The 56415-nt window shown below is 52.5% G+C and carries 56 protein-coding genes, 1 tRNA gene and 5 pseudogenes (1 of these 62 only partly in view); 17 read left to right on the plus strand and 45 right to left on the minus strand.

What is annotated here, in order from left to right:
* Positions 1-167: 167 nt before the first annotated feature.
* The 7 genes and pseudogenes from KAJ71_RS18215 to KAJ71_RS18245 all read right to left on the minus strand — a co-directional run bounded on the left by KAJ71_RS18215 (position 168) and on the right by KAJ71_RS18245 (position 5909).
* Positions 168-1178 carry an AI-2E family transporter gene (locus tag KAJ71_RS18215; RefSeq protein WP_121607055.1) on the minus strand — a complete coding sequence of 337 codons (1011 nt, stop codon included), beginning with the start codon at positions 1176-1178 and terminating at the stop codon, positions 168-170.
* 124 nt (positions 1179-1302) lie between these two features.
* Positions 1303-1605: pseudogene (locus KAJ71_RS18220) on the minus strand (FGGY family carbohydrate kinase); the annotation flags it as partial.
* Positions 1606-1616: 11 nt separating this feature from the next.
* Positions 1617-1703 (minus strand): annotated as a pseudogene (locus KAJ71_RS18225) (hypothetical protein); the annotation flags it as partial.
* Between the two features lie 64 nt (positions 1704-1767).
* Entirely contained in the window at positions 1768-2331 is a 564-nt protein-coding gene (locus KAJ71_RS18230) for a DJ-1/PfpI family protein (RefSeq protein ID WP_248946996.1), read from the minus strand.
* A 23-nt stretch (positions 2332-2354) separates the two neighbouring features.
* Complete coding sequence (locus KAJ71_RS18235; protein ID WP_248946997.1) at positions 2355-3038, minus strand: oligogalacturonate-specific porin KdgM family protein; 684 nt, start codon at positions 3036-3038, stop codon at positions 2355-2357.
* A 122-nt stretch (positions 3039-3160) separates the two neighbouring features.
* Positions 3161-4300, minus strand: a complete 1140-nt coding sequence (gene bglB, locus KAJ71_RS18240; RefSeq protein ID WP_248946998.1) for a beta-galactosidase BglB — start codon at positions 4298-4300, stop codon at positions 3161-3163.
* A 25-nt stretch (positions 4301-4325) separates the two neighbouring features.
* Positions 4326-5909: an MFS transporter gene (locus KAJ71_RS18245; RefSeq protein WP_511268710.1), complete on the minus strand. Its 1584-nt coding sequence runs from the start codon at positions 5907-5909 to the stop codon at positions 4326-4328.
* 452 nt (positions 5910-6361) lie between these two features.
* Between KAJ71_RS18245 and KAJ71_RS18250 the strand changes: the two genes are divergently transcribed.
* The 3 genes and pseudogenes from KAJ71_RS18250 to dauA all read left to right on the plus strand — a co-directional run bounded on the left by KAJ71_RS18250 (position 6362) and on the right by dauA (position 8930).
* Positions 6362-6451: transfer RNA gene (locus KAJ71_RS18250), tRNA-Ser, on the plus strand.
* A 301-nt stretch (positions 6452-6752) separates the two neighbouring features.
* Positions 6753-7010: pseudogene (locus tag KAJ71_RS18255) on the plus strand (heme-binding protein); the annotation flags it as partial.
* 228 nt (positions 7011-7238) lie between these two features.
* Entirely contained in the window at positions 7239-8930 is a 1692-nt protein-coding gene (gene dauA / locus KAJ71_RS18260) for a C4-dicarboxylic acid transporter DauA (protein WP_248947000.1), read from the plus strand.
* An 84-nt stretch (positions 8931-9014) separates the two neighbouring features.
* Here dauA and kdsA read toward each other — a convergent pair whose 3' ends face one another.
* Genes kdsA through hemA form a run of 6 tightly spaced genes read right to left on the minus strand, consistent with a single transcriptional unit; the run spans position 9015 to position 14344 of the window.
* Positions 9015-9869 carry a 3-deoxy-8-phosphooctulonate synthase gene (kdsA, locus tag KAJ71_RS18265; protein ID WP_021181107.1) on the minus strand — a complete coding sequence of 285 codons (855 nt, stop codon included), beginning with the start codon at positions 9867-9869 and terminating at the stop codon, positions 9015-9017.
* Positions 9870-9907: 38 nt separating this feature from the next.
* Positions 9908-10717: an invasion regulator SirB1 gene (sirB1, locus tag KAJ71_RS18270; protein ID WP_248947001.1), complete on the minus strand. Its 810-nt coding sequence runs from the start codon at positions 10715-10717 to the stop codon at positions 9908-9910.
* Positions 10714-11112 (minus strand): SirB2 family protein, encoded by a 399-nt coding sequence (locus tag KAJ71_RS18275; protein WP_024485432.1) that lies wholly within the window; start codon positions 11110-11112, stop codon positions 10714-10716. Before KAJ71_RS18275 ends, sirB1 begins: the two co-directional genes overlap by 4 nt.
* Before the next feature lie 18 nt (positions 11113-11130).
* Entirely contained in the window at positions 11131-11964 is an 834-nt protein-coding gene (gene prmC / locus KAJ71_RS18280) for a peptide chain release factor N(5)-glutamine methyltransferase (protein ID WP_248947002.1), read from the minus strand.
* A complete protein-coding gene (prfA, locus tag KAJ71_RS18285; RefSeq protein WP_248947003.1) occupies positions 11964-13049 on the minus strand; it encodes a peptide chain release factor 1 in 1086 nt (361 codons plus the stop codon). Before prfA ends, prmC begins: the two co-directional genes overlap by 1 nt.
* Before the next feature lie 32 nt (positions 13050-13081).
* Complete coding sequence (gene hemA / locus KAJ71_RS18290; RefSeq protein WP_248947004.1) at positions 13082-14344, minus strand: glutamyl-tRNA reductase; 1263 nt, start codon at positions 14342-14344, stop codon at positions 13082-13084.
* Positions 14345-14764: 420 nt separating this feature from the next.
* Here hemA and lolB point away from each other — a divergent pair, with 420 nt between their 5' ends.
* The 3 genes from lolB to prs all read left to right on the plus strand — a co-directional run bounded on the left by lolB (position 14765) and on the right by prs (position 17370).
* Positions 14765-15385, plus strand: coding sequence for a lipoprotein insertase outer membrane protein LolB (gene lolB / locus KAJ71_RS18295; protein WP_248947005.1), 621 nt, complete (start codon positions 14765-14767; stop codon positions 15383-15385).
* The gene (gene ispE, locus KAJ71_RS18300; RefSeq protein WP_248947006.1) at positions 15385-16251 is read left to right on the plus strand and encodes a 4-(cytidine 5'-diphospho)-2-C-methyl-D-erythritol kinase; all 867 of its coding nucleotides are present in this window, start codon (positions 15385-15387) and stop codon (positions 16249-16251) included. Before lolB ends, ispE begins: the two co-directional genes overlap by 1 nt.
* 171 nt (positions 16252-16422) lie before the next feature.
* Positions 16423-17370 carry a ribose-phosphate diphosphokinase gene (prs, locus tag KAJ71_RS18305; protein ID WP_002211240.1) on the plus strand — a complete coding sequence of 316 codons (948 nt, stop codon included), beginning with the start codon at positions 16423-16425 and terminating at the stop codon, positions 17368-17370.
* Positions 17371-17552: 182 nt separating this feature from the next.
* Here prs and ychH read toward each other — a convergent pair whose 3' ends face one another.
* Positions 17553-17831: a stress-induced protein YchH gene (gene ychH, locus KAJ71_RS18310; RefSeq protein ID WP_196062298.1), complete on the minus strand. Its 279-nt coding sequence runs from the start codon at positions 17829-17831 to the stop codon at positions 17553-17555.
* A gap of 365 nt (positions 17832-18196) precedes the next feature.
* Between ychH and pth the strand changes: the two genes are divergently transcribed.
* Positions 18197-18787, plus strand: a complete 591-nt coding sequence (gene pth, locus KAJ71_RS18315; RefSeq protein ID WP_248947007.1) for an aminoacyl-tRNA hydrolase — start codon at positions 18197-18199, stop codon at positions 18785-18787.
* A gap of 27 nt (positions 18788-18814) precedes the next feature.
* Here the strand turns inward: pth and KAJ71_RS18320 are convergent, their stop codons facing one another.
* Positions 18815-19069 carry a hypothetical protein gene (locus tag KAJ71_RS18320; protein WP_248947008.1) on the minus strand — a complete coding sequence of 85 codons (255 nt, stop codon included), beginning with the start codon at positions 19067-19069 and terminating at the stop codon, positions 18815-18817.
* A 906-nt stretch (positions 19070-19975) separates the two neighbouring features.
* On the opposite strand from KAJ71_RS18320, the gene ychF reads away from it, so the two are divergent.
* Positions 19976-21067 carry a redox-regulated ATPase YchF gene (gene ychF, locus KAJ71_RS18325; RefSeq protein ID WP_248947009.1) on the plus strand — a complete coding sequence of 364 codons (1092 nt, stop codon included), beginning with the start codon at positions 19976-19978 and terminating at the stop codon, positions 21065-21067.
* Between the two features lie 148 nt (positions 21068-21215).
* On the opposite strand, the gene KAJ71_RS18330 is transcribed toward ychF, so the two are convergent.
* The 4 genes from KAJ71_RS18330 to KAJ71_RS18345 all read right to left on the minus strand — a co-directional run bounded on the left by KAJ71_RS18330 (position 21216) and on the right by KAJ71_RS18345 (position 25127).
* Positions 21216-21506: a heavy-metal-associated domain-containing protein gene (locus tag KAJ71_RS18330; protein WP_248947010.1), complete on the minus strand. Its 291-nt coding sequence runs from the start codon at positions 21504-21506 to the stop codon at positions 21216-21218.
* Positions 21503-21865 carry a mercuric transporter MerT family protein gene (locus KAJ71_RS18335; RefSeq protein WP_248947011.1) on the minus strand — a complete coding sequence of 121 codons (363 nt, stop codon included), beginning with the start codon at positions 21863-21865 and terminating at the stop codon, positions 21503-21505. The genes KAJ71_RS18330 and KAJ71_RS18335 overlap by 4 nt, the downstream gene beginning before the upstream one ends.
* On the minus strand, positions 21837-22982 hold the full coding sequence (locus KAJ71_RS18340) for a transglutaminase-like domain-containing protein (RefSeq protein WP_248947012.1): 1146 nt from the start codon (positions 22980-22982) through the stop codon (positions 21837-21839). Before KAJ71_RS18340 ends, KAJ71_RS18335 begins: the two co-directional genes overlap by 29 nt.
* Before the next feature lie 240 nt (positions 22983-23222).
* The gene (locus tag KAJ71_RS18345) at positions 23223-25127 is read right to left on the minus strand and encodes a methyl-accepting chemotaxis protein (protein ID WP_248947013.1); all 1905 of its coding nucleotides are present in this window, start codon (positions 25125-25127) and stop codon (positions 23223-23225) included.
* Positions 25128-25405: 278 nt separating this feature from the next.
* Between KAJ71_RS18345 and KAJ71_RS18350 the strand changes: the two genes are divergently transcribed.
* Positions 25406-25984 carry a YiiX family permuted papain-like enzyme gene (locus tag KAJ71_RS18350; protein WP_283106826.1) on the plus strand — a complete coding sequence of 193 codons (579 nt, stop codon included), beginning with the start codon at positions 25406-25408 and terminating at the stop codon, positions 25982-25984.
* A gap of 99 nt (positions 25985-26083) precedes the next feature.
* Here KAJ71_RS18350 and KAJ71_RS18355 read toward each other — a convergent pair whose 3' ends face one another.
* The 6 genes from KAJ71_RS18355 to KAJ71_RS18380 all read right to left on the minus strand — a co-directional run bounded on the left by KAJ71_RS18355 (position 26084) and on the right by KAJ71_RS18380 (position 31446).
* Entirely contained in the window at positions 26084-27199 is a 1116-nt protein-coding gene (locus KAJ71_RS18355) for an AAA family ATPase (RefSeq protein ID WP_248947015.1), read from the minus strand.
* On the minus strand, positions 27187-27900 hold the full coding sequence (locus KAJ71_RS18360) for an RNA ligase family protein (RefSeq protein ID WP_248947016.1): 714 nt from the start codon (positions 27898-27900) through the stop codon (positions 27187-27189). Before KAJ71_RS18360 ends, KAJ71_RS18355 begins: the two co-directional genes overlap by 13 nt.
* Before the next feature lie 50 nt (positions 27901-27950).
* Positions 27951-28568 (minus strand): peptide chain release factor H, encoded by a 618-nt coding sequence (gene prfH / locus KAJ71_RS18365; RefSeq protein WP_248947017.1) that lies wholly within the window; start codon positions 28566-28568, stop codon positions 27951-27953.
* On the minus strand, positions 28565-29680 hold the full coding sequence (locus tag KAJ71_RS18370) for an RNA ligase RtcB family protein (protein ID WP_248947018.1): 1116 nt from the start codon (positions 29678-29680) through the stop codon (positions 28565-28567). The genes prfH and KAJ71_RS18370 overlap by 4 nt, the downstream gene beginning before the upstream one ends.
* A gap of 323 nt (positions 29681-30003) precedes the next feature.
* On the minus strand, positions 30004-30525 hold the full coding sequence (locus tag KAJ71_RS18375) for a hypothetical protein (protein ID WP_248947019.1): 522 nt from the start codon (positions 30523-30525) through the stop codon (positions 30004-30006).
* A gap of 93 nt (positions 30526-30618) precedes the next feature.
* Positions 30619-31446, minus strand: a complete 828-nt coding sequence (locus KAJ71_RS18380) for a carbon-nitrogen hydrolase family protein (protein ID WP_248947020.1) — start codon at positions 31444-31446, stop codon at positions 30619-30621.
* Positions 31447-31728: 282 nt separating this feature from the next.
* On the opposite strand from KAJ71_RS18380, the gene KAJ71_RS18385 reads away from it, so the two are divergent.
* Positions 31729-32214, plus strand: coding sequence for an NlpC/P60 family protein (locus tag KAJ71_RS18385; RefSeq protein ID WP_248947021.1), 486 nt, complete (start codon positions 31729-31731; stop codon positions 32212-32214).
* Positions 32215-32263: 49 nt separating this feature from the next.
* On the opposite strand, the gene KAJ71_RS18390 is transcribed toward KAJ71_RS18385, so the two are convergent.
* The 4 genes from KAJ71_RS18390 to KAJ71_RS18405 form a co-directional block, all read right to left on the minus strand.
* Entirely contained in the window at positions 32264-33289 is a 1026-nt protein-coding gene (locus tag KAJ71_RS18390; RefSeq protein WP_248947022.1) for an ABC transporter permease, read from the minus strand.
* 17 nt (positions 33290-33306) lie between these two features.
* A complete protein-coding gene (locus KAJ71_RS18395; RefSeq protein WP_248947023.1) occupies positions 33307-34791 on the minus strand; it encodes a sugar ABC transporter ATP-binding protein in 1485 nt (494 codons plus the stop codon).
* 77 nt (positions 34792-34868) lie between these two features.
* The gene (locus KAJ71_RS18400) at positions 34869-35798 is read right to left on the minus strand and encodes a sugar ABC transporter substrate-binding protein (RefSeq protein WP_248947024.1); all 930 of its coding nucleotides are present in this window, start codon (positions 35796-35798) and stop codon (positions 34869-34871) included.
* A gap of 487 nt (positions 35799-36285) precedes the next feature.
* On the minus strand, positions 36286-36834 hold the full coding sequence (locus KAJ71_RS18405; protein WP_248947025.1) for a helix-turn-helix domain-containing protein: 549 nt from the start codon (positions 36832-36834) through the stop codon (positions 36286-36288).
* Between the two features lie 113 nt (positions 36835-36947).
* On the opposite strand from KAJ71_RS18405, the gene KAJ71_RS18410 reads away from it, so the two are divergent.
* The 3 genes from KAJ71_RS18410 (at position 36948) to KAJ71_RS18420 (ending at position 38984) form a co-directional block, all read left to right on the plus strand.
* Positions 36948-37616 carry an AzlC family ABC transporter permease gene (locus KAJ71_RS18410; protein ID WP_248947026.1) on the plus strand — a complete coding sequence of 223 codons (669 nt, stop codon included), beginning with the start codon at positions 36948-36950 and terminating at the stop codon, positions 37614-37616.
* Positions 37616-37936, plus strand: a complete 321-nt coding sequence (locus tag KAJ71_RS18415) for a branched-chain amino acid transport AzlD family protein (RefSeq protein WP_024528813.1) — start codon at positions 37616-37618, stop codon at positions 37934-37936. The genes KAJ71_RS18410 and KAJ71_RS18415 overlap by 1 nt, the downstream gene beginning before the upstream one ends.
* A gap of 64 nt (positions 37937-38000) precedes the next feature.
* The gene (locus KAJ71_RS18420) at positions 38001-38984 is read left to right on the plus strand and encodes a hypothetical protein (protein ID WP_248947027.1); all 984 of its coding nucleotides are present in this window, start codon (positions 38001-38003) and stop codon (positions 38982-38984) included.
* Positions 38985-39437: 453 nt separating this feature from the next.
* Here the strand turns inward: KAJ71_RS18420 and KAJ71_RS18425 are convergent, their stop codons facing one another.
* Both KAJ71_RS18425 and umuC read right to left on the minus strand, forming a co-directional pair.
* The gene (locus tag KAJ71_RS18425; RefSeq protein WP_248947028.1) at positions 39438-40187 is read right to left on the minus strand and encodes a VanW family protein; all 750 of its coding nucleotides are present in this window, start codon (positions 40185-40187) and stop codon (positions 39438-39440) included.
* Positions 40188-40345: 158 nt separating this feature from the next.
* Positions 40346-41362: pseudogene (gene umuC, locus KAJ71_RS18430) on the minus strand (translesion error-prone DNA polymerase V subunit UmuC); the annotation flags it as partial.
* Here umuC and KAJ71_RS23730 point away from each other — a divergent pair.
* Positions 41358-41510 (plus strand): annotated as a pseudogene (locus KAJ71_RS23730) (IS91 family transposase); the annotation flags it as partial. The pseudogenes umuC and KAJ71_RS23730 sit on opposite strands and share 5 nt — an antisense overlap.
* 298 nt (positions 41511-41808) lie before the next feature.
* Here the strand turns inward: KAJ71_RS23730 and KAJ71_RS18435 are convergent.
* The 6 genes from KAJ71_RS18435 to ftnA form a co-directional block, all read right to left on the minus strand.
* Entirely contained in the window at positions 41809-42306 is a 498-nt protein-coding gene (locus KAJ71_RS18435; protein ID WP_248947029.1) for an anti-virulence regulator CigR family protein, read from the minus strand.
* A 314-nt stretch (positions 42307-42620) separates the two neighbouring features.
* Positions 42621-43493 carry an excinuclease Cho gene (gene cho / locus KAJ71_RS18440; RefSeq protein ID WP_248947030.1) on the minus strand — a complete coding sequence of 291 codons (873 nt, stop codon included), beginning with the start codon at positions 43491-43493 and terminating at the stop codon, positions 42621-42623.
* A gap of 428 nt (positions 43494-43921) precedes the next feature.
* A complete protein-coding gene (locus KAJ71_RS18445; protein WP_248947031.1) occupies positions 43922-44263 on the minus strand; it encodes a YebY family protein in 342 nt (113 codons plus the stop codon).
* A gap of 69 nt (positions 44264-44332) precedes the next feature.
* On the minus strand, positions 44333-45214 hold the full coding sequence (copD, locus tag KAJ71_RS18450; protein ID WP_248947032.1) for a copper homeostasis membrane protein CopD: 882 nt from the start codon (positions 45212-45214) through the stop codon (positions 44333-44335).
* 3 nt (positions 45215-45217) lie between these two features.
* A complete protein-coding gene (gene yobA, locus KAJ71_RS18455; protein ID WP_021181056.1) occupies positions 45218-45601 on the minus strand; it encodes a CopC domain-containing protein YobA in 384 nt (127 codons plus the stop codon).
* Positions 45602-45922: 321 nt separating this feature from the next.
* Complete coding sequence (gene ftnA, locus KAJ71_RS18460) at positions 45923-46441, minus strand: non-heme ferritin (RefSeq protein ID WP_024485864.1); 519 nt, start codon at positions 46439-46441, stop codon at positions 45923-45925.
* A 377-nt stretch (positions 46442-46818) separates the two neighbouring features.
* Between ftnA and KAJ71_RS18465 the strand changes: the two genes are divergently transcribed.
* Complete coding sequence (locus KAJ71_RS18465) at positions 46819-47049, plus strand: DNA polymerase III subunit theta (protein ID WP_248947033.1); 231 nt, start codon at positions 46819-46821, stop codon at positions 47047-47049.
* 115 nt (positions 47050-47164) lie between these two features.
* Here KAJ71_RS18465 and pip read toward each other — a convergent pair whose 3' ends face one another.
* Together pip and KAJ71_RS18475 are read right to left on the minus strand one after the other, a co-directional pair.
* Entirely contained in the window at positions 47165-48136 is a 972-nt protein-coding gene (gene pip, locus KAJ71_RS18470; RefSeq protein ID WP_248947034.1) for a prolyl aminopeptidase, read from the minus strand.
* A gap of 111 nt (positions 48137-48247) precedes the next feature.
* On the minus strand, positions 48248-48685 hold the full coding sequence (locus KAJ71_RS18475) for a TraR/DksA C4-type zinc finger protein (RefSeq protein WP_248947035.1): 438 nt from the start codon (positions 48683-48685) through the stop codon (positions 48248-48250).
* Between the two features lie 422 nt (positions 48686-49107).
* Here KAJ71_RS18475 and exoX point away from each other — a divergent pair, with 422 nt between their 5' ends.
* The gene (exoX, locus tag KAJ71_RS18480; RefSeq protein WP_248947036.1) at positions 49108-49776 is read left to right on the plus strand and encodes an exodeoxyribonuclease X; all 669 of its coding nucleotides are present in this window, start codon (positions 49108-49110) and stop codon (positions 49774-49776) included.
* Positions 49777-49833: 57 nt separating this feature from the next.
* Here exoX and KAJ71_RS18485 read toward each other — a convergent pair whose 3' ends face one another.
* From KAJ71_RS18485 to dbpA, 4 genes are all read right to left on the minus strand, one after another.
* On the minus strand, positions 49834-51867 hold the full coding sequence (locus KAJ71_RS18485) for a S9 family peptidase (protein ID WP_248947037.1): 2034 nt from the start codon (positions 51865-51867) through the stop codon (positions 49834-49836).
* A 243-nt stretch (positions 51868-52110) separates the two neighbouring features.
* Positions 52111-52419 carry a N(4)-acetylcytidine aminohydrolase gene (gene yqfB / locus KAJ71_RS18490; RefSeq protein WP_024530217.1) on the minus strand — a complete coding sequence of 103 codons (309 nt, stop codon included), beginning with the start codon at positions 52417-52419 and terminating at the stop codon, positions 52111-52113.
* A gap of 39 nt (positions 52420-52458) precedes the next feature.
* Complete coding sequence (locus KAJ71_RS18495) at positions 52459-52785, minus strand: YebG family protein (protein ID WP_248947038.1); 327 nt, start codon at positions 52783-52785, stop codon at positions 52459-52461.
* Between the two features lie 85 nt (positions 52786-52870).
* Positions 52871-54253: an ATP-dependent RNA helicase DbpA gene (gene dbpA / locus KAJ71_RS18500; protein WP_248947039.1), complete on the minus strand. Its 1383-nt coding sequence runs from the start codon at positions 54251-54253 to the stop codon at positions 52871-52873.
* Positions 54254-54464: 211 nt separating this feature from the next.
* Between dbpA and purT the strand changes: the two genes are divergently transcribed.
* Positions 54465-55643, plus strand: a complete 1179-nt coding sequence (gene purT / locus KAJ71_RS18505) for a formate-dependent phosphoribosylglycinamide formyltransferase (protein ID WP_248947040.1) — start codon at positions 54465-54467, stop codon at positions 55641-55643.
* A 41-nt stretch (positions 55644-55684) separates the two neighbouring features.
* Here purT and KAJ71_RS18510 read toward each other — a convergent pair whose 3' ends face one another.
* Both KAJ71_RS18510 and KAJ71_RS18515 read right to left on the minus strand, forming a co-directional pair.
* The gene (locus KAJ71_RS18510; protein ID WP_248947041.1) at positions 55685-55930 is read right to left on the minus strand and encodes a YoaH family protein; all 246 of its coding nucleotides are present in this window, start codon (positions 55928-55930) and stop codon (positions 55685-55687) included.
* Between the two features lie 63 nt (positions 55931-55993).
* Positions 55994-56415, minus strand: partial view of a glycosyltransferase gene (locus tag KAJ71_RS18515; RefSeq protein WP_248947042.1) — the 3' portion only. 586 nt of this gene lie beyond the right edge of the window; only the last 422 of its 1008 coding nucleotides appear in the window; its start codon lies beyond the right edge, outside the window; the stop codon is at positions 55994-55996.

Raw genomic sequence — 56415 nt, forward strand, 5'->3', positions numbered from 1 at the left:
TTTACAACAGAGAGCGGCCTCACCAGGCGCTAAAATACAAAACGCCCGATGCGGTGCATCAGGCGTTTTACAGGCAACAAAGTGTCAACCTATACCAGGACTAGTCACTATATCCCACACAGAGAGGGGGTGAGAATCCTCGACAGGGTTCGCAAAATACCCCCCCCTCAAATCAGCTTAGCTTCCCTGAGCTCACTTTTCAGATAGGCGTAATAAATAGGAGCGGCAACCACGCCAGCCAGGCCGAATGCCGCCTCAAAGACCAACATTGCCAGCAAGATCTCCCAAGAGTTAGCCCTGATTTTAGTACCGACAATACGGGCATTGAGGAAATACTCAAACTTGTGGATCACGATCAGGTAGAGCAGCGCAATCAGTGCCACTCCGAGTGAAACCGACAGGCCAGAGATGAAAACAATGGTATTGGAGATCAGATTGCCGATCACCGGCAGCAGGCCAAAGATAAAGGTAAACACCACCAGCGTTTTCGCCAACGGGATATGGATCCCACACAGCGGTAGCACACCAAGGATAAAGATAGCCGAGAAGAAGGTATTGATTGCCGATATTTTTACCTGCGCAAACACAATATTGCGGAACGCCTGCGATAGCAGCGAAATCCTTTTCATCAACTCACTTTTCAGTAATGGCCGATCCTCGCTGCTATCAATGTTATACAGTGAGACTATGGCACCGAGCACCATCCCGATCAGCATGGTCACCAGGCCATGCAGTACGCTCTTACCCATCGTCTGCAGCAGCGCTATGTGCTGTTGCATCCGGCTCAGGATCTCGTTCTTCAGTTCTTCTACACTCAACGGCAGGTAGCCCGGCATGTATTTTGCCACCTCTTGCTGGACATCCTGCAGGATGAACGCAATACGGGTGTTAATGGCAGAGATATTCTTCATATCCTGCATCAGATAGCCGACGATACTCCCCACAATGGTGATCAACAGGCCGACCACCAAAGTACTGATCACCGCCACAACCAGCCATCTGGCCCGATGGCCGCCGATCACCTTCTGAAAATGTGGCGTAAGAATATTCACGATCTCGTAAACCAGAAAACCAGCCATAAAGCAGGTAAGAAGATGCAACGGCAACAGTAGCAGGATCCCCCCCATCACAAAGATGAAACTGATTATCCTGGCCTGTTTTACATTCATTATCTGCATTGTTACTCGCTTGTCCCTGAGAGGAGAGAATTTTTAATCACCCATTTAGTATTAGGTTTTATTTATCATGCCAACCAGAACACGACAACCTAAAATCACCTAACTTCAAAAATGGTTGCAATACCATATTGGGATCGGTAACCGGCGCAGGAAGGTTCATCACCTGCTGCCAGAACGTTCCGCCCAACACGGCGGTTTGCGCCGGTCTGACGATGCCAAGACCCACGCATCCCAGTTGAACATCACCGCCCCCTAACGGCGTTCCCGTTTCTTTTACCGGCGAAAGAATGTCAGAACGCAGGCCCGCCATTTCCAACAGGCTTTTTCTCCAGTCTCGTGTGACCAGATCAACCAAACCGGTGGTCCCGGCATTTGACGGATCGACCGCAAGTTCACCGCTGAGCATATAAGCCAGCCAGTCGCTGATCGGTGACCAACGAAGTGCTTTTTCAGTGCATCTTCATATTGTAGGCAACCTTCAAAGCGAGAGTTAATCTGCCCCCGAATGATCCCAGACTGATGCCCTGAAGACTTGCCCCACCTTACCGGTGGGGCAAGCCATCTAGCTACCACGATCCAGCCACTCCCCCTATTCCTGCCACGAATAGTAAATGTGCTCAGCATGTTCATTTACGCAAGCACTGTCACCCCGCAAACGGGCGGCCAAGGTAAAAGCAAAATCAAAGACTACACCAAACCCTTTACCACTGATCAAATTGCCGTCTTCCACCACATTTTGGCCAACATAAACCCCATCGCTGACGTTTTGCCATAAATCGCCAGAGCACACGTAACGGCGTCCTTGGAGCAGGCCATTTCCCCCCAATACCCGGGCAGCAGCGGAGCAAATTGGGCAGATTAATTTACCCGCCTGGTCATGGCGGCTGACAAAACACACCACGTCCTGGCTGTTGGCAAGAAACACGCTGCCTTCTGGCCCGCCTGGCAATACGACGGCATCATAATCGGTGTCGAAAGCCTCTTTGAGCGTACTGTCTGCCACCACGGGTATTTTATGGTAGCTCACGACCTCTTTGCTTGAGGTGCAGGAAAGTGTTTCTACCTTGATCTTCAATCGGTACAGAATATCGATAATAACAATAGCCTCCCCTTCCTCAAATCCAGGGGCCAGTAAAACCGCAACTTTTTTCATTGTTATTTCCCTTTGAAACTGGATTAGAAGGTATATCCCAATCCGACACGGAATCGGGTTTGTCTTTCATTGCTGTCGCTTTTGACTGATACATTTCCTACTTCTACGAAGGGTGTCCAGGCATCAATATTATAAGCCGTTCGAAAGTTATATTCATAGTTGCTCTTGCTGTTATTATACAGATTATACTTGTCGGCAACTTTATAAATCCCTTCGATGACGAACTCAAAATTATTGATCTTGTGCCCAACCCAGGCATCCAATCGATTAATCGTGTCATCTTCACGACTATCGGATGATCGACGTATGTATTCAAAACGATAACGCCCGGCAACCCACCATGCGTCATTGATCGTATAGGTCGTTCGTAAGTAAGGCTTGTATACCGAGTACCCATTACCCGTTTCAAGTACCAATCCGGGTTGAATCGCGAAGGGTCCGGTATTGAATTGATAACTGGCCGTATACTCATTCCCTTGGGCTTCCATATCATGAAAAGCCTTATTGGCATCACTCCCTCCCGATTTTGATATGGCCTCAATAGCAAAACCAAAGCCGTTGCCAAAACGATGGGAAATATAGGCGCGATCGTAGTTGGCCTTACTGTCATCAAGATACTCATGGCGCACATCTACATACACCGCATGCGTTGTTAGCGGTGTTAATAATGATAACGAGGTGAGTAATAATAAAAGATTTCCTTTCATAATAATTCCCTTATGATTCGCTTTATTTTAACTGATGTTTTTTAAAATACTTTAATGCGGTAACGCTCATTCGCAGATCAGAATATGTATCTCTTACGGGCCGCGGCAGCAGCCCGTTCCTGTTACAAGTAAACGTTCAGGTACTCGACCAGGCACAGAATGGCCATCGCCTGCCCATAAGGCATCGAAGTCAGCGGGACCTGGCGATAGTAGTCCAGGTTTTTGCCCATCGCGGTACCGAACGAGACCTGCATCAGTTCGCCATCGGTGTTGATTTGTTTCACCACTCCTTGCAGCGCTTTTTCGGCGATCTGCAGATACTTGCCGTCGATATAGCGTTTGCGCACCGACTTCAGGATCCCGAACGCGAAACCGGCGGTTGCGGATGACTCCAGATAAGAATCAGGATCATCCAGCAGCGTATGCCACAGGCCACTTTTGTGCTGGCACGCTGCCAGTGCCGCCACCTGGCATTCCAATACCAGCACCAGAAAACGGCGGGTAGCATCGTATTCCGGCAGATCCAACAGTTCGAGGAATTCCGGGATCACGATAGTCAGCCAACTGTTACCGCGCGCCCAGCGGGCTTTGGCAAAGTTGTGCTTACCGTCGAAGGTCCAGCCGTGGAACCACAGACCGCTTTCGCGCTCCATCAGGTGCTGGATGTGGACCAGAAACTGATATTTGGCCTCTTCCACATACTGCGGGCGGTTTAGCAACTTGCCAATTTTGGCCAGCGGCAACACGCTCATCATCAGGGTATCGTCCCACAGTTGCTGATGGTTCTCTTCCGCCAGCGTGACGTGCTGCATACCACCACGCTCGGTGCGTGGCATTTCATGCATCAACCATTCCGCCCAACGCTCCAGATACGGTAGCCAGCGTGTATCGCCGGTTTCCTCATAGCGGTAGGCCAGGGTGAGAAACGGACAGGCGGTATTCACATTCTTGGTTGGCGTGCCTTCGGCAAAGCGCGCGATGAACCAGTCGTCAACGATAGCGCACATCTTGGTGTCACCGGTCTGGCGATAATACTGATTGATGCCGTACAGGCCGATGCCGTGCGTCCATTCCCAGCCGGCCCAACCTTTGGTGTCGATGACCCGGCCATCGTCAAGGCGCAGCAGGAATTCACCGGTTTCATCGGTGATGTTGACCAGGTTTTCCACCAGGCTATCAATCAACTGCTGCAGTTCCTGGCGGCTGATAAAGCGTTCCGGTTGACGCAGTAACGGGCTGTGTTTTACGGGATATACCAACATAGTGATGTCCTTTTATGCCTTTAGATCAAGGTGTCACGCTGCCTGCCGCTTTCTGGCCTTGAGTGGCCTTGGGCAACGGCGGAGCAGCAGGTTTTTTGCGGTTGAGGTAGCCGATATTGTTGTTACCCCACAGTGATTCATAAGGCATACCGGCAAGCATTTCGACGGTAGCGCGCGCTTCTGGCGTGATGTTCTCCGGCACCACTCGGCCCGCGATGCGCATCCTCTCTGTTTCCTGGCGCAGAACACCGTGTGTGGTCAAGTTGAGTTTGAAGCGCAGTGAGACGGTGAAGCCGATAGCCAGCACGACCAAAGTACCGACGCTCAGGATCATCAGAATGGCGTGACTCACTTCGGGTAATTGATGATTTTGGCCTGAAACAAAGCCTGACAGTTGCAGAATGACGCCAACCAGCATCACCGCACCGGCCTGAGAGGCCTTACGGGTCAAAGTCATGATGCCGGCAAAGATGCCTTCACGACGTTGCCCGGTGATCACTTCGTCCACATCGGCAATATAGGTGTAGATATTCCATGGCACGTAGTTAATACCACCCCGGCCCAAACCGGCGAGAGCGGAAACCAGCAGCAACAATGAAAAAACGTCACTGAGGTTGGCGTAATACAGTACGGCGTAGGAGATAGCCCCCATACCGAACAGCACGACCACCATACGGTAGGAGGGGGCTGGCCCGAAGCGAATACACAGCGGGATCATGGCGATCACCGCGACAAATTGCATGATGGCCATGGTGCCCATCAGGTTGGAGGCCGTGGCGGCACTCTGCATCAGTACAAACACCACGTAATAGGTAAACACCGCATTGAAGACGTCCTGGGCGATATAACCCCCGAGATACATCCCCAAATGCTGGCGGAAAATGCGGATGCGCAGCGTGGAGGACAGCTCGACGTTCAGGCGCTTCAAGCTCTGGAACAGCGTGAGTTTTTGTTTTTCAGCTTCCAATGCGGCAGCAGATTTCTGTTCTGCTGGACGCTCCCAGGTGAAGAAATAGACCAGCGTCAATACACAAGCACAGATGACCGAGAACACCAGGCTGGAATAGAAGAATGAAACGGCACTGTCTTTACCCAGGTAGCTGAGCAGAATGCCTGGCAGGAATGCCGCCAGAATGGCAGACAGCTGCGCTAGCCCAATGCGGGCACCAGAGAACTTGGTTTTTTGTTTGAAATCATCTGTCATCTCCGGCACCAGCGTTTCATACGGTACCAGGATCATGGTGTAGACCACGTCAAAGAACAGATAGGTCAGCAAATAGTACCAATAGTCCATATGGCCAACCCACATCAGGCTGTAGCTAAAGACCAATGGAATACCGAGCAAGATAAAGAACTTGCGGCGGCCAAAGCGTTTGCCCAGCCAGGTGGAACCAAAATTGTCGGTCAGATAGCCCATTAATGGGCTGACAACTGCATCCAGTACCCTTGCCATCGCAAAGATAAAGGTGGCTTCAATCGGGCTAAGCCCGCAGAACGTTGTATAAAAATAGAGTAACCAGGCGGCGGTGAGTGCCGTGGTTCCCGCGCCGAGAAAATCCCCGGAGCCGTAAGCAAGATAGTTAAACAGACCGATTTTACGTGTCTTCATTGTTGCCATCTCCGTAGCCACATCACGTGTTATCTTCCCGGCGATATGCAGGGAATTTTCGTAACATACGGTTATGGCTATGGGAAAACCTTTGTGTTTTTGCCAGTGATGGCGAGTCTATGGCAAACAAAAGAAGAATGAGTCGATCAATCTCTATTTTTTAAAACAATGTTTTATTTTTAATATAACATCGTTCCCTTTTTATCTTGCAGGCCGATAGCGCATGTGAGCTTGCAGCAATCGGGCCACTGAAAATGCTGAGGCTTTTAATTGTTGCCGGATTGGTGTGGATGCCGATGGTGATGGGCTAGTAAAACCGGTTTTCCGGCCTTGATTTTCGGTAAAGCGACCACGGCTTAACCACCTGAGCTAAATCCGTAAAAATATTCTTGACCGGTTAGCCGACTCTCCCTATAGTAGCGCCCCGTTGCACCGAGTAACGCGCAACGTACGGTGAGGTGTCTGAGTGGCTGAAGGAGCACGCCTGGAAAGTGTGTATACGCGAAAGTGTATCGAGGGTTCGAACCCCTCTCTCACCGCCATATTTTAAGAAAAGTCTGAACTAACGTTCAGACTTTTTTTTTGCATATATCCCATACAGACTGGGGTGAGCTTGCGAATCAAGCCCTCTCTCTCCGCCATATTACAAGAAAAACTGAGCTATTGGCTGTCAGTTAAGACTACTTATTATCCAGACGGGCGCAGCATTTGTGCAGCGCCCCTACGATACTCAAAATGATAATGGTCAGACGGGTATATGTTATTGCCAGGCAATCTATGTCCTATCTTCAGTTCAGGATAGTCTGTTATCCATCACACCACGGGGAAAATCTGATGAATATAAACGTGGTCAGCCATTTCCATAAAAGCTCGTACGCCGTGGGTTTACGCCTGCAACAGCGGCAAGTCACATTGGAGGAGAGATATGACCTCAGCGTGCGCGACTATGCCGCTCATGGCGGCGTATTCCCCATCAACCTGCTCAATGTAGGCTGCGTCGGTTCCATCTCTCTTTCTGGCTCCCCACAGCTCGAAGATCATCATCTGCTGGTCAGCACTCTTGCTCATTTTCTCGGCTTACCCTTGCCCGCAGTACACTAAGCGATAAAAGCCGAGCTTTTCCCCCAATCCGTAGCGGAAGATCTGCTCAGGCAGGCGCTTGGCGAAAATAATCCACTGAACAAATATAAATTAATCATAATCCTGATGCCTTGATGCAAATCTAGATATCGGCGCACAGAAAGGGGTATGGTATCTACCAGCTATTCCGAGACGGACCTCCATGGCCCGCCATTCCGTTCTCTTTTATAGACTTGGTTTGCAACTTAGATGAAAACGCATGAAATCAATGGTATTCGCCCTTTTAGCGCACTGATAGAAGCCTGCTGGCGTGAACCCTATTCACTTCAACGTCTGCTGAAAGATGCCATCGCCGGGGTCACCGTCGGCATCATTGCCATTCCTCTGGCGATGGCACTGGCCATTGCCAGCGGCGTTCCCCCGCAATATGGGCTGTATACCGCCGCCATTGCTGGCATCGTGATTGCCGTCAGCGGCGGTTCGCGCTACAGCGTTTCCGGCCCCACCGCAGCGTTTGTGGTGATCCTGTTCCCCGTTTCACAGCAATTCGGGCTCTCAGGCCTATTGATTGCCACCATGCTGTCCGGCGTGTTCCTGCTGATTATGGGGTTAGCACGGCTAGGCCGCCTGATCGAATACATTCCACTTTCGGTCACGCTTGGGTTTACTTCCGGGATCGCCATCACCATAGCCACCATGCAGGTGAAGGATTTCTTTGGCTTACGGTTAGCGGAAGTGCCAGAAAATTACATCGGCAAGGTCAATGCACTGTTGCATGCTTTACCCACTCTGGACTATGGCGATACGCTGATTGGCGCGGTCACCCTGGTGGTCCTGCTGCTGTGGCCGAAGCTGGGGCTGCGTATTCCCGGCCACCTGCCCGCCTTGTTGGCTGGCACCGCAGTGATGGCGCTCCTGGCGCAGTTCGATCATCAGGTTGCGACTATTGGATCACGTTTCAGTTTCGAATTGGCCGACGGCAGCCAGGGTCAAGGTATCCCACCAATCCTGCCGCAGTGGCTGTTGCCTTGGCACCTGCCAGCCGGCGATGGTAAACCGACGGAACTGAGCTGGCAGCTGCTTTCCGCCCTATTACCGGCAGCATTTTCCATGGCGATGCTTGGGGCAATCGAATCGCTGCTATGCGCGGTGGTGCTGGACGGCATGACGGGCAAAAAGCACCACTCCAACGCCGAACTGATTGGCCAGGGCGCAGGTAACATCATCGCCCCGTTCTTTGGTGGCATCACCGCGACCGCCGCCATTGCCCGCTCGGCAGCTAACGTACGCGCAGGAGCAACCTCTCCAATCTCGGCAATCATCCACTCGTTAATGGTGCTGCTGGCCTTGCTGGTGCTGGCTCCATGGTTGTCCTACTTACCACTGGCGGCGATGGCCTCGCTGTTGCTGTTGGTAGCCTGGAACATGAGTGAAGCTCATAAAGTACTTTATCTGCTGCGCCGGGCGCCGAAAGACGACATTTTGGTGATGCTGCTGTGTATGTCGCTGACGGTGCTGTTTGATATGGTGATTGCCATTACCGTCGGCATCGTGCTGGCCTCACTGCTGTTTATGCGCCGTATCGCGCGGATGACCCGCCTGAGCGAGTTGAGCGCCGAGGATGGCCGTCTGGTGCTGCGCGTCAACGGGCCTCTGTTCTTCGCCGCTGCCGAACGCGTGTTCAACGACCTGCTGGTACGCGGTGCAAACTACCACACCATCGTACTGCAATGGGATGCGGTGCCGGTGCTGGATGCCGGGGGGCTCAACGCGTTGCAACGCTATATCGATACCCTGCCCGCCGAAAAACAGCTGGTGATCACCGATATTCCGTTCCAGCCGCTAAAAACCCTGGCTCGTGCGCGCATGAAGCCCATCGAGGGTAAGCTGCATTTCTACCCCACACTGCCAGAAGCGTTAACGGCGCTGAACGCCCAATAAAGCAAAAGGCCCGACAAGTTAATATCGGGCCTTCAGATTGGCCGGAGCAGCATGCAGCGCTCCTACAAAGCGATGTGTCCGCTGTTAGTTGCTGGTATCCAGCTCAGCGAAGCTTTTCACCAGATCGTCAATGGCTTTCATCTGTACCAGGAACGGTTCCAGCTTATCCAGCGGCAATGCCGAAGGGCCATCGCATTTGGCATTGCTTGGATCTGGGTGAGCCTCGATAAACAGGCCAGCCAAACCTACCGCCATACCGGCACGAGCGAGTTCGGCAACCTGCGCACGGCGGCCACCAGAAGCAGCACCAAACGGATCGCGGGTTTGCAGAGCGTGGGTCACGTCGAAGATCACCGGGTGGCCACCGGTCACATTTTTCATCACGTTGATACCCAGCATGTCGACCACCAGGTTGTCATAACCAAAGTTGCTGCCGCGATCGCACAGGATGACCTGATCGTTACCACCCTCTTTGAATTTATCGACAATATTGCCCATCTGGCCAGGGCTGACGAACTGCGGTTTCTTGACGTTGATCACTGCGCCGGTTTTCGCCATGGCTTCAACCAGGTCGGTCTGGCGTGCCAGGAAGGCTGGCAGCTGGATCACATCAACCACTTCGGAAACTGGCTGCGCCTGTGCGGCTTCATGCACATCGGTGATTATTTTCACGCCGAAGGTGCTTTTGATTTCCTGGAAGATCTTCATCCCTTCTTCCAGACCTGGGCCACGGTAAGAATGGATAGATGAACGGTTGGCTTTATCAAAAGAGGCCTTGAAAACATAAGGGATGCCCAGTTTTTGCGTCACGGTGACGTAGTGTTCGCAGATACGCATCGCCAAATCGCGTGATTCCAGTACGTTCATACCGCCGAACAGTACAAACGGCAGATCGTTCGCTACCTTGATGTCGCCAATGCTGACTACTTTCTGTTCCATGCTTGCACCTTATTGATTAATAAATCGGAATCAGTTAATTAATGCAGCGTGACCTGCTTAAGCTCGATGGAGTGGATTTGAATTTTTATCACTTCACTCACCGGGTCTTCAGGGCACTGCTCGACAAAATAGTTGAGATCGGAAATAGCGATATGGTTGCACTCCAACTGAGCATAAATCAAGCCACGGTCGCGGATCTCGTAAGGATCGTCCGGGTCAAAGCTCAGCACCGCCTCGCTGGCCCGCAACGCAATTTCCATCTGTTTTTCTTCCATCAGCGCGGCTTTCAGCGTATCAAGCATCTTACGCACCACCAGAATATTTTCCGATTCGTCCAAATCTTCATCTTCCAGTTCAGCACCCAGACCCAGATTGCCCTTGAGCCAAACCTGCAACTGATGTTCGTTAAGCGTTTCCCCGTTCAGCGGATTGACCAGCCACATCTCCTCATCCAGCCAATCGGCACGCATGATCAGCTGAGTGGGGAAAATTACCGGCATCAGCGGCAGATCCAACTGATGGGCAATATGCAGGAAAATGGTTCCCAGAGAGACTGGCGTTCCCTGGCGCGCTTCCAAAACCCTATCCAGCCAGATGGCGTCAGAGAGCCGATAAACACCGCTGGCACCGCCAAATCCCCAGGTTTTAAAGAACAGTTCGATGAGCGCTTCCAGTTGCTGATCCTGGTTGAGATCCTCCGGGATGATCGCGCGCGCTTCCTCAGTCAACTGCTGTAACTTGCGCTCAACTTCCGCCACCGGGAAATCCCGCCGGATGACCTTTGACACCAGGATCACCCCCTCACTCAGTGAGGAAGCGTTAAATTCGAAATCGGCAATGCTACTCATAGGTATCCCATCAAGAACGGTATTTTTGTCGTGGCAAGTTTAACGATCAGATACAGACAGCCCAGTGCCAGAACGAATGCCAAGGTGCGGATATTCCAGCTTTGCGTCTTCTTGCCCAATGCGACATAGCCCAACAGGATATAGATAATAACGCCAAACAACTTCTCGGTCAGCCACGAGTCCATGCCAAGCAGTGGATAAAGCTTGAACATCACCACCAGAGCAATACCGGTGGCAAACAGCACCGTATCATTAATATGCGGCGTGATCTTTACCCAGCGCTTGTTGATCATCGGCGATGCACGCCACTTCCAGAAGAAACGCAGAACAAACAACGTAATGCTGATGGCTACCGTTAATAAATGCAGATGTTTTAGCGCCATGTAAGCGGCCATAATGGTTTCCTTGGTTTTTTATAGTGGTTTTTGGCCCAGAGTCACGCGATCGTTGCCGCCATAGTCGCGATGCGTTGCCACCGCGATAAATCCCTCAGCATTTAACAGGGTACGTACATTTTCACCCTGTTGCCAACCGTGCTCAAGCAACAACCACCCCTCTGGCTCTAAATAATCTGCGGCCTGCTGCACGATCGCCGCCAGATCGGCCAGACCCTGTTCGGCGGCCACCAACGCACTGCCGGGTTCAAAGCGGATATCGCCCTGCCCAAGGTGAGGATCGGCTTCATCAATATAGGGAGGATTACTGGCGATCAGCGCAAACTTTTGCCCGGCCACCGGCGTAAACCAGTCCCCTTGCAAAAAACGCGCATTGTTAATCGCCAGTTTTTGCGCATTATGCTGCGCCAATGCCACGGCTTCGGGCTGCAGGTCTATGCCGGTAAGCTCGCAGTCTGGCCGTTCGCTGGCTAACGCCAAGGCAATCGCGCCGGTGCCGGTGCCAAGATCCAGAATGGCACACGGCGCAGCGGGCAGACGCTCAAGGGCCAATTCCACCAAACATTCGGTATCTGGGCGCGGGATCAGCGTAGCGGGCGAAACCGACAGCGGGAGCGACCAGAACTCACGTTCACCAACTAGATACGCTACCGGCTCCCCGCGCTCACGGCGAGCCAGCAGCACCGTTAACTGCTCAACCTGCTCCGCCGACAGCAGAGTCTCACCAAATGCCAACAAATAGGTTCTGGCCCGACCGGTCACGAAACCCAACAGGATCTCCGCATCACGTTTGGCGCTGTCACTGTGCGTCAGGCGTAAGGTCGCGGTTTTCAGCCAGGTTTGATAATCCATTACTCAGGCTCGGCAGAGAGTGCGGCCAACTGATCGGCCTGGTATTCCTGCACGATTGGCTGGATTAGCATATCCAGCTTGCCTTCCATCACCTCATCCAGGCGGTACAGCGTCAGGTTGATGCGGTGGTCGGTCACGCGCCCCTGCGGGAAGTTATAGGTGCGGTTACGATCGGAACGATCGCCGGTGCCCAGCAAGTTGCGGCGGGTAGATGCCTCTGCCAACTGGCGTTTCGCCATCTCTGCCGCGCGGATACGTGCCCCAAGCACCGACATCGCTTTGGCTTTGTTCTTGTGCTGTGAACGTTCGTCCTGGCATTCAACCACAATACCGGTCGGCAAGTGGGTAATACGGATCGCAGAATCGGTGGTGTTAACGTGCTGACCACCGGCCCCGGAGGAACGGAAGGTATCGATTTTCAGATCGCCCGCGTTGATTTCTGGCAATTCCGCCTCTGGTACCGCTGGCATCACCGCCACCGTGCAGGCAGAGGTATGAATACGGCCCTGGGATTCGGTTTCCGGCACGCGCTGAACGCGGTGACCGCCAGATTCAAATTTCAGCTGACCGTAAACACCGTCGCCAGACACTTTGGCAATCACCTCTTTATAGCCGCCGTGTTCACCCACGTTTTCGCTCATGATCTCAACCCGCCAGCGGCGAGTTTCAGCGTAACGGCTGTACATACGGAACAGATCGCCAGCAAAAATGGCCGCTTCGTCGCCACCGGTTCCGGCGCGCACTTCCAGGAAGCAGTCGCGCTCATCGTCCGGATCCTTCGGCAGCAGCAACACCTGCAGCTGCTGTTCCAGCTCTTCCGTCGCCGCTCTAGCCTGTTTCAGCTCTTCCTGCGCCATTTCACGCATTTCCGGATCGTCCAGCATCATTTCTGCCGTGGCGAGGTCATCCTGCACCTGACGCCACTCCAGAAAACAACGGCTGACATCGGTCAACTGCGCATATTCGCGCGACAGGCCACGGAACCGATCCTGATCGGCAATAACACCGGCATCGCCGAGCAACGCCTGAACTTCTTCATGGCGCTCTTGTAACGCTTCCAGTTTGGCAACAATAGAAGGCTTCATGCGTGGTTTTAAACCCTGTTAATAAAAGAGAACTAATGCTGATCCAGCCCGAGGCTGTCGCGTAAAATGTGCAACCGCTCCATATCGCCGTCGCCGGCGGCCTGCTGGAGGGATTTGGTAGGGGCATGAATAAGACGATTGGTTAATCTGTGGGCCAGTTCATGGATCACCTGCTCCACGTTAGCGCCTTGAGCAATCGCGGCTAGCGCTTTCGACTCCATTTCCGCCCGGATCTGATCGGCCTGCGAACGGTAGTCTCTGATGGTATCTGTTGCGCCCTGTGAGCGCAGCCAGGCCATGAAATTGCTACTTTCCTGCTGCACTATGGTCTCGGCCTGTACGGCCGCCGCCTGCCGTTGCGCCATATTGCTCTGAATAATGGCCTGCAAGTCGTCCACGGTGTAGAGATAGGCGTTCGCCAATTTGCCTACTTCCGGCTCGATATCGCGCGGAACGGCAATATCCACCAGCAACATGGGCTGATTGCGGCGCGCCTTCAGTGCCCGCTCGACCATTCCCTTACCAATGATGGGCAACGGGCTGGCGGTAGAACTGATAATGATATCGGCATCTGCCAGGCGTGCGTCAATCTCCGGCAATGAGATCACCTCTGCCCCCACCTCTTGCGCCAATACTTGAGCGCGTTCACGGGTGCGGTTAGCGATGATCATATGCTGCACTTTATGCTCACGCAGATGGCGGGCAACCAGCTCGATCGTTTCCCCGGCACCGACCAACAGCACATTCAGTTCGGCAAGGGATTCGAATATTTGACGCGCCAGCGCACAGGCGGCGAAGGCAACGGATACCGCGCTGGCACCGATTTCGGTTTCAGTGCGTACACGCTTGGCAACGGAGAAGGATTTCTGGAACAGCCGCTCCAGCTCACCGGAAAGCGACTGGCCACGCTGGGATTCGGCAAAGGCTTTCTTTACCTGGCCGAGGATCTGGGGTTCACCCAGTACCAAAGAGTCTAGCCCGCTGGCAACGCGCATCAAGTGGCTGACGGCTTCGTCGCCGTGGTGCCAATACAGGCTCTTGCGCACGTCTTCCGCACGCAGATGGTGATAATCACATAACCAGGCTACCAGTTGTTCATGCAGATGATCCTGCTGCTCCACGCTGAGATACAGCTCAGTACGGTTACAGGTAGACAGCACAACGCCGCCCTGCACCAATGGCTGTTGCAGCAAGCTATTCAGCGCCTTGTCGATCGACTCTGGGGAGAAGGTCACTCGTTCTCGCAGAGAAACCGGAGCGGTTTTGTGATTAATACCTAACGCCAGAAGGGTCATTGCTTCGAGTAATACTTCTCTTGGTACGGGTTCTCGTTGACCGGCATTCTACTTGATGCGCGACATCAATTAAAGTGACAACCGCATCTTCCGGCCAATCGCTGGTATTGCCGGGACAAATCAATCAGCAGGACAAAACTCGGTATGTTTCAAACCCATCAGAAACCGAAGAGGAAAAACGCTCAAGCGGCTGCTGAATAGACGAAAAACTCGCTCTGTAGGGATGCAACATACTGCGCCCACAGATTTCCCCCCCAAAAACCCTCACCATCGTTTACAATCTTCCACACACCAGACGCCACCCTTGCTGCAAGGCTTTTGCGCCATTGTATTATTGACGTTACGCCACTCGCCCGTTAGCGTGGTGGCAGAAATGCTAAACAGCACTGCCCCGCAAGGACAAAAGGACAACAAAACGTTATGCCTATCCGCAAAGTTAGTTTGCTTCGCCTGATCCCATTAGCCAGCCTGGTGCTGACGGCCTGTACTCTCACCAAGCCTGGCCCGGCCACCAGCCCGACGTCTCCGCAGTGGCTCGCTCATGAGCAAGCGGTGCAACAGCTTGAGCAGTATCAGACCCGGGGCGCTTTTGCTTATCTGACCGATCAGAAAAAAGTCTACGCCCGCTTCTTCTGGCAACAATACACGCCCGACCGCTACCGCCTGCTGCTGACCAACCCGCTTGGCAGCACCGAGCTGGAGCTGAACGTGCAAAAAAGCGTGGTGCAGCTGACGGATAACCAGGGCAAACGCTATGTCAGCGACAACCCGGAAGAGATGATCCGCAAGCTGACCGGCATGCAGATCCCATTGGATAACCTGCGCCAGTGGATGCTTGGCCTGCCAGGGCAAGCTACCGATTTCAGCCTCGACGCCCAGTACCGCCTGAACAAGCTGACCTACAAACAGGGCGATCTGACCTGGGTTGTCACCTACCAGGACTATAATACCGATCTCAAAATCCCGTTACCGAGCCGCCTTGAACTGCAACAGGGCGATCAACGTATCAAGCTGAAAATGGATAACTGGACGCTCAAGTGATGACCCACCAATGGCCCTCCCCGGCAAAGCTGAACCTGTTTCTCTATATCACCGGCCGTCGTGCAGACGGCTACCATCAGTTGCAAACGCTGTTCCAGTTCCTGGATTACGGCGATACGCTGACCATCGTTCCCCGCCAGGATGACCAAATCCAGCTGCTAACGCCTGTAGAAGGGGTGCCAGACGAGCAGAACTTGATTGTCCGGGCCGCTCGTCTGTTACAGCAACATTGCACGGCCCACGCCATTGCCCCCCTTCCCCGTGGGGCAAACATCAGTATCGACAAGCGCTTACCGATGGGGGGGGGCCTTGGCGGCGGCTCTTCCAACGCGGCGACAGTGCTGGTCGCACTGAATGAACTTTGGCAATGTGGTCTGAGCGACGACCAGTTGGCAGATATGGGGCTAACCCTCGGTGCCGATGTTCCGGTATTTGTTCGTGGCCATGCGGCATTTGCCGAAGGGATTGGTGAGCAGCTGCAGCCAGCAAATCCGGCAGAAAAGTGGTATTTGGTCGCACATCCCGGTGTCAGCATCCCCACACCGGTGATTTTTGCCGATGCCGAATTAAAAAGAGACACCCCGGTTCGCCCGCTGAACGCCCTATTACAGGCACCTTACGCAAATGATTGCGAACCGATCGCAAGAAAACGTTTTCGCGAGGTTGAACAGCTTCTTTCATGGCTGTTACAATACGCGCCGTCACGCCTGACTGGCACAGGTGCTTGTGTGTTTGCAGAATTCGACTCCGAGCCCGCCGCTCTTCAGGTGTTAAATCAAGCCCCGGCCTGGTTGCGTGGATTTGTAGCGCGTGGCGTTAACATCTCACCACTACATCGCATCCGTTCCGGGCAGATTGAGCCGTAGCTCAACGTGTCGTTGCACAGGGTCGTCCACCTGGCCCTGTCCTCTCTGCGCTGCTCTGCAGTTCAAGTTAGTTTTACACACCCGTATGTATATTGCGTCGGCGTCGCCAACTGCCCCTTGGCGAACACCGTATGACAATATCTTCTCTGGACGCATGCTGAGGTTCTTCTCGTGCCTGATATGAAGCTTTTTGCTGGTAACGCCACCCCGGAACTAGCACAACGTATTGCCAACCGTTTGTACACCAGCCTTGGTGACGCCGCTGTAGGTCGTTTTAGCGACGGCGAAGTGAGCGTGCAAATCAACGAAAATGTACGCGGCGGTGATATTTTCATCATCCAGTCCACCTGTGCACCCACCAACGACAACCTGATGGAACTGGTTGTTATGGTTGATGCCCTGCGTCGCGCCTCCGCAGGTCGTATTACTGCTGTAATTCCTTACTTCGGTTATGCTCGCCAGGATCGCCGCGTGCGTTCTGCGCGTGTACCAATCACTGCCAAAGTTGTTGCCGACTTCCTCTCCAGCGTAGGGGTTGACCGCGTATTGACAGTCGATCTGCATGCCGAGCAGATCCAAGGCTTCTTCGATGTCCCGGTAGATAACGTGTTCGGTAGCCCGATCCTGCTGGAAGACATGTTGCAGCAGAACCTGGAAAACCCGATCGTGGTTTCACCAGATATCGGTGGTGTCGTGCGCGCCCGTGCGATCGCTAAACTGCTTAACGATACCGACATGGCCATCATTGATAAACGCCGTCCACGCGCAAACGTTTCTCAGGTGATGCATATTATCGGTGACGTGGCAGGCCGTGACTGCGTGCTGGTCGATGATATGATCGATACCGGTGGTACCTTGTGTAAAGCAGCCGAAGCGTTGAAAGAACGCGGTGCCAAGCGCGTATTTGCCTACGCCACGCACCCGATCTTCTCCGGTAACGCCGTTGATAACATCAGGAACTCGGTAATTGATGAAGTGATCGTCTGTGACACTATTCCGCTGTCAGCAGAAATCAAGGCATTGAAAAACGTTCGTACTCTTACCTTGTCCGGTATGTTGGCTGAAGCTATCCGCCGTATCAGCAATGAAGAGTCAATTTCCGCGATGTTCGAACATTAATCCCTTCTCTGGCGCGGTTTACCCTCCACTGCGCCAAATTGTTCGGGTGAACATCTCAGAAAACGAAAAACCCGTTGAAGCGCAAGCAACAACGGGTTTTTTACGGGATGTGGGACATAATCCTCAAACCTTATAGATCAGGCTCCTTTGCCTTTGTTCACCAGATCCTTGGCCGTGGTTAATCAATGCGACGGACGACGCGGGTTGTTTTGGCAGCGTTTATCAAAGTGTTTTACCCACCAGTAACGATCTGCAACCCGTTCGCGCCCACCGATACGCGCACCGGCCAGCCACAACAAGGCGCCGATAAAGATACTCATGATGGCACCGTGGGCAAAGAACTGCGGCAAATTGAACTGTGATACTTCAGCCAGGATGGAGTATCCCACCCCGCCAACCATGACCACCATACCCATTCCCATTAAAACGTTGCCAATAACCTCAGCGCTTTTACGTTTCATATGCCACCTCCATAGTGCCATGTGCCAATAGAGGGAAACCCCTAACTCGTTATCCCACTTTGATTAGTTAAGTATAGACGTTATTTCAGAAGGGGTATTGCGTGAGTGATCACAAATGGCAACAAAAGGCTGACAATTCTTTACTTTATGTTAAAAGTTAGCGAGATAACTGAATTATTTTACTAATGTATTATTCACTTTTCATCGATTAGCGGACGATGCGCCAGATTTTTGTCATTCTTCGCGCAGGCAGGTACACTAACGGCCTATAAATTTCGAGCTGTGCCGCTGTGAAACCTTAGGTGATCGCAACCTGGAAGGCATCGGGCACGCCCTTTCCATTTTTCTAGCATAGTGAATCTCTTGTGAGCAGTATCAAACTGATTGTTGGCCTGGCCAACCCGGGCGCAGAGTATGCCCAGACACGGCACAATGCCGGCGCATGGTATGTTGACCTACTGGCGCAACGCCACAACCAGCCATTGAAGGAAGAGAGTAAGTTCTTCGGTTACACCGCACGCCTGAATTTGGCCGGTAACGACGTGCGATTGCTGGTACCCACCACTTTTATGAACCTGAGCGGTAAAGCCGTTGGCGCCTTAGCCACCTTCTATCGCATTCTGCCAGAAGAAATACTGGTGGCACACGACGAGTTGGATCTGCCACCAGGGGTGGCGAAACTCAAATTAGGCGGTAGCAACGGTGGCCATAATGGCCTTAAGGATATCCAGAGCAAGTTGGGCAATAACCCGAACTTTTATCGCTTACGAATTGGCATCGGCCACCCTGGTGATAAAAACAAGGTGGTAGGCTTTGTGCTGGGTAAGCCGCCGGCATCAGAGCAAGCGCTGATTGATGATGCTGTCGATGAGTCGCTACGTTGCACAGAGATCTTGCTGAAGGAAGGCATAACTAAAGCCATGAATCGTTTGCATGCGTTTAAAGCGACTGGCTAAGCAGTCAGGCCAAGTGATGTGAGTGTGTCACTTGCTTGGCCTGCTACTTATCGGGCAGTAGCGGCACAGTTTACGAGTACAGCATGGCTGCTCGCTCTGCACATTACTTTGCATAGCAACATCAACCACATCCGGCGTAGTTTTCTTTTTCAAATCCGCACTTCCAGGTAAAAAAGGTCGTTCAATCAGGCTCTTCCTACGCCCGTTACGGAAATGAATAATAAAAGAAATAACTGACAGTAATAATAAAACCGGTGCAGAAAGCACATCAATCCCATTCATGAGATAGATTCCTCCTTGAATCAAAATAGTACAGCGAATAATACGTAGATATTATCTTAAAAAAATACGCTCAACAATACTTCCAGATAAATTTATCGTTACCCTCCCAAATCCACCCCAATATAATTAGGATGTTACTTATAAAACAACAGAAAAATCCCATTCATACAATAGGATATTTCCTTGAAATGGAGTGACGAAATCTTAATACCTATAAGTAATCACAAACATATATTAAATGTATTAACCGTTTCAGTTAAATAAAAAGAATAATATCAAAAAACAATAAAAACAAACAAAAACAATGAGATAGAATTATTTTCCATTAAAAATTACTGATTGAAAAACGTAGTGATGATTAAATAATGATCACGCCGAATGCAATGGTTAGTTTGAAATTAATGGATTTTACTAGCCTACATAGATAGTCCACTATAAGATAAGCAACGTATTGCAACTTAATGCTCTGTCACTCTTTATCCACCGTAATCCGCCAGCTTTTATTATGATATGTTGCCACATTTTTTCATTGGATGATAAAAGAGAAACTTGGGAATAACCCTAGGCACAGGGTGCCTTTAATAAATAAACATGCATTTTAAATGAAATATTTAGTCGCCTTTTTTAGCACTAAATATCTTACCAAAAACAACCGGAATCCCCCCCCCCGACCTTAATGTTCTATTTCCTATCTTCAAACATCCCAGCGTGGATCCGCACCTTGCCTGCTGAACACACATCTACTGGCGTTGATTTGAGCCCCCCTTGCGCCTCGGGTGGTACCGCCAACAACGGGCAGATCGAGATAACTGCCCATTACGTGTATAATGGCGGGATAATTTCGTCATTTATGCAGCAGGATAATGTTAACCTGTTGATAGTTAAGATATTTAAGGTGATATAAACATGGGATTCAAATGCGGTATCGTCGGTCTGCCTAACGTTGGCAAATCCACCCTGTTCAATGCGTTGACCAAAGCAGGTATTGAAGCGGCCAACTTCCCGTTCTGCACCATTGAACCCAATACCGGCGTGGTACCGATGCCCGATGCACGTCTGGATCGGTTGGCCGAGATCGTCAAACCACAGCGCATTCTACCCACCACCATGGAATTCGTTGATATCGCAGGCTTGGTAAAAGGTGCTTCCAAAGGTGAAGGCCTGGGTAACCAGTTCCTGACCAACATCCGTGAAACCGAAGCCATCGGCCACGTGGTACGTTGCTTTGAGAACGACAACATCATTCACGTGAATAACAAAGTGGATCCGGCAGACGATATCGAAGTGATCAACACCGAGTTGGCATTGTCCGACCTTGATACCTGCGAACGCGCCATTCACCGTGTGCAGAAGAAAGCCAAAGGCGGCGATAAAGACGCAAAAGCCGAATTGGCCGCACTGGAAAAATGCCTGCCACAGTTGGAAAACGCTGGCATGCTGCGTGCGTTGGATCTATCTGCTGAAGATAAAGCCGCGATCCGCTACCTGAGCTTCCTGACCCTGAAGCCGACCATGTATATCGCCAACGTCAACGAAGACGGTTTTGAAAACAACCCGTATCTGGACGTCGTGCGCAAGATTGCTGCCGAAGAAGGTTCCGTGGTCGTTGCGGTTTGCGCCGCTGTTGAGTCCGACATTGCAGAACTGGAAGATGAAGACCGCGCTGAATTTATGGCCGAACTGGGTCTGGAAGAACCCGGTCTGAACCGTGTGATCCGCGCTGGTTACGAATTGCTCAATCTGCAAACCTACTTCACCGCAGGCGTGAAGGAAGTGCGCGCCTGGACGATCCCGGTTGGAGCTACTGCACCGCAAGCAGCCGGTAAAATTCACACCGACTTTGAAAAAGGCTTTATCCGGGCACAGACCATCGCCTTTGAGGACTTTATCACCTATAAAGGTGAGCAAGGTGCCAAAGAAGCCGGCAAGATGCGTTCTGAAGGGAAAGACTACGTCGTTAAAGATGGCGATGTGATGAACTTCTTGTTTAACGTCTAAATGGTTTCTTGGGCTTCACGGCAGGTATCTGAACAGCTAATGAGGCCCGGTTGACACTTAAAATCCACGCAACCGCGTGGATTTTTTTATTTCTTGGCGCCTCAAGTTTCCCCGCAACAACACAGTACAAAAGTCAGCACAGAGTGAACTATGGAGCTGGTACCACACCCTGGATTTCGCCGGTATACCCGGTACGGGAAATTGCCGTTAACAACACCTGATTATCAAAACCCTCGGGCACAATCACCTCCGCCTGGTGCGTTTTCAGGGATGCTTTAGCCTTAATCACCCCATCAGTAGAGCGCAACGCTTTATTGATGGAGATGACGCACAGTGAGCAGGTCATGGCTTTGATATCAATAGTGACTTTCTGGTTCTGCGCCCATAGCCGCGGCGCAATCAACACCAGAGCCAGCAGCAGAAAAATGCGCTTTTTCATTCCATCATTTCCCAAATCCAAGGTAATACGTAGGGGTAGGTCATCAACGCCAATAGTAAAGGTACTGACAGCCAGTAAAGCCAAATGAGTACCCGACGGCTGACGACATTCACGCAGACCGGACGTGACGACAGATAAAGCCGCCAAAATCCTCGCAGCATCAATCCGATAGCCACAATAATCATTGGCCACTGTAGCCAGGATAGCGCCGGGATCCCCGTGAGCCCGGCGGCAGAGATACCAAACACCAGATACAACAACGGCCCGAGGCAGCAAAGTGTCGATGCTGCGGCGGCAAGCAGTGCCGCCAGCAACGTCACCACGCTGCCCTTAACGCTGTTCGACAGAGACATAGTCATAGTTAAATTCGGCCGGATCGTAGAAGTTTAACGGGTCGCCATCCACTTCAGCATAGGGGTAACCAAAGTTATTGAGGTCGCCCTGCTCTGCCTCTGGCGAAAGCGCGAAATCACGGGCGTAGTTAAAACCAACCCAGTTCATTTCCCAGTTGCCGAACAGGTAATCATTGACGGCCTCCACTGCGGCATCTCCGTTTTCTTTTTTCTCTGCCAGACGCATTTTAGTGACGTCGGCCGGATCGGCTGGTAGCCAACCGAAACCTGCCAGCCAGAACATCGCCCGGCAGTGCTGCCCCCCACTGACTTTTGCTACGCCTTGCTCATCAGCACTGCCAAATGCTTTCTTCGAATAGTTCCCCAACTTGCGCGATGCACCCAGGCGAATACCAAACATCTCACGCGCGGGGATCCCGCTGGCACGGCACAACGCGACGAACACGGAGTTGATATCGGTACATTTCCCACCCAACTTACCGGCTTTAAGGATTTCCCCCACATCACCGGTACCGCAGCCAATCACCGAATCGTCTCGATGCATATGGGTTCTTACCCATTCATGAATGAGCCGCGCCTGCTGCAAAGGAGATTTCTCATCGCCGACGATCTTCAACGCCGTTTCTTTCACCACACCGTCTACCGAGATATGCTGGGTCGCTTTAAGATAGGGCTGTACTTCGGCGGGGAACACCAGATCGGTTTGCGGGAGGTGCCATTCGGCCAGTTGGTTGCTCTTCAGCGGTTCCCAGTCCAAGGTTTCAATCAGCATTTCCACCTTCAGTTCCATCGGGCCTTTGGAATCCGGCCAGGAAGCAAACAACGTTTTAGCTGCGTAGGTATTATTCGCCGTGAGGTAGGCCTGCTGATAGTTGCCAGAAAAAGATATCTGTTTCAACTGCTGGAAGGCGGTGTCCACGGGGACCGGGATCCACAGATTAGCCTTACCTTCTGAGCCTGCTGGCGCTTTCAGTTGGTAAGTTTGTGTCATCACAAAACGTCTTCTGTTGTCCACGCAGGTTGACGCCGGGATGTCTGTTTTACGCGACTCAGACCAGACCGGGCTTATCAGCCCAAAAGAAGATAACGCAGCAGCACCCTTGAGAAATTTACGCCTTTCCATCACCGTTCCTTTTTTATTATCAGATAACGCCAAAGCCTTGCCCACCGCCTTTGGGAGGCGGCGATAGTATGCACCCAAGCAGTACAAAACGACATACCGCTTACACAAAAAGACATCAGGGTATATACGGTAAACGGCATACAGGAAAGGGGAGACTTATCAAGAATAATAAAAATACGCTACGAAGCAAACGCTAGAGTAAGAGGCGGGATGACTCCCGCCGTCCTTGCAACGAGAACATTATACGATAAACCGATTCACTAATTTGGTCATCGCTGCCGCTTGGTTATCCAGTACCTGGCTGGCACTGGCCGCTTGTGAAACCAAAGCCGCATTTTGCTGGGTGACTTGTTCAAGTTGATTCAAAGCCAGATGAACCTGCCCCACCCCCAATGATTGTTCGTTGGCGGCCTGAGCGATATCGCTAACATATTGCTTCATCAGCCCAGAGTTATCTGCTGCCGCTTTTAGCGCGATCCCGGAAGCCGAAACCCGGGCGACGCCTTCCGCAATTTTTTCCATATTTTGATTAATCAGCTCTCGGATCTGGCTCGCCTCTTTAGCACAACGTTGAGATAAGTTACGCACCTCACTCGCTACCACCGCAAATCCCCTGCCTGACTCGCCAGCTCGAGCGGCTTCTACCGCAGCATTGAGCGCCAATAAATTGGTCTGAAAAGAAATGTCGTCAATAGAAGCCACGATACGTGAAATCTGCTCACTAGAATTACGGATCTCCGTCATGCTCTGGCTGGCTTCATTTGCCACGCGATTCGCCTGCATGACATCACGCTCCATCGCCAGCGTGAGTTGTTCCGCTTCGCGGGCGTTATCTGCAGTCTGGGCAATCGCCGTGGATATTTGTTCCATACTTGCCGCAGTTTCAACGATAGATGCCGCCTGTTCATCAGTACGTTGCGCTAAATCCTGATTGCCAGCAGCGATATCACCACTAGCATGGTGAAGCACCTCCGAGCCGGATTTAATCTCTTTAACGATATGCTGAATATTTTCAATGGATTGGTTATAGGCATGATTCAATGCTGACAACTCATCACTACCCGGCACGCTAAGGCGTTGGGTCAAATCCCCCTCCATTGCACCAATCGTTTTCAGCGTTCCTTGCAGTTGCAGATGGATACTCCGCGCAACGACGATGGCTATCGCTAAGGCCACTGCCAGGGAAAGAAGGCTGATGCACAGGAAAGTCATCCATTCGCTACGTGCCGTACGTGACAACTCTGCAGCATGCTTTTGTAACGTGTCAGCGGTTTGATTCTCTATTTGACGCAGCACTTCAATGCGCAGAGTCTGAGCCTTGAACCAATCGGTAGGACTAACCTTGAACCCACCGGTTGCGACTTTATCGAGCGCAATCTCACGAAACTTAAGGGCATCAGCTGCCGATGTAGAGCGCAATGCGCCATCAAGCGCCGCCGCTTGCTCCACGGTGCTGAAACGATGAGTCGCAGAAAGCCAGGCCTCTTGTTTCCCCACCACATCGCTCAACTGGCGGAATTGCCCATCACCAAAACGATCGCTAGAGAAAACGCCGGAGAGTAATGCTCGCTCTATACCCGACTGTTCTTTTAGGTTAAGCAGGCTGTAATAAGCTGACAATTCCTGGCCGATCTTGCCCGATGCCGTCAAATGCCCAATACCGCCGACAAAATCCAGCACTTGGGCGATAGTCTTAGTATAGAAACCAATGGCTTGCGGTGCCGCGATCTTTAAATTGCTGACGTTATTACGCATCTCGCTCAATAACTGGGTTTGGTCGTTAAATAACTGAATCGCCGATGTATCAATCCCTTCTAATGCGCTGCGATCCGTTTTAGATAACATTTGGCTAAATTTCGCCATCGCCGCATCTGTCAGTTTACGTTGATCCGCTAGTTCGGCGCGAAACTGCCCACCGCCAGAGCCTAGATAACCTGCGCTCATACCACGTTCTTTTTGCAGCTCATGCACGACATCCCCTGCACCACGCGTAATTGCCGTTAGCTGAACGATGACATCCATCTGACGTTCGGTATTGATCCGGGTTTTCATACCCGAACCGGCAAACCAGCATAAAGCCAGTAGCAGTGGAAACAGAGCAATGAAAAGCTTCATTCTCATCGATATACGGTAGATCCCTAACATCCGGCTTCGTCCTATTTAGGTGAAAACATCAATAGAACAGCTATCGGCCTGCTTTAAACACCCTTTAACCACAATGATGAAATTGTTATTATTACATTGATATATATGATTATTTTTATTTACCCATCAGGACTGCCAATGCGACTTCCCAGCTTTGCTCTACCACTTCATCCTCACTTCACACAGCCCCGATAAAGTCGCTAAATTCTAACTTCGAGGGATTGAACGTGATTTTTACCAAACGCCTGTGGGCTATTCTCTTTCTCACCATCGGCCTGATGACCGTGCTGGTCAGCCAAGCTCGCGAGCTACCTGCGGTGCAGGATGGTGACATCATTTTCCACACATCCCGCTCGGCACAGAGCCTGGCGATACAGCAAGCCACCGGCTCGCGTTACAGCCACATGGGCATCATTGTGCTGCGAGATGGCAAACCTTACGTATTCGAAGCGGTATCGACGGTGAAATACACACCGCTGGCCGCCTGGATCGATCGGGGAGAAAAAAAGCATTTTGTCGTCAAACGGCTGAAGAATTCCAAGCAAATGATGACGCCGTCCGCGCAGCTAAAAATACGCCAGCAGGCCAAAACCTTTGCCGGAAAGCCCTACGACATGCAGTTTTCCTGGTCTGATGAGAAGTTATATTGCTCAGAGTTGGTGTGGAAGATTTACGATCGCGCACTAGGGATTCAAATCGGCAAGCTGCAAAAAGTGCGTGAATTTAACTTTGGTGCTCCTGCCGTGCAGAAGAAACTGAATGAGCGCTACGGAACGCAAATCCCGTGGGACGAATCGGTTATTTCGCCGAAGGCGATGTTTGAATCACCGCTGTTGGTCACGGTGATCGCGAATTAATCTACGGTGACGTCCCCTATCCACATGGATAGGGGACTGTATATGCTACATATTAGCTCCGCGCTGACACCCTCACCCTTTGAGGGTGCACAAACCAGGTTAGCTTGTGTCCTGCACCCGTAACTCCACCTCATGCGCCTCATCCACCTGCGGGATCTCCAGTTTACTCAGCATCCGCGCCATCGCCTCAGCAGGTACGCTGTATTCCCGCTCGGCATTCTGCCGCTGCCACTGGGCATACGGCACTTCCAGGTAAACAATCTTCACCCTTGCACCATAGGCGATAAACAACTCAACCAACTGGCTACGCAACTGCCGGGTAATATTGGTGGCATTCCAGACAAAAGGCTCGCCTCGCCGTAGCAACGTCTTTGCCTGCAACTTGGCCTGCTGCACGACCCAGCCAGTCGCGTTTTTATCGGTAGGAGACAACCGGTGTTGGCGGCGAATGTTGTCCAGGCTGATAACCTCAAGCCCTGCGGCATGCTGCGCGATATAGCGATCTTTACCCATTCCCGGCAGCGAACAAAGTAACGTCACTTCGCTCTGAAATTGCTCATAAGGAACAAAATCCACGCTAGCCTGCGGATGCGTCAAATAGTGGTAACGCTGGTTATCGCTAGCAAAAGGACGCGCTTGCCCCCAGCATTGCTGCTCCTGACAAAACAGTTCGAACAGCTCGATGTTATCCAGCAGGCCGTTTTGGTCGTCACACTCGCGCCCCAACACGTCCGCCCGTGCCAACATCGCCAGCAACCGAGTATCCAACCGTAAGGCCGCTAATAACAGCGCCCGCTCCGGCGATGGCCGCCCCATGATCCATAATGGCAAACCATGAAAACGTACCAAGGCCGCTACCTGTTCACGCAGTTCAAACGGTGTAACGATATCCCGATAGAGGATCGAGCGCGTGGTCAGTTCACCGCGTTTAGCGTGGTTGGGTGAAGTCACCGAACCATCGTCTGCAACCCGTGTGGTACTGCGCTTTTCGACATCGTGCAACAATGCGGCAGCCCAAACCAGTTCCTGCTGTTGCTCTGGCAACGCCAAAAACTGCGCTGACTCGGTCAGTGCCACCAGCACGCGCTGGGTATGGATTGCCACATCGCCTTCCGCATGATGACGGGGATCTTGTGGCACCTGATGCATGTCGGCCACCCAACGGAATTTATCCGCCAGCCTGCCCCACTGCTTGTCTTCACTTAAGCACCACATGGTTTATCCTCCTGCTGATACTCGTACGCCATACGCGCTCGTTGCCAATTCACTCTCCAGTGACGATCGGTTTTCACATGGTTTTTACGCACGTACTTAAATACGTTATGGGAAAACTGAGCCACCGGGAATTCAGCCGCATTGCGGGTGACAATCCCTTCCATGGTACATGGCAAGCCGGTATGCACATCGTGCGGCGCAAAACTCCCCACGCCCCCCACCTGCTCCAGTATTGCCGAGCGGTATTCTTGTTCCGTCTGGCGCGGCACGTCCTGTACCACTTCTGGTACACAGGCAAAATCAAATAATGCCGCGTAAAACTGCACTTCTTGCCAACTCAGCCACATGTCTTTACAGCGCACGGCGAATAGATAGAAGTCCTGTTGCAGGCCGCGATATTCGATCGAGTGCGTGGCATACAAATTCTCCCCAAACAGTTCGATATCGCCCAGGTCATTTTTAATCAGTTGCCAACGCTGGCGGATCTGGCGCGTCCAGGCAGAAACCGTCGGTGCCGCATGGGAGCGTGCAAATACGCCATATCGATTCAGGCAGTTATTCTCACCATCGAGCTTTTCCGTATGGATCAGTGAGGAGATTAACCGTATGTCTTGCCAATAGTGTTTATTGATCCGATCGTCACTGGTGGTTCCCGGTGAGAACGGATAATGGTACGTCCGACCATATTTATGTATTTCCATTTCTTTTCTTCTTATAGCGTTACCGGCCTGCCCCATCAGGCCGATATTTATTAAGCGAGCGGCGTAAAGCTTTCGCCTTTAAACACCCGAACCGGTGAACCACGCACTATTTGATGGTGAAACATCCGTCGTTCAGCACGCTGTTCGTCCAGTTGCTGTTGCTCAAGCTGTTCCAAACGGTGAGCGATCAGCAAATACGCCAAACGTTTATTGGCATGTTGGCTGCGCTCGGTCTGCACCTTGACGCTAATGCCGCTAGCGATATGGGTGGCGCGAATAGCCGACTCCGTTTTATTCACGTGCTGCCCACCCGGCCCGGAGGACCTCAACGTCTCAAAACGGATCTCGCTCTCTTTTGGCACCGCAGCCGGAGAGAAACGCGCCGCCCCAATAAACCAGTTCTTTCTGGAGCGCCCTGTACGCCACGGGCTTTCGCAAATCCACTGCAATGTCCCGCACCACTTGGCGGCCAATGGCTCCGCTGCATCACCGCTAAGCGTTAATAGCACCGAACGCAACGTGCCCGGCAGGCGGCCCTCTTCCCGTTCAACCTCATGCAGTTCCACCTGCATAGCCTGGGCCTCTTTGTGGAACTGACGCAGTGCCAAACTCACCGCCAGACAACATTCATCCGGCCCCTGGGCGGCAGAAATCTGTAACAAGATCATGACTGCCCTCCGCTGGTTTTGTAGGTCAACACTGGCTGCATACGCGCCACCAACGTGACCAATCCGGCCTGCTGCAAGGCACCTACAACGCTATCAATCGGCTTGTAGGCTTCCGGCGCTTCCTGATAAATCAGTTGGCGGTCACGACAAATCACCCGGCTGCCGAAGCAGGTTCTGGCCAACTGCTCGGTGCTGAAACGCGACGATAAGCGGTCTTTACACTCGGAACGCATCCATTTGCGCCCCGCACCGTGTGCCAGCGAATACAAACTGCTGGCGGCAGGTAGCGGCTGGACGATATAGCTGTAATCACCGCGCGAACCGGGGATCACCACCAACCCTTCATCCGACGGCGTTGCCCCTTTACGATGCAGCCAACCAGGCACGCCCTCGATAGTGGCCGCCGCCAGCAGATTATGATGGATATCCAGCAGGCAATCGCCGGCAGTGCGTAACCGCTGCAATATCCGCTGGGCAATCAGTTGCCGGTTATAGCCAGCAAAATCCAGCGCCTGTTGATGCTGCAGCAAATAATCGTTAGCCGCATCGGTATTTTCCAGCAGGCCATGATGCCCATGAGCGCGCACATGCTGTTCCAGTATTAGCTGGCCCAAACCTCGCGAACCGCTGTGCACCAACAGCATCAGACGTTTTTTATCAAGACCGGCCTGCGGCTGATATATTTCGTCAATGCGTAACAGTTCAGCAAAATGATTACCGCCGCCAATGGTGCCCAATGCGCGAGAATAATCGCGAAGCGCTGGCGGAATATCCCCCAACTCTTCTTCCTCTAGCGGGCCGTCAATATTGCCCAGGTTTTTTTCCAGTTTATCCAGCGACTGTTTCATCGCCAGCAAATCTGTTTGCCATAGCGACATACCGCAACCGATATCATTACCGATTAACGCCGGGTAGAAGCGATGTTGTGAAAAGAAAGCGGCACCGACCGGGTAACCTCGGCCAGGATGCAAATCTGGCATCCCGACCACGCGCACCATATCCGGCAGCTTGGCGGTAGTTTCTAATTGTTGGATTGCATTTCCTTCAATCCAGGTGTGTTCCGACGCGATCAATGAAACTCGTGGCGCAACGGAGCCAATAGTATTGCTCATAACCAATCCTGATTAATATTTTATCTTATTTTTTGGATTTGGCGGGCGGTAGCCCTAGCAATACCTGGAGAGCAGGAAATTATGCCTGAGGATACGACCCGCAAAGGGTAAACAGTGCTTGATAATTCATGATGTACCTCCTTTGCAAAGTGAATGAATGGGAAAACGCGGCGATAGTACATATAAACTCTAGCGTTAGCAATAGTTGTTCGCGTCGACTACAAGAAATTAAGTCGGGACACCGAATAATGTTTCACGACGTAGGGGCGCTGCATGCGGCGCCCCTACGGTCGAACATGTGCAAACCCAACCTATTGGATCCGTTATTTTTTCTGCCGTTGCGCCTCGAACCACACGCCGCATTGGGAGAAGAGCAGCGTATTGCGGTCTTTCACCAACACGTTATCACCGGGAACACCCTCACTCCCCTGATCGGTGATCCCCGGTACGGTGACATCCTGATGCTGAATAATGACTCGCTGCACTGAAGGCGTACTGATGCCTAAAATCGGGAAATCGACATACCAATTATCGCCCGAGTTATCTTCCACGAACTCTTGCGCCTCTACCGTGGTGGTAGTCACCCCCTGATTATTCAGTTTCTGTTCATGCCAAGTAAAACCGTCTGCTTTATAGTTGATACTATTACCGACCAACTGCTGCGCCTGCTGTTCATCCCAGCAACTCACGGTCTGGGTGGGAATGACCTTGATCACGCTCCAGTTGCCGATTAACGTCGACGGGATCGGGGCTGGGGCGTTTTGTTCAGCCCAGGCAGCGGGTAACGACAGCACCAGCAGCGCAGCCAGTGGCACGATTCTTTTACTCAGGGCGGGGAATTGCATGGTACGGCTCCTTAGAGTGCTGCAAATCTATCAATTACAGTGACCAATCTGCCAATGACTTTACCTAAGCCATTGGTCTTTCAGCAAGCGGTGTTAACGCGGAATTAGCGGCCACCAGCGTTGATCATCATCTTGCTGCTGCCACTGCGCCTCCGCGCTGAGTGCCAAACGCCGATCTTCCAGGTAACGATATTCGCGGCGAGACGCCTCCAACAGGCTGAAATCCAGCTCTGCCTGCACGATTCCCGGCTCGCGTCCCAGGCTGACCACCTCACGCCCCAGAGGATCGACAACCAGGCTTTCGCCAGCAAACTGCATCCCACATCCATGCCCCGCGCGGTTGGCCATCGCCACAAACATCTGATTATCCTGAGCACGAGCCAGCAAAGCGTTACGATGCACGTGGCCATAGGGATCCATATTACCGTCGGTAACCAGCAACAGATCGCAGCCCATCAGGGCCAATGCTCGTGATGCCTCGGGGAACTCGATGTCATAGCAGATGAGTAAGCCGATACGCCGCCCACGCCACAGCCCGCATACCAGGCGATCGCCCGCTTGCGCTTCGACGCGTTCGTTGGTCCATAAATGGCTTTTGCGATAATGCAGATAGATGCCCTGCTCTGGCGTGATCAGCACCGAGCTGTTGAACAGCTGCGCGCCATCCTGCTCAAGAAAACCCACGGCGACGGCGATCCCCGTGCGCTGACTTGCCGCCACCACTTGCGCAAGTTCCGGGCCTTGCAATTGCAGCGCGTAGTCGGTATTGCCGTCAGGATGGGTAAAGCCGGTAAGCTGCGTTTCTGGCAATATCAGCAGGTCGGTTTGGCCGCTGCAACGTTCAATCTGCGCCAGCACGGCGGCCAGGTTATGGGCAATATCCCCTTCACGGCAGCTAAATTGGGCCAAGGTTATCCGCATTGATTACTCCTTTTTCGGTCGAACAGTGTTTTTACCCGTTATAGCCACCGGCTGGCAAGTCACTGTTAGGGTAAAATCACCTTCTTTCCTTCCCATATCCATGCTGATGAGCCGTCTCAATTTGAGATTTCACCACCGTACCCAGCCGATAACCAGGCATGGCAATGGTTAATAATTAACCCGCTATGGGTTTATTTATGAGCGATAACTGTGTATATTGCCATCACTCATAAGGAATGAGTCAGGCAATCCAGCCACTTCATTGCAGGGATAGACGTTCAATTGCTCTTTCAGAAATCATTTATGTTTAAATTTTTTGCTGTATTTCTCGCTTGCTCAGCTTTTTGCATGAGCTTTTCCGCTTCAGCCAATTCCGGCCACAATAATACTCAGGAGCTAAAAAAAATCCTGGCGCATTATGACCGATGGGAAGGAGTACGCTACAAATTCGGGGGTAACTCGCGCAAAGGTATCGATTGTTCGGCCTATATGCAGCGCGTGTTTAAAGATGAGTTTGCCGTCAGCTTGCCACGCAGCACCGGTGAACAAATGAAACTGGGCTCGCGAGTAGCTAAAAGTGAGTTGCACACTGGCGATCTGGTGTTTTTCAAAACCTCACCCCGTCAGCGCCACGTTGGCGTGTACATCGGAGAGGGTGAATTTGTTCACGCCTCCACCAGCATGGGTGTCACCGTTTCCAGCCTGGATAACCAATACTGGGGGGCGCGTTACGAATTGGCCCGGCGTCTCAATGGCAGCAATGCATAAACCTGCCCACCATGCCAAACCGCCGGTCACTACACCGGCGGCCTGAGGCTCACAACTTCTTGCGGTTGCGGCGCATGTCGATAGCCACGGCGGCTACGATGATCATGCCTTTGATAATGTCCTGAATGTAGGAATCCACGCCAATAAAGGTAAAACCACTCTTGATCAGGCCGAGTATCACCGCGCCGATCAGCGTACCGGTAATGCGCCCTACTCCGCCCATCAGGCTACTGCCACCGATGACCGCTGCGGCAATGGCGTCTAACTCATAAGAAACCCCCATGCTCGACTGCCCGCTACTGACCCGTGCCGCCAGCACCACGCCCGCTAATCCTGCCAACCCACCCGCAATGGTGTAGACCGTTACCAGGTATTTATTGACGTTGATCCCAGAGACCCTGGCCGAGGTCATGTTGCCGCCGATGGCATACACGTATTTGCCATAACGAGTGTGCTTCAGCGCGATATGGAAAATCACCGCCACCACCAGGAAGATAATCACCGGCATGGCACCTTGACCAATCGAGGTAAAGCCATCCGACAGGAAACTCACCGGATTACCTTTGGTGTAATACTGTGCCAAACCACGGGCAGAAACCATCATTCCCAAGGTGGCGATAAACGGCGGAATACCGGTTCGAGTGATCAAGAACCCATTGATAAATCCACAAATCACGCCTACCCCAATCCCGGCCCCGATGGGGATCGCCGCGGGCAGATCCAGCAGGCCCGGATACATTGGCGAAATGCTTTCGGAGGTTTGCGCCAGGCTGGCCGCCACCACCGCCGTCAGAGCAATCAACGAGCCAGAAGAGAGATCGATACCGGTGGTAATAATTACCTGGGTGACGCCAACGGCGATGATGCCGATAATCGCCACCTGCAAGACGATCAGCAGCAGGCGGTTCGGGTTAAGCAGGAACGACTGATCGCGCACGTACCAGCCCAGCATTTCAAAAATCAGCGCAATACCGATCATGACGATAAAGATGCCGGTATCTTTCGGCAGTTTGCCGCTGAACCCGGTAAACAGCGAGGCTTTGACTGGCTGAGTTTCCACTTTGACGTTATTCATTGTGTTTTACCTTTGCGTTATTCCGAGGCCAACGCCATGATTTTTTCCTGGTCTGCTTCATCTTTATCCAGGATCCCCGTAATGCGTCCGGCGTGCATCACCATGACACGATCGCTCATGCCGAGTATTTCCGGCAGTTCAGACGAAACCAAAATAATGGCGACGCCACGGTGCGCCAATTCACTGATCAGGCGATAAATTTCCGCCTTGGCTCCTACGTCGATACCGCGCGTAGGTTCATCCAGGATCAGGATCTTCGGCTGTGCCAATAGCCAGCGGGCAATTAAGACCTTCTGCTGATTGCCACCGCTGAGGTTATTGATAATCTGATCCATCGTCGGGGTTTTAATATTGAGTTTGCTAATTTGTTCCATGCAGTCTTTCGCCATCTGCGTCTGGCTGACAAAGCCGTTTTTGCTGGTATAGGCGGAAAGGTTGACGATGCTCATGTTCTCTACCACCGACAGCACCAGAAACAACCCAGACTTTTTACGGTCTTCGGTCAGGAATGCCAGCCCCTGCTCGATGGCTTTGGAGGGTGAGTCTATTTTTACCGGCAAGCCTTCAATATAAATCTCGCCCCCCTCAGCCGGGTGCATACCAAACAGGCTCTCCATCACTTCGCTGCGCCCAGCTCCCACCAGCCCGGCAACCCCGAGGATTTCCCCGCGCTTAACCGCAAAGGAGATATCGCGGAACCAGCCGCTGCGCCGTAGCCCGGCCACGCGCAACACCTCTTCACCGATGTTGTTATTGAACTTGGGAAACATCTGGGTCAGCTCGCGGCCCACCATCATGGTGATCAGCGACTGTTTGGTCAGATTTTCGGTTTTATCACTGGCGATCGAGGTACCATCGCGGAAGATGCTGACCTCGTCGGTGATGGCAAAGATCTCATCCATTTTGTGGCTGATATAGATAATGCCTTTGCCCTGCTGCTTCAGTTCACGAATGATCGCAAACAGATGCACCACTTCCCCTTCCGTTAATGCCGAGGTCGGCTCATCCATGATCAATACGTCGGCGTTATAAGATACCGCCTTGGCAATCTCGACCATCTGTTGGTTGGCGATGCTCAGCGTGCCTAGTTGGGTTTCCGGGTTTAATTTAATCTTGAGATGCGCCAACAGTTCACGGGTTTTACGGTTTAATTCCTCGTGATTGACAAAACCCAGCTTGGCGGGTTCACGCCCCAACCAGATATTTTCTGCCACCGTCATATGCGGCACCAGGTTCAGTTCCTGGTGGATCATAGAGATGCCCGAGTGCAAGGCCGCCAGCGTATCGTTAAACGTCACCGGCAGCCCTTTGACCTTGATGGTGCCAGCATCGGGCCGATAAATACCGATTAAGCACTTCATCAGCGTTGATTTACCGGCACCGTTTTCCCCCATTAACGCATGCACGCTGCCCGGTTTGATCTTGAGCGACACGTTATCCAACGCTTTAACGCCCGGGAACTGCTTGCTGATACCTTCCGCCTCCAGCACATAAGGATACATACTGATAACCTCCGCCGTTATCCTGCCGATCGCTGTGAACGATGCCCCTCACCGGTAGGCAAGGGGCCGGTTGGTGATTACTTTTTATTCTTATCGGCAAAGTCTTGGTAATTGGCTTTGGTGATCAGTTGGTAAGGGATCATGACGCTGCTTTCGACCTTCTCGCCCTTAACCAGTTGAATGGCGGTTTGTACGGCACCTTCCCCCTGGCCTTTGGCATCCTGGAAGATGCTGAGGCTCAAATCCCCCTTCTTGATAAACTCCAGGGCATCTGGCGTGCCATCGACGCCCGCCACCAGCACCCCTGTTTTCTTCGCCTGCTTCAGCGCCAGAATGGCACCAATCGCCATCTCATCGTTGTTGGAAGCAATGGCATCAATCTGCTGGCCGGAGAGGATCCAGTCGGTCGTCACGTCTACCGCCTCTTTGCGGAAAAACTTGGCGGTTTGCTTATCGATGATATGAATATTCGGATACTGGGCCGCCACTTCCTCAACGCCGCGAGTCCGGTCACGAGTGGCTTCACTGGAAAGCTCACCTAGCAGGATCATCACGTTGCCCTTACCATTCATCAGCTTGGCCAACTCTTCCATTTGCAGCTTGCCCGCCAGTTTGGAATCTGAACCTACGTAGGCCATACCCGCTGGCAGCGTGGCTTCTGGTCGACGGTTGACGAACACCAGTGGAATATGAGCGTTCTCTGCCAGCTTGATCATTGGCTTGACGCCCTGGGTATCCACCGGGTTAAGGATGATGGCGTCGACCCCTTGGCTGACAAAGTTCTCTATCTGTTGGATCTGCTGTGCAATATCGCCTTTGGCATCTTCAAACTGGCCGCTGACGTTGCCTTCCTGCTTCATTTTGTTCTGCATGGATTGGCGCAAGATGGTCAGGAAGTTGTCATCAAAGTAGGCCATCGACACACCGATCTTGATATCTTTGGCTAACACCGAGGCTGGCAGCATGCACATCAGTAGCGAGGTGACGATCAATTTCTTCAGCTTCATGTTCTGTACCCTTTAATCGTTAGAATGAAGAGGCCTGTTGATTTGACGGCTAATGAAAGATATTTTTTACATTCAAACAACAATCCGCTCGTTATTATCGCCTTAAAACCCTGTTCCACGTGGCATATCATCAGTTAATACTGGTTATGAGATGCTTGGAAATAATTAAATATTATATTTAAAACAATGCATTGAGATAACACCCTGATGTAATTGTTAAACACCTCATTCATTTGTCAAACGTTTGTTTCAAAATTGAGATTAATGAAATTTTTTAACCCAAACAAGCGAAACGTGTGTTTTGGAATGATCAAATAACAAAAACATGACAGGGATCTAACAAATGAACGCAAAGCGACCACCACCCCATCTGGTTTGGCAGCGTTTGTTCGAAGGAGTACGGCTGAGATTAGCTGAGAAGGCGCAGCATACGGCGCCCCCACATAGCGAGTTAACGAATCGGTTGAGGTTTTGTCAGTTGCCGGAGCTAGTTTTGTTCTGAGACCAACACGGCCAACGTATCCGGCTCCAGGGCGCGGAAGATGTGCGGCCGGTCGGCTGGATAGCAAATATAATCCCCCGCATCCAGCTCGGCAGGCTCTTCCACCAACCCGACCAAGGCACGCCCCTGGGTGATAACGATGTGTTCCACCGAGCCTAGCGGATGCGGATGAGAAAGACGGTCGGCTCCCGGCTGGGTCGTCAGCAGATAGATGTCCCGCCGTGCGCCAGGCGGACAGGTTGCCAACAGCACCGCCGTATAGTTAGCCACCTCCGACACCACCGCCGCCCCTTCCCCGCGCCGGATCACCTGCGTTTTACTCTGCTGCGGCTCCATCAAACGTGCAAAGGGGATATCCAACGCGACGCAGAGTGCCCACAGCGTTTCCAGGCTCGGATTGCCATTCCCCGCTTCCAGTTGTGATAGCGTGGATTTGGCAATTCCAGCCCGGCGGGCAATTTCTGCCAGCGAGAGACCAGTGCGCTGGCGTTCGCGCACCAGGGCTTCCGCAATGATATTGATAGGTTGTTTCATAGGGTGCGTAACTCATCTTATAACGAACGATCGTTCGACTTGTAAATCGAGATTGAAGTGTTCATTATAATAGTTCAATCGTTCGTTTTGAGAAAGGCAGTGAGAAAAATAGTATGGCTAAGAATCGCTTCCCCTCGCTAGATAAGGGCGTGATCAAAGGGATCGCGCTAGTTTGCCTGGCGGATGGCATCGTGGGGATCTCCTATGGCTCGCTGGCGACCGGCCTGGGTTTCGAGCTCTGGGTCCCACTGATGCTGTCGTTACTGGTGCTGGCGGGTGCCTCTGAATTTCTATTTATTGGCATTGTAGCCAGCGGTGGTAGCCCCTTTGCTGCGGCAGCAGCCGGACTGTTGGTGAATGCGCGTCACCTGCCGTTCGGTATGGCGGTCAAAGAGGTGATCGAGCGCAGCCACTCTAAGCTACTGGGCTGCCATATCATGAACGACGAAAGCGTAGTGTTCGGCATTTCCCAACCGACGCTGGCCAAAAAACGGGCCGCCTACTGGCTCTGCGGGCTGGGGATCGCCGCCTGCTGGCCGTTGGGCGTGCTTATTGGCGGCACCATCGGCAGCTTTATTCCCGATATCAATGCCATCGGTCTGGACGCCGTATTCCCCACCATTTTGCTGGCCCTGATTGTTGGTTCGCTGAAAACACGGCGCACCAGCATTTCTGCCTGCTCCGGCACCCTGATTGCTCTGGCTAGCGTGCCCTTGGTACCGATTGGCATGCCGGTGCTGTTTTCCCTGTTGGGTTTACTGATCAGAAAGCGAGAAAAATAATGGACAACCAGACACTCATCATCGGCATCCTGATCCTGGCCAGCGGCACCTTTGCATTTCGCTTTGCCGGTTTCCTGCTGGGCCGCAGCCTGAGTTTTTCCGACCGGGTTCAGGCCTTGCTTGCCGACTCCGCCACCACGTTGCTACTAGCCGTGGCAGTGATCGCGACGCTGTTCGAAGGGCAACATTTTGCCGGTTATGCCCGTTTAGGCGGTGTGGCGGTCGGGGCATTGTTAGCCTGGCGGAAAACGCCGTTAATCGTGGTGTTGCTGGCTGCGGCGGCAGTGACGGCGCTGTTACGGGTAGCCGGTGTGGCATAACTCGCGGTTGGCCGGGTATGATGGCAGCCGACAGATATACTGCCTCACCGGAGATGGGATAGAAATGGAGAAGCTCGCCACTTTAGCCGTAGTTGGAATAGTGCTGCTTGCGCCTTGGACAGCTCTACAGGCCGTGACACCTGTGGGCCCAGGTTTTACCCCTGATCGGCCTGCTTCGCTGTTCGACTGCCAAGTCCCGTTGGTCAAACTGTTAGCCAGCAGCAATCAGGCGCTGATCCGGGCGGAAAAAGTGCCTGCGGACAAGTTGGAAATCCATATTGAGCCGCGAGCTAACGGCATACAGGCTATTCAACTGTTCGATCTCCGAAAGCCAGCCTCACCTGATTCGCCAGGGGCCGGACACCTCGGTTGGGTCATGTACGATCCGCAAACCGGACAGCTACTGGATAACAGCGCCGACGAACAGCATCCGCAACCACTCACCTTTAACCCGCAGTACGGCAAGCAATATCAGCAATGTCTACAGAAAGAGCAGCGCTGCGCGGCCATTTTGGACCAGATGAAATTAGGTGCCATTATTGCCGACTCCCCTAAATATGTGGTGCGTGGTAAAGGCCGGGCTTATTTTCACGCCGCCCCCACCGAGCAGTGCGTCAACGAATCTCAATTTGTGATCCCGGATGATAAGGTGCAGGTGGCGGGTTATGCCGCACTTGAGCCTGTCGAAGGCGAGAAAAATGGTTACCTGTTAGTTGGTTATGGCAATGCCTCCGGCTGGATAAACGTTGATCGCCTGGCACCGCTCGACGAGATTTGCCACGATGCCCAGGCCAGCGCCGAATCCGCAATAAGCAAAACGGCCTCGCCTGCGACTAAGTATCTGGTGAAGAGCAAAAAACTCTATTTTTACGAATCGCCCGATAAGCTCTGCCAGGATGAAGGCGGGAAATTTGTCGTCAACGGTGATAGCGTGACCGCCAAATACGGGCAAGCTTATAAGGATTTTTTGTTCGTTAGTTATCTTCACCCCAAAACCGGCGATAAAACCACGGGCTGGGTGAAGGCCGATGGTTTGGCTGCACGATAAATTCAGGCCGAATATTGCCTTATCCACTGATTTTCCAGATGGGCGCAGCATGTGAACTGCGCCCCTACGTTTTGAGTCTGTTGGCGTTTGTCAGCAGTCTCAAACCCACCGAATGGTGGGTTAATTAGCGCTATTCATAGCTCAGTTCGCCAGCTCAAATAAATAGAGCGTGTAATCGACCTTGCTCGCCACATTACCCGGCGTAGCATGGCCGGTACTGCACAAGCTGGCAACAAATTACCCAACGGCACGTAGCCATTTTGGGTTTCGCTACCGTTAATGCTGACGGTGAGGCCCGCGCTCCGTGGGCGCTTTAAAATAATGCCACCTTATTTAATTCGCAGTGCTTGTTCTGCTTAATTAAATATTACCCACTTAATGATATAAGGGTTCCTGCTGTTACCGTTGTGCTGTCAATGGCAGGCCGCTGAGGCTCAGCGTGATTGACTATACTCACTCAACCCTATGTTCTTCAACATCATATTTTACCACCACATCGTTCTGGTATAGCCGTTCAGAATGTAACACCACCGAGTCCTGTCCTTTGGTGGAGATATCACGCCAGATTTCATTCTGCCGGTAGACACGCTGTTGCCGACGGATGAATCGGTGGGACTTTTGGTAGATATGATATTTCACCGTGCGAGGGGCCGAACACAGCAGCTCACCTTCCAACTGGTGTTCCGCAACGTTGAACACGAGCTGAAAGCTAGCCTGAGTCGGGTTATGCAGCACCAGATCGATATAGTTGTAGAAAATGGCGGCTCCTGAGCCAAAAGGCAATATCCGCCCTTCGTCCGGGAAAGGATCAAAACTGTGATTTGCCCGTTCGGCCACCACCAACGGTGAATGGATCGCCATCCAGTGGATTAAATTGCTGAGCTGGCAAATACCCCCGCCAATACCGCTGCGTGCTTCGCCAAACGACAGCTCCATCCCTTCAACAAAACCACGCGCACGAGTCGGTTTCCCCACCAGCTTACAAAACGAGAAATACTCACCTGGCTTGATAATAATTCCACTGGTTGCCGCAACCGCCAGCCGCAGATTAATCACTTTATTGTGCTGCAAGCCAATATCGCTATTGCCCAGCTTGCGGATCAGCTTCGAGGTGTGCTTGATAAAACGGTGATCCAGCCGCTGCTCCGGCGTTTTCTCACTGGCGTACCGGCGCGATGACCATTGCCACGCAAGATGACGCAAAACTCGCTTTTGCCGAACTCGCAGCCAATAAAGCAGTGGATGATAGGATGATAAAGGCCTGCGCATAGTGTTAATCCATTAGCCAGTAACTTACTGATAAAATTATAAAAAAATATTAACCGCCACGTTATGGCGTAGTGGTCAGGGAAAAGCGCCGCTCAGTATACCCGAGCACGGGGTAAATCACTCAGCCTGGTGGTATAAGCCGGTGACAGCAGTTCACGCTTCATTGACCACATCTGCTGCGTTCCCTGGCCAGCAAACCACAGCTTGGCCCGGCCCGAGTTATTGATAGAGTCCATCACCTTCATTAACTCTTCACTGCCATGCCGAGGCTGATACTCATCGAACATGTCGAGTTGTGCAACGCCCTGGCTGAAAAAATCCTGCAGCATCACGCCGCCCTTATCGAAACGATGACCGGGTTGCCAAATGGCATCCAAGCAGCGCATCGCGGCGGCAATAATATCGCGAGTATCTTGCGTTGGCGTGTTCAATTTGACGCTGGCCGAATTACCGTAATAGGCCTCGTGAGTGGCGAACGGGCTGGTTTTGATCCAGGCGCTGACGTGCCGACAATACTGCCGTTCCGCCCTCAACTTTTCTGCCGCCCGTGTGGCATATAAACAGATCGCCTGATGCATATGTTCATACTCGGTGATGCGCTCGCCAAAGCTGCGACTGCTGATAATCTGCTGCTTGATTGGTGCGAACTCTTCCAGCTCAAGACAAGGTTCGCCACACAGTTCCCGCACCGTTCGTTCAATGACCACGCTGAAGCGTTTACGTATCATGGTAGTGCTGGCATCGGCCAGTTGCAGCGCGCTTTCTATCCCCATCGCGTTCAGCTTTTTTGCTATCCGCCGCCCAATGCCCCAGACCTCTTCTACCGACACCTTATTCATCAGCTTACGCTGCCGCTCCAGGTTGGAAAGGTCGACCTCGCCGTCGGTTTGTCTCACCCATTTTTTGGCGACAAAATTTGCCAGCTTGGCCAGCGTTTTGGTTTGCGCAATCCCGATGCCCACCGTCAGCCCCGTTTCGCGCCGCACCTGATTTCTGATGTGCAACCCGAACTGCTCCAGATTATGGCAGCTTGGCAGCGAAGACAGATCGAGAAAACTTTCATCGATGGAGTAGATCTCAACGCGGGGCACCAACGCTTCCAATACCGACCCGTACCAGTGCATCCAGTGCAAGGGCCGACTGCGTTTTGCTGGCGCCGAGGCGGGCGATCACGCCACCAAAATGCTCTCTGACAGGCTGCATCGAATGGTGAAAAAACGATGGCTGCGGACACCTGCTTTGGATCAGTGTGCCTGAAAAATGGCTTTTAGATGAAAAATACAGCAAATACAGTTTTTTTATGCATTATCCTGTGACAGCCCTCACCAGATGGGGAACTCCTTCGCCTAAGTTCATGAGAGCATGTCTCTATACTGCCAAATGGTGGGAGGAAGAGAGATTTTCACCGTGAATGATATGGCTATGATCGGTAAGGAAAGAAAGTTGGCCTCTCTTTCCAATACCCATCATCGGCTAAGATAGGGGCCGCTGACATGGAACCAATTGATTTATTGGGTAACTATCGTTGAAATAACTACCCAGGGCTGGCCAGGAGCTAATCAAATACCCCATTGATAACAGAGGCAACAATAGCCGTGCTTAAGGCCACCAGGACTAAATCATCCCCGACGATGCGCCACTCATAGCCAGGATAAGATGGCAGTTGACCCAGCATTGAAGCGGGCACCATTTTCTTGGCGATCCCCGGTGGCAATGGCTTGCCCCGTGCCAGGTTCTTGGCAATACCAGGAGGTAAAGATTGATACCCGGTTAATCCATAGTTTACCGCCAGGGGCCGCACGCGGTCATAATTGATATTCACGGTAATCAGATCGTCATAATCGCCTTTGGTTTTTTTGCCTTTGTCTGCATAGCTTTTACCTGAATTACCATTCCCATGATTGTCCCCATGGTTAGCGGAATTACCATGCCCACCTCCGTTACCGTTACCACCTCCGTTGCCATTGCCATTCCCTGGATTAGCCATAACGGAGGCTGAGGATGTGAACACGATCAACGCGAGTGTGAGGGCCGACCAGCGATGCTTGAGCATTTTAAATAACCTCAAATAATGGGATACCAGATCAATCTAGCTCTCATCTAACTACCAGGCAATATGGATTCATCTTATAATTGGTTTTGGGCTAAGTTGATTCATGCGTTGCAGGGCTAACCAGGTGGGCTTTATGAAAATTATTGCAGGTACCCTTTTCGTCATCCTGTTGGCCGGGTGTACTTCGGTCAGTGTTTCTGGCTCTGGCGGTAGTTCGGGCCGTTCAACAGCCACGATTGGCATCGGTTCTGGCGTCCGCCTTTGATTGATGCAAACACCCGCGCAGGTCTGCTGGCTGGCGCAAAGACATTAACTCAGGTTTTTTCGTCGAGATCGATAATCTTGTACTCTCCACTGATCACGGGTTTGCATAAAATTTTATAGCCGTCGCTATCAAAACCCGGCGCAGCAATCATTAACTCCCTCGCTTCATCCAGGCTATCTACTGCACCCAGCCATAACCAGTGGTGAATAATAGGGTATTGCGCCATATCAGCCCCCTGCTCTCGCAAGGCTATCGGGCCACGCCACGGCCAGCACACCATTCGGCTTTGCTCGAGCGCTGAGGCCAAGCGCTGCCGATGATCGGCCAGGCTTTCTTTACCACAGCAGGCTCCGGCACAACGCTTCAGTGCAGAACGAAAACAAGAGCGGCCTTTGCTTAATGGCTCAAGCCCCAACAACCCATAACACAACTGATACTGATCGGCGATAGACTGCAGCGCTTGTAGTGCCGCGCGCCGGTTGGCGAAAAGGCCAAACAGCCCAGCGTGCCGAGCAAAATCGACCTCTTTGGCATACACCACCGTGGGTTTGTCACCGCTGAGTTGCAATGCACAGAGCTGCCTGTTGCGACGTAGACGTTTATTGAATAGCGGTTGTTGCTGTTTAATCAGTTGCGCTTCCAGTAACAACACCCCTATTTCACCCGCCGTTCTGATAAAGGTGATACGCCTGGCCTGGCGCAGCATGGCCGCCTCATCTGGGGTACGCAAATGCGCAAGCACCCGGCTGCGAATGTTGACGCTTTTACCGATGTAGAGCGACATGGTTTCACACTCGCCATGGAACTGGTACACCCCAGCTAACGCGGGTAAACCTTCCAGCCATTGGCGTAGGTGCTCCGGGTATTGGTAGATAGCTTCCGCTTCAAACTCAAGCCTTGGTGTGGCAAAACGTCTGGTCAATGACAAACTCCACACTGATTTTTTATACAGCATAGCGGGTTGAGTGGGGGTTTGAAGGCGTTTATGGTCAAACTATTCCTCTCACCTTGTGGAGGCGTTCATGACACATACGATCTGTTCGGGGAAAGGATTGGAGTGAAGGGGGAATAGTTTCGCGCAGAGTATTAAATAAGCATTAGTTATCAGTTAAATAAAAAAAGACCGAATACGATTCCTATATTCGGTCTAGGGAAATGGCTCTTGGGAGAGAGCCGTGCGCTAAAAGTTGGCATTTATGCAAGGTTTGTTCAACCATGCTTTCTAAGAATAGTCCAAGGTCTCAGTTTTGCCAGCCCAGCGCACACAAGTGATAGTTACAAACAGAAATTAATTACGTGCATCTCGTCACCACCCGTAAACTTTTGCATAAGTAACGAGGAGTTAGCTGATTAGTCAGCACACAATTTTTCTGCTCTTTCGCGGAAAGGCTGCACGCTCATTTTCTGACCGGGGTGGTTGGCGTCATCCAGCAGGATCACATCCAGCGATTGAGCACGCTGCTGCCCCGCTTTCACCTGTTCTTCCGCCGCTTCATTGAGCGGATACTGCATCAGGGTGCTGTTATTGAGCACGAACAAGGCGGCCCCTTTGCGACATTGCAGCGTGACTTCCTCTTTGGTGAACGCCCACTGTTTGCCGTACTCCAGCTTAGTGACGTTAACCAGCTTATCTGCCGCCAGCGCGCCCGTCGCCGTTACCAACAGCGCAATACCAAGAATTACAGATTTCATGTTTTTGGCCTTAAGTTGCGATTTAAATCGATTTTCTCGCAGTTTGGGGGCATCCGGCAAGGCGCAATGTCATACCGGAGCATAGGTTGCAAATAAACTCACCAACAGCAGCACCGCTGCGCCCAACGCCACCTCAAGCCAGCAGGCGATCACCAACCCGCGTTGTGCCAGAGTGGGGGTGGTGCGCATCGCGGGGACGATAACGTAACGGTTGGCCAATGCCACCATCACCATCAGTGCCACCAGTCCGACTTTTACTAACAGCAAACGCTGATAAGCGGATCCGAGATCGACTGGCCAGCGGCCAAGGATAATCAGGCTGTTGATTATGCCCGTGACGATCACCAGCACCACGGCAACATGGCCCCAGCGGGAGAAACGGATCAAGGTGGCGATCGCATCGCTACGCCACTGCGGCTGTGGCAAGTAACGCAGGCAAAGCAACAACGGTAATAGGCTGCCGAACCAGTAGCCTGCCGCTAACAGGTGCAAGGCGTGGTTAACTCGGTGTGCAATTCCCAATAGGCCCGCATGCATCGCCGCATGGCCGATAAACGCCATGTTGATCAGTAGCAGTGCCGAGCACAGCGCCAACGCTTGTCCCCGCTTTGCCGCAGGCAACAGCAAGGCTAACAAGGCCAGCAGGGAAAACCCCAGATGCCAGCGCCAGGCCTCACCAAAGGTGGTACCCAACACCGCCCACCAAATGCTCAATTGCCAAGTATCCGCCCAACCATCACCCATCAATCCGGCCTGAATGGCCAGCATCAGCAAGGCGGTTAATGCGGAGATCCAGGTCGAGGCGAGCAGTAACGGGCGCAAATCGCGGGTGATTATCGGGGAGAGGCGCAGTGGCGACAGGACGGCGGTGAACAGGCTGACACCAAACATCAGCATCACCGCCGTAAAGTGCACAAAGCGACACAGCACAAACAGGGTCGCCAGAGTCATGGCTTAGTTAACGGTAAAGCTGTACTGGCCTTTGGTTTTATGACCGTCAACGGAAACCACGTGCCAGCTAACCTGGTATTTCCCTGCCGCCAGTTCACTTTCAATCGGTACGTTAACCTGGGTGTTGTTGCTTGGATCCAGATCCAGCTTGCCGGTTTTAACCACGGCGTTATCTGGGCCGGTCACTTTGACACCGCTGAAGTTAGGCTCAATGCCTTCGGAGAAATTCAGCGTCAGCACTTTTGGCGCAGAGCTGACGGTGGCGTCTGCCGCCGGAGTCTGTACTTTCAGGTGGGCATGCGCCAACGCCTGCTGAGAAGACAAGCCGACAAACAGTACAAAAATGGTGGAAAGCAGGCGATAAGATGAACGAATTTTAGCGATCACGGAGAAGTCCTTTATCAATTATGTAGGTGATAAGGGCCAAGACCGGTTACGCGGAGCGATGTTTCCGCAGCCTCAACCCACCACTGTGATTGCGCCACGGGTAAACAGCAGAAGGAGTGGGTAACTCACTGTTATAACTCTCTACCTCCCGGTAGCGTATCGCGTTAAATCATAACGACGGTGAATCGGCAAGTCGAGCACATCACTGATATTTTGCGATCTGGCAGCACGTATCGCTATAGCCGCACGATAAACACAGGGCAAAAAAAACCGCGTACGGTGAAAGTACGCGGTTTTCAGATTGATGACAAAAGCGGGTTATCAGGCCTGGCCGTTACCGCTTACTGCCTCAGCACCCATTCTCTTCAGATCTTTATCAATGAAGAACAGTGCCTTGCCGCTGCTGCCTACCAGCGCCAACTTGTCCAGCACGGATTTGAACAGCTTCTCTTCTTCGTGCTGCTCGGCAACGTACCATTGCAGGAAGTTGAAGGTTGAGTAGTCTTGTGTGGTCATTGCCACGTGCGCCAGTTCATTGATTTGACGAGTGATCAGTTGCTCATGCTCGTAAGTCTGCTGGAAAACGTCCGCCAGTGATTCAAACTCTACCGGCGGTGCAGAAATGCTGCCGATCAGTGGCAAAGCCCCGGTATCACTGAGGTAGTCGAACAGACGCTGCATGTGCTGCATCTCTTCGCGTGAATGTTCTTTAAGGAATGCGGCAGCCCCTTCGAAGCCTTTATCACTGCACCAAGCGCTCATTTGCAAATACAAATTGGCGGAATAGAATTCCAGATTCAGTTGCTCATTCAGTTTCGTGGTCATTGCTTGCGTTAGCATGAGGATCCCTATTATTTTTTCAGGTCATAAACTTAATTGACCGCATTATGCCTTGATTAACACAAAATAAAAACACTTGATTTACATTCATTTATTTAAATGATAATTAACCATTAAAATCAACAAATTAAAAAACAACTAAGTTTAACAATAAATTATTATGATAAGCATTTTCATCTTTATATTTACAGTAAGACGAATCATTCTTATTTAACAAAATAAACCAATGACATTACGATTAAACATTATATCACCCTGTTTTTTGTAATGACTCTACGCCCAGAATCTGAACATGATAGGGATAGGTGCTTGCCAAGCGCTACACGGTAGATTACCTTCTGCGCTGAGTTGCCGTTACACAATAGAAGGAAAATATCATGGGCTACAATCTGGCAGAACTTTCCAAAGACGAGATGGACAAGGTGAACATTGATCTGGCCGCGTCTGGAGTGGCATTCAAGGAACGCTACAATATGCCGGTGATCCCTGAGATGGTGGAACGTGAGCAGCCAAAGCATCTGCAGGACTACTTCCGCGAGCGTGTGATGCACTATCGCGTCGAATCACACAAATTCTCTCGCCTGCCTTACGAACCTAAAATGAAGTAATGGCCCCGCGCCCTAACCCTCTCCCACAGGGCTGTCTCTTGATCAGATCTCCTGATCAAGAGACTTCGCCAGTTTGTACCCTTCGACGATGTCCTGAAGCTTGAACCATGCCTCCCTATGGAAGAGGGTTGAGTGAGGGGCCAGCAAAACGGTCGGTAGCCAGCATCAGCTGGTGCAAAATACCCGGTTCATCCGTTGAGTGCCCTGCCCCTTCGACAATATGCAGTTCAGCCTCTGGCCAGGCTTTGGCCAGATCCCAAGCGTTTTGTACCTGGCAGGCCATATCGTAACGGCCATGGACGATCACCGCCGGAATATGGCGGATCAACGGAATGTTGCTCAGCAGTTGGTCATCGCTGTCGAGAAAGCCCTGATGGCTGAAGTAGTGGTTCTCAATGCGGGCAAAGGCCAGCGCGAAATCGTCTTCGCCAAAGGAGGCGGAAGCACCGCTTGGCAACAGCGTTACCGTTTCCCCTTCCCACACGCTCCACAGTTTGGCAGCCTCAAGCTGCACTTGCAGATCCGGTGACGTCAGGCGTTGACGGTAGGCAGCAATCACGTCCTTGCGTTCTTCCTCTGAAAGGATAGACAGCACCCGCTCCCATTTATCTGGGAAGAAGCGGGAAGCGCCGTCTTGATAATACCAACTCAGTTCCTGCTTGCGCAGCGTGAAGATCCCCCGCAGCACCATCTCACTGACACGTTGCGGATGCGTCTGTGCATAGGCCAGCGCCAGCGTGGAACCCCAGGAGCCACCAAAGACCAGCCACTGATCCACTCCGGCCATGACACGCAGTCTTTCAAGATCGTCAACCAGGTGCCAGGTGGTGTTATTGTCCAGGCTGGCATGAGGTTTGGAACGGCCACAGCCGCGTTGATCGAACAGCAATACCTTATAGCGCTGCGGGTCGAACAACTGGCGATGGTAAGGTGCGCTACCACCGCCAGGTCCACCGTGGATAAATACAGCGGGCTTACCGTTTGGATTGCCGCTCAGCTCCCAGTAGATCCGGTGCCCATCTCCAGTATCCAGCCAACCGCTATCATAGGCAGCTAATGGCGGGTACAAACCTCGTAATTGTTCCATGGCGCGACGTCTCTCTGTGAGTGATGCCCTCATCAAAGCCGAAGCCGCTCATCAGGTCAACGGTAAAACGCTAAAACCCCTACCTATACCAACATGTTAGTGTGCGTTTGCTCAAAATGAAGTCGACTTGCTTTTGCGCATATGAGGTTCGCGCATTTCTTGTGCGGTTTTGGCTTCAATACTCAGCTCCGCCGTGGGGCGTAATAACAGGCGTGGCAGGCCGATAGGCTCACCCGTTTCAAGGCAATAGCCGAAATCGCCGTTTTCCAGACGCACCAGGGCGGCGGCCATCTTGGGCAGCAGGCGGGTTTCCCGATCCAATTGACGGAACAGCAGGCGCAGATCTTCTTCGCGCGCGGCTTTATCCGCTTCGTCACCGCTAATGTCACCGCTGTCGATATCACGTTTCAACACGTCGATGTGCTGCCAGAGTTTTTGTTGCTCGTCCAATAGGCGTTGGCGGAAAAACACCCGCTGCTCCGTATTCATGTAATCAGATTCTGGCATTGCCAGCAGTTGTTGCTCGCTCAATAATGTCATGACTGTCATGGCACACTCCGTGTACATAGGTTTGTTACATTATTACATTTTTACCCTGTGAAAAGTTAATTATAAATAATCATTGGATAAACAAAGCGTTGACGTTTCCATACCCTTTGCTGCTTGCATATGGGGGTCGCTAGGGGGTTAATGGTTTGGCAAGCCACCCAACCATAGGTTAACCAAGAGGCCATCATGAGTAAGGGAATGGACAGCAAGAAAAATGCGAAGAAGAAGCCGTTGAAAACCCCAGCCGAAAAAAAGGCGGATAAGCGCGCCAAGAAAGGACAGGCGTCTTCATCTGGTGAGTAAATCAGGTTCTGACCGTAGTTAAACCCGCCGAGGCGGGTTTTTTGTTGCCCGCGAAAAGGCAGGTTGGCATCGCAGCCCCATCTCGTTAAGCTAGGGAATAGACTTTAGCTGGGGACATCATGATGTTACGTGTAATCGATACCGAAACCTGTGGGCTAGACGGGGGCGTAGTGGAGATCGCTTCCGTTGACGTGATCGACGGGCATATCACCAATCCGATGAGCGACCTGATCAGCCCAGACCGGCCTATCGGCCTCGATGCCATGGCCATTCACCACATCACCGAGCAGATGGTTGAGGGTAAACCGCGTATCGCCGTCGCCATTGGTCGCTACCAGGGCAGCCAATATTATGTCGCGCATAACGCCGCCTTTGATCGGGCCATGCTGCCGGAAATGAACGGTGCCTGGATTTGTACCGTCAAGCTGGCACGTACGCTGTATCCAGACATTAAATATGGTAATCAATACCTGCGCTATGCGCTGAATCTGGATGTGCAACTGCCGCAGGACACCACACTTTATCCACACCGCGCACTGTACGACTGCTACGTCACCGCCGCACTGCTGCAACGCATTGTGCAGGACTCCGGTTGGACGCCCGAACAGATGCTGGAAATCACCGAACAGCCAGTATTGTTGAAAAAATTCAAGTTCGGCAAATACCGGGGGCAATCCATTGAGCAGGTGGCGCTGGACGATCCTGGCTATCTACGTTGGATGCTGAAATCCATAGACGATCTCAGCCCGGATATGAAACACACGCTGAAATACTATCTGCTGGGTTAATCAAGCGGGCAGTCGCCTGCCCGCAAAGATTGATGACTAAGTCCAGACGGACGCCCCTTACTCCGCCAGCGCCAGAATAAACGCATATTCCAGCGCGATATCTTCGTAAGCCTTAAAGCGCCCAGACTTGCCGCCGTGGCCGGCATCCATATCGGTATACAGCAGCAGTTGGCGATCGTCAGTTTTCAACTCACGCAGTTTCGCTACCCACTTGGCCGGCTCCCAATATTGCACCTGCGAATCGTGCAGCCCGGTGGTGACCAGCATATGCGGATAATCCTGCGCTTTCACCTGGTCGTATGGGCTGTACTGCAAGATGTAATCGTAATACGCCTTGTCGTTTGGGTTGCCCCACTCGTCATATTCACCAGTGGTTAGCGGGATGGACTCATCCAGCATGGTAGTTACCACGTCCACAAACGGCACCTGAGCCACTACGCCGTTGAACAGCTCAGGAGCCTGGTTGACGACCGCGCCCATCAGCAAACCACCGGCACTGCCGCCCATGGCGAACACTCGGTCAGCATCACCATAGCCCTGCTCTACCAGTGACTTGGTGACGTCAATAAAATCGTTAAAGGTATTTTGTTTGTTGAATAGCTTGCCGTCTTCATACCAGAGTTGCCCTAGCTCGGCACCACCGCGAATATGCGCCAGCGCGAAGACAAAACCGCGATCCAGCAGGCTGAGGCGGCTGGCACTGAATGCCGGATCCATGCTGCTGCCATAGGAGCCGTAAGCATACACCATCAGCGGATTCGCCCCATGCGCAAAGCGGTCGGCACGGTAAACCAAAGATACCGGCACCTCGACACCGTCACAGGCTTTCACCCACACGCGCTCGCTACGATAATCTTCCGCCGTGAAGTTTTTCACTTCCTGCTGCTTGAGCAACTCCCTCTCGCCGGTGTCCAAGTTCAGCTCATACAGCGTAGTTGGTGTGGTCATGGAAGAATAGCCGTAACGCAGCAGTTCGGTTTCCGAGTCCGGATTATAGGCCAGCCAGGTGACATAGGTCGGGTCGCCAAAAGCGATGCTCTTATCTTCACCGCTCTGCCAGTGGATTTGACGCAGCTGGGTCAGCCCGGCGATGCGCTCCTCCACCACCAGCCAGTCACGGAACAGGCTGAACCCTTCGAGCATGACATCAGTGCGCGGAGCAATCAGTTCCTGCCATTGATTTTCGTCAGCCTGCTCGCTCTGGTACAGGCCAAAGTTCTTACCGTTTCTGTTAGAGCGAATGTAGAAATGTTCACGGTAGTGGTCGATGGCATATTCGTGATCTTTACGGCGCGGCGCAAACATCTGAGGCTTACTGTCTGCACTGTCCGCATCCAGCAACAGGATCTCCGAGGTGGTGGTACTGCTGAGATGGATCAGGATAAAGCGCTCAGAGGTGGTTTTTTCCAGGCTGACATAGAAAGTGTCATCCTGTTCCTCGTAGATCAGCACGTCCTGCTGCGGATCGCTGCCCACCACGTGGCGATAGATCTGATATGGCAGCAATGTCTTGGCATGTTTACGCACGTAGTAGACGGTGGCGGAGTCATTCGCCCACTCGAAGTTGCCAGAGGTGTTTTCCAACACCTCATCGGCCCAGCTATCGTCGTGTAGATCCTTGAAACGGATATCGTATTGGCGGCGCGACAGGAAGTCCTCGGCGACGGCCAGGCGCTGGTTGTCCGGGCTGACGTCCAACCCGCCCAGCGTATAGAATTCGTGCCCTTCCGCACGCTGGTTGCCATCGAGCAAGGTGTCCCAAAGCTCGGTAGCCGCTGCGGGTTGGCGCACATACAGCGCATATTCATTACCCGGTTCATAGCGAGTCTGATAGCGGAAACCACGCCTAACGTAAGGCACGGAATGTTCCTGCTGTGGGATGCGCGCGACCATCTCTTGGTACAGGGTTTCACGCAGCGCCTGTTGCGGTTTTAGCTGAGCGTCGGTGTAGGCATTTTCAGCCCGCAAATAGTCCAATACCTGGGGATCGGTACGTTCGTCATCGCGCAGCCAGTAGTAGTCATCCACACGCGTGTCGCCATGGATGGTGATTGGGTAAGGACGTTTTTCTGCCTTGGGAGGTGTCATCATTGATAAATCATCCGCTTACTTTGATTAAGGCAAGAGTGACACGAATTTCACCAGCTTAACAAGCCGCGTAGCTATTTTTCAATGGGGTGTCAGAGCAGATAAGATGGCGGATTTCCCCTAGTCCTCTTCCAAAGGAAGGGGACGGAGCGCGCCACAGTTTGACATTCGTTCAAATCCACAACATCGCGCCAGTTCCCACAAAAGTGGCTGGGGCGATGCAGAGGATTAAGTAGCGTACAGGGACTAACGTTTGGTAAACGCGATGACAAACAGTTCATCCAGCCCAGGGTAGATATCCTGGATCACCTGCTTGAGTTCGCTGAGGGTCATATTCTCCTGCTGCGCATGTTCATGCGTCAGCTCATCCAGGCGCACCGGCGTTACCGACTTTACCTCGATATAACAGAAAAATACGCCGTCTTCGTTGCGGCTGACGCGCAGCACCTCATTCGGCTGGAAGTGAGCTTCGCTGGCATCCCGAATGGTGATGGTTTTGCGCCCGGCCAGAATATCTTGCTCAAAACGGCTGAAGAAGGTTATCTCACGGGACATGCTGGATCCTTGGTTATGGTCATGTTGCTGTACCACTGCTTAAGCGGCCTGCTGCTCTTCTGACGCAGCGCCTTCTTCCGGGGCAGCGACAGGTTTCTCACCTTTGGTTTTGGCTGGCTTTTTGGCGACTTCTTGCGGGGCACTACCACGCAGGATCTGCGCCAGCACATCTTTGTGTTCCGCCAGGAAGAAGCTCAACCCTTCACGCTGTTCTTCTTCCAGCGTGACTGGCGCTTGCTGCAACCATTCCCCGAGGCTATCGGCCAGATCCAACATTTTGTCGTAGGCATCGGCTTCTTTCTTATTTGCGAAAGTCATTTTTTCCTCACCGTTTCTCACTACTACATATTTCACTTCAACAGCCATGAGCATCTTCCTCAAAGGTTATAATACTGTGTTTTTATACAGTATAGAGTGATTTCAGGCAGGGCTGCAAGCGCCCTGCCGTTTATTATTTCAACAGCCGCACTTTGCAGCTCTTGCCTTTGATCTTACCTTGCTGAAGCTGTTGCAGTGCCTTACGGGCGCTGGCTTTACGGATAGCCACATAGGCATGCACCGGGAACATGTCGATCTTGCCGACTTCTGCCGCCGTTAGCCCGGCGTCACCGGTCAACGCCCCAAGAATATCGCCAGGGCGGATTTTCGCCTTGCGGCCACCATCGATGCACAGGGTGACCATTTCCGCTTCCAGTGGCGTGTTAGGCGCCCCGCTCAACTCAGACACGGGTGACCATTTTGCGCGCATGGACAGATACTCTTCGAGAGCATGAACACGCACCATTTCCTGTGGCGTACACAGGCTGATCGCCAACCCGCTCAGACCGGCACGACCAGTACGGCCAATACGGTGGACGTGAACCTCAGGGTCAAACGACAGTTCGTAGTTGACCACCAACTCCAATTCTTTGATATCCAGACCACGCGCGGCCACGTCGGTCGCCACCAGAACACGGCAACTACGGTTGGCAAAGCGAACCAGCACTTGATCCCGATCGCGTTGTTCAAGATCACCATGCAGCGCCATGCAACTGATATCGCGAGCCTCTAATGCTTCATACACGCTCTGACAATCACGCTTGGTATTACAGAACACCACGCAGGACGCAGGTTGATAATGACGGATGGCGCTCACCAGTACCGCAGGGCGTTGATCGCGAGTGGTTTCATAGAAGCGCTGTTCGATAGTGGCTTGCTCATCGCCATCTTCAACTTCCACATTCAGTGGCTGGCGTTGCACACGGGCGCTAATGCGCTCAATGCCCGCCGGATAGGTGGCAGAAAATAGCAGGGTCTGGCGCTGCTGCGGCGTATAGCTGATCACATCATCGATATCATCGGCAAAGCCCATGTCCAACATGCGGTCGGCCTCATCCAGCACCAGCACGGTCATCTCGTCCAGCACCAACGTTTTTTTGCGCAGGTGCTCCTGCACACGGCCCGGCGTGCCCACCACAATGTGCGGCGCATGCACCAGGGAGTCGAGTTGTGGCCCCACGGGCTGACCACCGCACAAAGTGAGTATCTTGATGTTCTGGGTGAAACGGGCCAGGCGACGCAGCTCTTTGCTCACCTGATCGGCCAGCTCACGCGTCGGGCACAGAATAAGCGCCTGGGTTGCCACTTTGGCAACGTTGATTTTATCCAGCAGGCCGATGCCAAATGCCGCCGTTTTACCGCTACCGGTTTTCGCTTTGGCACGTACGTCCTGCCCGTTCAGGATGGCAGGCAGCGCTGCGGCCTGTACCGGCGTCATTTCGGCATACCCCAGTTCGTTGAGGTTGGCCAACTGTTCAGCTGGCAGCGGCAGGGAAGAAAAAGAAACTGTGCTCACGGCAATAACTCTTATATAGCAAGTGGAAAGGCGGCGCTGCGCTTGGCTGGCACCGGATCAGGCGCAGATGATAACAGAGTTGGTGGGGTTTCCGGATTTCGGCGTTAAAAAAAGCGGTTAATAGGCACCGCTGGTCGTACGCAATCGTTTTCGTATATACTGCGCGCTCAGTGTCAGACCCGCGAATTCATTCAGATCCAGGTATCAGACTATGTTAACTATTGGAACCGCCCTGCGCCCTGCCGCCACCCGCGTTATGCTGCTCGGCTCAGGCGAGCTGGGCAAAGAAGTGGCCATCGAATGCCAGCGTTTAGGTTTGGAAGTGATTGCCGTCGACCGTTACGCCGATGCCCCGGCCATGCATGTGGCGCACCGCAGTCACGTCATCAACATGCTGGATGGTGCGGCGCTAAAAGCGTTGATCGAACAGGAACGTCCTGATTTTATCGTGCCGGAAATAGAAGCTATCGCCACCAGCATGCTGGTTGAGTTGGAGCAACAGGGCCATCATGTCGTCCCCTGTGCCGAAGCTACACGTCTGACCATGAACCGCGAAGGTATTCGCCGTCTGGCCGCTGAGGCGTTGGAGCTGCCAACCTCCAGCTACCGCTTTGCCGATAACGAGCAAAGCTTCCGCCGAGCGGTGGCCGAAATTGGTTACCCGTGCATCGTCAAGCCGGTGATGAGCTCATCCGGCAAAGGGCAAAGTCTGATCCGTGAAGAGCAGCAACTTGGTGCAGCCTGGGATTACGCACAGCTTGGTGGCCGCGCAGGCGGAGGCCGGGTCATTGTTGAAGGGCTGGTCAAATTTGATTTCGAGATCACTCTGCTGACCATCAACGCCGTCGATGGCGTACATTTCTGTGAGCCTATCGGCCACCGTCAGGAAGATGGGGATTACCGCGAGTCCTGGCAGCCGCAGCGGATGTCAGAGCTGGCATTAAGCCGTGCTCAGGCGATCGCCGCAAAGGTGGTTAACGCACTGGGGGGATTTGGCCTGTTCGGCGTTGAGCTGTTCGTCTGCGGTGATGAGGTGATTTTCAGCGAGGTTTCTCCACGCCCGCATGACACCGGCATGGTCACGCTGATTTCGCAGGATCTGTCAGAGTTTGCGCTGCACGTGCGCGCTTTCCTTGGGCTGCCGATTAACGCGATACGCCAGTTCGGGCCCGCCGCCTCTGCGGTGATCCTGCCAGAGCTAAGCAGCGACAACGTGCGTTTCAGCGGGTTGGAGACGGCACTAAGTGGTTATAATCAGGTGCGGTTATTCGGTAAACCGAACATCGAGGGCAAACGCCGAATGGGCGTTGCACTGGCCGTTGCGTCAGAAGTAGAGCAAGCGGTAGAACTGGCCAAACAGGCCGCTGCTGCGGTGACGGTGCAAGGATAAACCGGTTGGGGGTTCGGCATACATACCGACCCCCACTAACATCAGTAGTTTTCGTCGTGTTCGCTATCTTCGTCCAGATACTCGGTCGGTTCTTCCTGCTGCTGTTCTTGTTCTTCTTCATCGTCGAACATCACGCTAACCTGATCGCCCTGATGTTTTTCGCGGATTTCCTGTGCCACAGTCGCAATGGCTTCTCCGCTGCTCATGCCCTGCCCCATCAGCAGATGGATACGTTCAGCAGCTTCCTGCTGTTCTTGGTGACTCAGTGACGGCATACCTGCAAGCATGTATTTCTCCCCGGTAAAATAGGCGTGAATTATACGCGCTAACGACGTGGATCCCTATACCTGTTATTCACTGGCCCGCAAGGGGGATGCATTCTCACTGCGCCACTGTTTTAAGCGATGCAGCCACAACATCACATGCCATGTCTGCTTGATCCCCCGCATATTGTCGATCATCATCCGCTGAATGCCGCGCCGGTAGAAATCTTCAGCGATCTGTTGTTGCGCCTGCAGTTCGGGCTCACGGCGAATACTATGGCAAATCCCTAGCGCCTCACGCGCGATTTGCCAGTGGAAGGCCGCACAAATCGAGATCTTGCTGCTGTAACGCTGATTCAGTGCCACCAGCATCTCGACGATCTTCATATAGTGGCGCTGATACTCGACGTTCGCCTGCCCGGTACGCCGACGGTTGCTGATCGAGCGGTCGTGTACCCGCTGACGATATAGCGGTTTGCTCAGGTATTTAACTCGCTGAGCATTGAACA

Origin of the sequence: Serratia silvae, assembly GCF_023282985.1 — a bacterium.
Taxonomy (GTDB): domain Bacteria; phylum Pseudomonadota; class Gammaproteobacteria; order Enterobacterales; family Enterobacteriaceae; genus Chania; species Chania silvae.

What these genes read in the sequence shown, in the direction of transcription:
- KAJ71_RS18380 (WP_248947020.1), bottom strand. Translation starts at nt 31,446, where the DNA reads ATGCGGATAACCTTGGCCCAATTTAGCTGCCGTGAAGGGGATATTGCC.
- KAJ71_RS18275 (WP_024485432.1), bottom strand. Translation starts at nt 11,112, where the DNA reads ATGGCCGCTTACATGGCGCTAAAACATCTGCATTTATTAACGGTAGCC.
- KAJ71_RS18415 (WP_024528813.1), top strand. Translation starts at nt 37,616, where the DNA reads ATGGACAACCAGACACTCATCATCGGCATCCTGATCCTGGCCAGCGGC.
- KAJ71_RS18230 (WP_248946996.1), bottom strand. Translation starts at nt 2,331, where the DNA reads ATGAAAAAAGTTGCGGTTTTACTGGCCCCTGGATTTGAGGAAGGGGAG.
- bglB (WP_248946998.1), bottom strand. Translation starts at nt 4,300, where the DNA reads ATGTTGGTATATCCCGTAAAACACAGCCCGTTACTGCGTCAACCGGAA.
- ispE (WP_248947006.1), top strand. Translation starts at nt 15,385, where the DNA reads ATGACCCACCAATGGCCCTCCCCGGCAAAGCTGAACCTGTTTCTCTAT.
- ychH (WP_196062298.1), bottom strand. Translation starts at nt 17,831, where the DNA reads ATGAAACGTAAAAGCGCTGAGGTTATTGGCAACGTTTTAATGGGAATG.
- KAJ71_RS18405 (WP_248947025.1), bottom strand. Translation starts at nt 36,834, where the DNA reads ATGAAACAACCTATCAATATCATTGCGGAAGCCCTGGTGCGCGAACGC.
- KAJ71_RS18420 (WP_248947027.1), top strand. Translation starts at nt 38,001, where the DNA reads ATGGAGAAGCTCGCCACTTTAGCCGTAGTTGGAATAGTGCTGCTTGCG.
- KAJ71_RS18235 (WP_248946997.1), bottom strand. Translation starts at nt 3,038, where the DNA reads ATGAAAGGAAATCTTTTATTATTACTCACCTCGTTATCATTATTAACA.
- ychF (WP_248947009.1), top strand. Translation starts at nt 19,976, where the DNA reads ATGGGATTCAAATGCGGTATCGTCGGTCTGCCTAACGTTGGCAAATCC.
- copD (WP_248947032.1), bottom strand. Translation starts at nt 45,214, where the DNA reads ATGACTCTGGCGACCCTGTTTGTGCTGTGTCGCTTTGTGCACTTTACG.
- purT (WP_248947040.1), top strand. Translation starts at nt 54,465, where the DNA reads ATGTTAACTATTGGAACCGCCCTGCGCCCTGCCGCCACCCGCGTTATG.
- sirB1 (WP_248947001.1), bottom strand. Translation starts at nt 10,717, where the DNA reads ATGAGTAGCATTGCCGATTTCGAATTTAACGCTTCCTCACTGAGTGAG.
- dauA (WP_248947000.1), top strand. Translation starts at nt 7,239, where the DNA reads ATGAAAACGCATGAAATCAATGGTATTCGCCCTTTTAGCGCACTGATA.
- KAJ71_RS18510 (WP_248947041.1), bottom strand. Translation starts at nt 55,930, where the DNA reads ATGCTTGCAGGTATGCCGTCACTGAGTCACCAAGAACAGCAGGAAGCT.
- KAJ71_RS18330 (WP_248947010.1), bottom strand. Translation starts at nt 21,506, where the DNA reads ATGAAAAAGCGCATTTTTCTGCTGCTGGCTCTGGTGTTGATTGCGCCG.
- KAJ71_RS18355 (WP_248947015.1), bottom strand. Translation starts at nt 27,199, where the DNA reads ATGTGGTGCTTAAGTGAAGACAAGCAGTGGGGCAGGCTGGCGGATAAA.
- KAJ71_RS18495 (WP_248947038.1), bottom strand. Translation starts at nt 52,785, where the DNA reads ATGGCTGTTGAAGTGAAATATGTAGTAGTGAGAAACGGTGAGGAAAAA.
- KAJ71_RS18215 (WP_121607055.1), bottom strand. Translation starts at nt 1,178, where the DNA reads ATGCAGATAATGAATGTAAAACAGGCCAGGATAATCAGTTTCATCTTT.
- lolB (WP_248947005.1), top strand. Translation starts at nt 14,765, where the DNA reads ATGCCTATCCGCAAAGTTAGTTTGCTTCGCCTGATCCCATTAGCCAGC.
- KAJ71_RS18465 (WP_248947033.1), top strand. Translation starts at nt 46,819, where the DNA reads ATGGGCTACAATCTGGCAGAACTTTCCAAAGACGAGATGGACAAGGTG.
- pip (WP_248947034.1), bottom strand. Translation starts at nt 48,136, where the DNA reads ATGGAACAATTACGAGGTTTGTACCCGCCATTAGCTGCCTATGATAGC.
- KAJ71_RS18410 (WP_248947026.1), top strand. Translation starts at nt 36,948, where the DNA reads ATGGCTAAGAATCGCTTCCCCTCGCTAGATAAGGGCGTGATCAAAGGG.
- KAJ71_RS18320 (WP_248947008.1), bottom strand. Translation starts at nt 19,069, where the DNA reads ATGAATGGGATTGATGTGCTTTCTGCACCGGTTTTATTATTACTGTCA.
- ftnA (WP_024485864.1), bottom strand. Translation starts at nt 46,441, where the DNA reads ATGCTAACGCAAGCAATGACCACGAAACTGAATGAGCAACTGAATCTG.
- KAJ71_RS18400 (WP_248947024.1), bottom strand. Translation starts at nt 35,798, where the DNA reads ATGAAGCTGAAGAAATTGATCGTCACCTCGCTACTGATGTGCATGCTG.
- kdsA (WP_021181107.1), bottom strand. Translation starts at nt 9,869, where the DNA reads ATGGAACAGAAAGTAGTCAGCATTGGCGACATCAAGGTAGCGAACGAT.
- KAJ71_RS18245 (WP_511268710.1), bottom strand. Translation starts at nt 5,909, where the DNA reads ATGAAGACACGTAAAATCGGTCTGTTTAACTATCTTGCTTACGGCTCC.
- hemA (WP_248947004.1), bottom strand. Translation starts at nt 14,344, where the DNA reads ATGACCCTTCTGGCGTTAGGTATTAATCACAAAACCGCTCCGGTTTCT.
- KAJ71_RS18360 (WP_248947016.1), bottom strand. Translation starts at nt 27,900, where the DNA reads ATGGAAATACATAAATATGGTCGGACGTACCATTATCCGTTCTCACCG.
- exoX (WP_248947036.1), top strand. Translation starts at nt 49,108, where the DNA reads ATGATGTTACGTGTAATCGATACCGAAACCTGTGGGCTAGACGGGGGC.
- KAJ71_RS18395 (WP_248947023.1), bottom strand. Translation starts at nt 34,791, where the DNA reads ATGTATCCTTATGTGCTGGAGGCGGAAGGTATCAGCAAGCAGTTCCCG.
- yqfB (WP_024530217.1), bottom strand. Translation starts at nt 52,419, where the DNA reads ATGTCCCGTGAGATAACCTTCTTCAGCCGTTTTGAGCAAGATATTCTG.
- KAJ71_RS18475 (WP_248947035.1), bottom strand. Translation starts at nt 48,685, where the DNA reads ATGACAGTCATGACATTATTGAGCGAGCAACAACTGCTGGCAATGCCA.
- prfH (WP_248947017.1), bottom strand. Translation starts at nt 28,568, where the DNA reads ATGATCTTGTTACAGATTTCTGCCGCCCAGGGGCCGGATGAATGTTGT.
- prmC (WP_248947002.1), bottom strand. Translation starts at nt 11,964, where the DNA reads ATGGATTATCAAACCTGGCTGAAAACCGCGACCTTACGCCTGACGCAC.
- KAJ71_RS18445 (WP_248947031.1), bottom strand. Translation starts at nt 44,263, where the DNA reads ATGAAATCTGTAATTCTTGGTATTGCGCTGTTGGTAACGGCGACGGGC.
- KAJ71_RS18340 (WP_248947012.1), bottom strand. Translation starts at nt 22,982, where the DNA reads ATGGAAAGGCGTAAATTTCTCAAGGGTGCTGCTGCGTTATCTTCTTTT.
- KAJ71_RS18345 (WP_248947013.1), bottom strand. Translation starts at nt 25,127, where the DNA reads ATGTTAGGGATCTACCGTATATCGATGAGAATGAAGCTTTTCATTGCT.
- KAJ71_RS18370 (WP_248947018.1), bottom strand. Translation starts at nt 29,680, where the DNA reads ATGAGCAATACTATTGGCTCCGTTGCGCCACGAGTTTCATTGATCGCG.
- KAJ71_RS18435 (WP_248947029.1), bottom strand. Translation starts at nt 42,306, where the DNA reads ATGCTCAAGCATCGCTGGTCGGCCCTCACACTCGCGTTGATCGTGTTC.
- KAJ71_RS18350 (WP_283106826.1), top strand. Translation starts at nt 25,406, where the DNA reads ATGACCGTGCTGGTCAGCCAAGCTCGCGAGCTACCTGCGGTGCAGGAT.
- KAJ71_RS18390 (WP_248947022.1), bottom strand. Translation starts at nt 33,289, where the DNA reads ATGAATAACGTCAAAGTGGAAACTCAGCCAGTCAAAGCCTCGCTGTTT.
- KAJ71_RS18335 (WP_248947011.1), bottom strand. Translation starts at nt 21,865, where the DNA reads ATGACTATGTCTCTGTCGAACAGCGTTAAGGGCAGCGTGGTGACGTTG.
- KAJ71_RS18375 (WP_248947019.1), bottom strand. Translation starts at nt 30,525, where the DNA reads ATGCAATTCCCCGCCCTGAGTAAAAGAATCGTGCCACTGGCTGCGCTG.
- prfA (WP_248947003.1), bottom strand. Translation starts at nt 13,049, where the DNA reads ATGAAGCCTTCTATTGTTGCCAAACTGGAAGCGTTACAAGAGCGCCAT.
- KAJ71_RS18485 (WP_248947037.1), bottom strand. Translation starts at nt 51,867, where the DNA reads ATGATGACACCTCCCAAGGCAGAAAAACGTCCTTACCCAATCACCATC.